This window comes from Pseudarthrobacter sp. NPDC058196 (genome assembly GCF_042882685.1).
Classification (GTDB): Bacteria; Actinomycetota; Actinomycetes; order Actinomycetales; family Micrococcaceae; genus Arthrobacter.
Genome location: NZ_JBHVVN010000011.1, coordinates 169,608 through 224,601, shown reverse-complemented (window position 1 = coordinate 224,601; position 54,994 = coordinate 169,608). Strand labels below are relative to the sequence as shown.

The 54,994-nt window shown below is 67.6% G+C and carries 51 protein-coding genes and 1 pseudogene (1 of these 52 running past the window's edge); 26 read left to right on the top strand and 26 right to left on the bottom strand.

Annotation, left to right across the window (positions count from 1 at the left end; genetic code table 11):
* The 9 genes and pseudogenes from ACFVVC_RS17095 to ACFVVC_RS17055 all read right to left on the bottom strand — a co-directional run.
* Positions 1-110, bottom strand: a pseudogene (locus ACFVVC_RS17095) (sugar phosphate isomerase/epimerase); the annotation flags it as partial.
* Between the two features lie 23 nt (positions 111-133).
* A complete protein-coding gene (locus tag ACFVVC_RS17090; RefSeq protein WP_387455866.1) occupies positions 134-1,312 on the bottom strand; it encodes a Gfo/Idh/MocA family protein in 1,179 nt (392 codons plus the stop codon).
* A gap of 19 nt (positions 1,313-1,331) precedes the next feature.
* Positions 1,332-2,459, bottom strand: a complete 1,128-nt coding sequence (locus tag ACFVVC_RS17085) for a Gfo/Idh/MocA family protein (protein WP_387455863.1) — start codon at positions 2,457-2,459, stop codon at positions 1,332-1,334.
* The gene (locus ACFVVC_RS17080; RefSeq protein WP_387455861.1) at positions 2,456-3,208 is read right to left on the bottom strand and encodes a sugar phosphate isomerase/epimerase family protein; all 753 of its coding nucleotides are present in this window, start codon (positions 3,206-3,208) and stop codon (positions 2,456-2,458) included. The genes ACFVVC_RS17085 and ACFVVC_RS17080 overlap by 4 nt, the downstream gene beginning before the upstream one ends.
* 45 nt (positions 3,209-3,253) lie before the next feature.
* On the bottom strand, positions 3,254-4,147 hold the full coding sequence (locus tag ACFVVC_RS17075) for a carbohydrate ABC transporter permease (protein ID WP_387455858.1): 894 nt from the start codon (positions 4,145-4,147) through the stop codon (positions 3,254-3,256).
* Positions 4,147-5,109 carry a carbohydrate ABC transporter permease gene (locus ACFVVC_RS17070; protein ID WP_387455855.1) on the bottom strand — a complete coding sequence of 321 codons (963 nt, stop codon included), beginning with the start codon at positions 5,107-5,109 and terminating at the stop codon, positions 4,147-4,149. Before ACFVVC_RS17070 ends, ACFVVC_RS17075 begins: the two co-directional genes overlap by 1 nt.
* Before the next feature lie 9 nt (positions 5,110-5,118).
* Positions 5,119-6,444, bottom strand: coding sequence for an ABC transporter substrate-binding protein (locus ACFVVC_RS17065; RefSeq protein ID WP_387455852.1), 1,326 nt, complete (start codon positions 6,442-6,444; stop codon positions 5,119-5,121).
* Positions 6,445-6,557: 113 nt separating this feature from the next.
* Positions 6,558-7,388, bottom strand: a complete 831-nt coding sequence (locus ACFVVC_RS17060; protein WP_387455849.1) for a hypothetical protein — start codon at positions 7,386-7,388, stop codon at positions 6,558-6,560.
* Entirely contained in the window at positions 7,385-8,482 is a 1,098-nt protein-coding gene (locus tag ACFVVC_RS17055; protein WP_387455847.1) for a Gfo/Idh/MocA family protein, read from the bottom strand. Before ACFVVC_RS17055 ends, ACFVVC_RS17060 begins: the two co-directional genes overlap by 4 nt.
* Positions 8,483-8,675: 193 nt before the next feature.
* On the opposite strand from ACFVVC_RS17055, the gene ACFVVC_RS17050 reads away from it, so the two are divergent.
* Positions 8,676-9,896, top strand: a complete 1,221-nt coding sequence (locus ACFVVC_RS17050) for an ROK family transcriptional regulator (protein WP_387455844.1) — start codon at positions 8,676-8,678, stop codon at positions 9,894-9,896.
* Positions 9,897-9,943: 47 nt separating this feature from the next.
* Here ACFVVC_RS17050 and treS read toward each other — a convergent pair whose 3' ends face one another.
* The 5 genes from treS to ACFVVC_RS17025 form a co-directional block, all read right to left on the bottom strand.
* Positions 9,944-12,220 (bottom strand): maltose alpha-D-glucosyltransferase, encoded by a 2,277-nt coding sequence (gene treS, locus ACFVVC_RS17045; protein WP_387455841.1) that lies wholly within the window; start codon positions 12,218-12,220, stop codon positions 9,944-9,946.
* Positions 12,221-12,375: 155 nt separating this feature from the next.
* Positions 12,376-13,533: a glycerate kinase gene (locus tag ACFVVC_RS17040; protein WP_387455838.1), complete on the bottom strand. Its 1,158-nt coding sequence runs from the start codon at positions 13,531-13,533 to the stop codon at positions 12,376-12,378.
* A 1-nt stretch (position 13,534) separates the two neighbouring features.
* Positions 13,535-14,983 (bottom strand): C4-dicarboxylate transporter DctA, encoded by a 1,449-nt coding sequence (gene dctA / locus ACFVVC_RS17035; protein ID WP_387455835.1) that lies wholly within the window; start codon positions 14,981-14,983, stop codon positions 13,535-13,537.
* Between the two features lie 86 nt (positions 14,984-15,069).
* Positions 15,070-16,167 (bottom strand): tartrate dehydrogenase, encoded by a 1,098-nt coding sequence (locus ACFVVC_RS17030; protein ID WP_387455832.1) that lies wholly within the window; start codon positions 16,165-16,167, stop codon positions 15,070-15,072.
* A 149-nt stretch (positions 16,168-16,316) separates the two neighbouring features.
* Positions 16,317-17,201, bottom strand: coding sequence for a LysR family transcriptional regulator (locus tag ACFVVC_RS17025; protein ID WP_387455829.1), 885 nt, complete (start codon positions 17,199-17,201; stop codon positions 16,317-16,319).
* 185 nt (positions 17,202-17,386) lie between these two features.
* On the opposite strand from ACFVVC_RS17025, the gene ACFVVC_RS17020 reads away from it, so the two are divergent.
* Together ACFVVC_RS17020 and ACFVVC_RS17015 are read left to right on the top strand one after the other, a co-directional pair.
* Entirely contained in the window at positions 17,387-18,274 is an 888-nt protein-coding gene (locus ACFVVC_RS17020) for a GAF domain-containing protein (RefSeq protein ID WP_387455826.1), read from the top strand.
* Complete coding sequence (locus tag ACFVVC_RS17015; protein WP_387455823.1) at positions 18,271-19,191, top strand: SGNH/GDSL hydrolase family protein; 921 nt, start codon at positions 18,271-18,273, stop codon at positions 19,189-19,191. Before ACFVVC_RS17020 ends, ACFVVC_RS17015 begins: the two co-directional genes overlap by 4 nt.
* 13 nt (positions 19,192-19,204) lie before the next feature.
* On the opposite strand, the gene ACFVVC_RS17010 is transcribed toward ACFVVC_RS17015, so the two are convergent.
* Positions 19,205-20,557 carry a uracil-xanthine permease family protein gene (locus tag ACFVVC_RS17010; RefSeq protein WP_387455820.1) on the bottom strand — a complete coding sequence of 451 codons (1,353 nt, stop codon included), beginning with the start codon at positions 20,555-20,557 and terminating at the stop codon, positions 19,205-19,207.
* Between the two features lie 198 nt (positions 20,558-20,755).
* On the opposite strand from ACFVVC_RS17010, the gene ACFVVC_RS17005 reads away from it, so the two are divergent.
* Positions 20,756-21,361: a malonic semialdehyde reductase gene (locus ACFVVC_RS17005; RefSeq protein ID WP_387455817.1), complete on the top strand. Its 606-nt coding sequence runs from the start codon at positions 20,756-20,758 to the stop codon at positions 21,359-21,361.
* A gap of 83 nt (positions 21,362-21,444) precedes the next feature.
* On the opposite strand, the gene pgm is transcribed toward ACFVVC_RS17005, so the two are convergent.
* Positions 21,445-23,106, bottom strand: coding sequence for a phosphoglucomutase (alpha-D-glucose-1,6-bisphosphate-dependent) (gene pgm / locus ACFVVC_RS17000; RefSeq protein WP_387455815.1), 1,662 nt, complete (start codon positions 23,104-23,106; stop codon positions 21,445-21,447).
* 239 nt (positions 23,107-23,345) lie between these two features.
* Between pgm and ACFVVC_RS16995 the strand changes: the two genes are divergently transcribed.
* On the top strand, positions 23,346-24,263 hold the full coding sequence (locus ACFVVC_RS16995; RefSeq protein ID WP_387455812.1) for a nuclease-related domain-containing protein: 918 nt from the start codon (positions 23,346-23,348) through the stop codon (positions 24,261-24,263).
* On the opposite strand, the gene ACFVVC_RS16990 is transcribed toward ACFVVC_RS16995, so the two are convergent.
* On the bottom strand, positions 24,223-25,164 hold the full coding sequence (locus ACFVVC_RS16990; protein ID WP_387455809.1) for a LysR family transcriptional regulator ArgP: 942 nt from the start codon (positions 25,162-25,164) through the stop codon (positions 24,223-24,225). The genes ACFVVC_RS16995 and ACFVVC_RS16990 overlap by 41 nt on opposite strands.
* Before the next feature lie 71 nt (positions 25,165-25,235).
* On the opposite strand from ACFVVC_RS16990, the gene ACFVVC_RS16985 reads away from it, so the two are divergent.
* Complete coding sequence (locus tag ACFVVC_RS16985; protein ID WP_387455806.1) at positions 25,236-25,832, top strand: LysE/ArgO family amino acid transporter; 597 nt, start codon at positions 25,236-25,238, stop codon at positions 25,830-25,832.
* A gap of 35 nt (positions 25,833-25,867) precedes the next feature.
* On the top strand, positions 25,868-26,386 hold the full coding sequence (locus tag ACFVVC_RS16980; RefSeq protein ID WP_387455803.1) for a DUF4190 domain-containing protein: 519 nt from the start codon (positions 25,868-25,870) through the stop codon (positions 26,384-26,386).
* A gap of 135 nt (positions 26,387-26,521) precedes the next feature.
* On the opposite strand, the gene ACFVVC_RS16975 is transcribed toward ACFVVC_RS16980, so the two are convergent.
* Complete coding sequence (locus ACFVVC_RS16975) at positions 26,522-27,220, bottom strand: FadR/GntR family transcriptional regulator (RefSeq protein ID WP_387455800.1); 699 nt, start codon at positions 27,218-27,220, stop codon at positions 26,522-26,524.
* 129 nt (positions 27,221-27,349) lie between these two features.
* Here ACFVVC_RS16975 and ACFVVC_RS16970 point away from each other — a divergent pair, with 129 nt between their 5' ends.
* From ACFVVC_RS16970 to ACFVVC_RS16960, 3 genes are read left to right on the top strand one after another with little or no spacing between them, the layout of a single operon-like run.
* The gene (locus ACFVVC_RS16970) at positions 27,350-28,717 is read left to right on the top strand and encodes an SLC13 family permease (protein WP_387455797.1); all 1,368 of its coding nucleotides are present in this window, start codon (positions 27,350-27,352) and stop codon (positions 28,715-28,717) included.
* 57 nt (positions 28,718-28,774) lie between these two features.
* Complete coding sequence (locus tag ACFVVC_RS16965) at positions 28,775-29,989, top strand: CaiB/BaiF CoA transferase family protein (RefSeq protein WP_387455794.1); 1,215 nt, start codon at positions 28,775-28,777, stop codon at positions 29,987-29,989.
* Between the two features lies 1 nt (position 29,990).
* A complete protein-coding gene (locus tag ACFVVC_RS16960) occupies positions 29,991-31,517 on the top strand; it encodes a carboxyl transferase domain-containing protein (RefSeq protein ID WP_387455791.1) in 1,527 nt (508 codons plus the stop codon).
* A gap of 60 nt (positions 31,518-31,577) precedes the next feature.
* On the opposite strand, the gene ACFVVC_RS16955 is transcribed toward ACFVVC_RS16960, so the two are convergent.
* The 3 genes from ACFVVC_RS16955 to ACFVVC_RS16945 form a co-directional block, all read right to left on the bottom strand.
* Positions 31,578-32,075 (bottom strand): lipopolysaccharide assembly LapA domain-containing protein, encoded by a 498-nt coding sequence (locus ACFVVC_RS16955; protein ID WP_387455788.1) that lies wholly within the window; start codon positions 32,073-32,075, stop codon positions 31,578-31,580.
* 505 nt (positions 32,076-32,580) lie between these two features.
* The gene (locus ACFVVC_RS16950; protein WP_387455786.1) at positions 32,581-32,808 is read right to left on the bottom strand and encodes a hypothetical protein; all 228 of its coding nucleotides are present in this window, start codon (positions 32,806-32,808) and stop codon (positions 32,581-32,583) included.
* Between the two features lie 137 nt (positions 32,809-32,945).
* Entirely contained in the window at positions 32,946-34,352 is a 1,407-nt protein-coding gene (locus ACFVVC_RS16945; protein WP_387455783.1) for an amidase, read from the bottom strand.
* 216 nt (positions 34,353-34,568) lie between these two features.
* Here ACFVVC_RS16945 and ACFVVC_RS16940 point away from each other — a divergent pair, with 216 nt between their 5' ends.
* The 3 genes from ACFVVC_RS16940 (at position 34,569) to ACFVVC_RS16930 (ending at position 36,176) form a co-directional block, all read left to right on the top strand.
* Complete coding sequence (locus ACFVVC_RS16940) at positions 34,569-34,895, top strand: rhodanese-like domain-containing protein (protein ID WP_387455780.1); 327 nt, start codon at positions 34,569-34,571, stop codon at positions 34,893-34,895.
* Positions 34,895-35,875, top strand: coding sequence for a prephenate dehydratase (gene pheA / locus ACFVVC_RS16935; protein WP_387455778.1), 981 nt, complete (start codon positions 34,895-34,897; stop codon positions 35,873-35,875). The genes ACFVVC_RS16940 and pheA overlap by 1 nt, the downstream gene beginning before the upstream one ends.
* Before the next feature lie 94 nt (positions 35,876-35,969).
* On the top strand, positions 35,970-36,176 hold the full coding sequence (locus ACFVVC_RS16930) for a hypothetical protein (RefSeq protein WP_018762673.1): 207 nt from the start codon (positions 35,970-35,972) through the stop codon (positions 36,174-36,176).
* Positions 36,177-36,239: 63 nt separating this feature from the next.
* Here the strand turns inward: ACFVVC_RS16930 and ACFVVC_RS16925 are convergent, their stop codons facing one another.
* Entirely contained in the window at positions 36,240-37,328 is a 1,089-nt protein-coding gene (locus ACFVVC_RS16925; RefSeq protein ID WP_387455776.1) for a diacylglycerol/lipid kinase family protein, read from the bottom strand.
* 88 nt (positions 37,329-37,416) lie between these two features.
* Between ACFVVC_RS16925 and serS the strand changes: the two genes are divergently transcribed.
* From serS to ACFVVC_RS16905, 4 genes are all read left to right on the top strand, one after another.
* Positions 37,417-38,697, top strand: a complete 1,281-nt coding sequence (gene serS, locus ACFVVC_RS16920; RefSeq protein ID WP_387455773.1) for a serine--tRNA ligase — start codon at positions 37,417-37,419, stop codon at positions 38,695-38,697.
* Between the two features lie 141 nt (positions 38,698-38,838).
* The gene (locus ACFVVC_RS16915) at positions 38,839-39,786 is read left to right on the top strand and encodes a hypothetical protein (RefSeq protein ID WP_387455770.1); all 948 of its coding nucleotides are present in this window, start codon (positions 38,839-38,841) and stop codon (positions 39,784-39,786) included.
* Positions 39,787-39,991: 205 nt separating this feature from the next.
* Complete coding sequence (locus ACFVVC_RS16910) at positions 39,992-40,876, top strand: HAD family hydrolase (protein WP_387455767.1); 885 nt, start codon at positions 39,992-39,994, stop codon at positions 40,874-40,876.
* A gap of 60 nt (positions 40,877-40,936) precedes the next feature.
* Positions 40,937-41,521: a histidine phosphatase family protein gene (locus ACFVVC_RS16905; RefSeq protein ID WP_387455764.1), complete on the top strand. Its 585-nt coding sequence runs from the start codon at positions 40,937-40,939 to the stop codon at positions 41,519-41,521.
* A 37-nt stretch (positions 41,522-41,558) separates the two neighbouring features.
* Here the strand turns inward: ACFVVC_RS16905 and ACFVVC_RS16900 are convergent, their stop codons facing one another.
* The 4 genes from ACFVVC_RS16900 to ACFVVC_RS16885 form a co-directional block, all read right to left on the bottom strand.
* Positions 41,559-42,158: a hypothetical protein gene (locus tag ACFVVC_RS16900; protein ID WP_387455761.1), complete on the bottom strand. Its 600-nt coding sequence runs from the start codon at positions 42,156-42,158 to the stop codon at positions 41,559-41,561.
* 123 nt (positions 42,159-42,281) lie between these two features.
* Positions 42,282-43,049: a DUF429 domain-containing protein gene (locus ACFVVC_RS16895; RefSeq protein WP_387455758.1), complete on the bottom strand. Its 768-nt coding sequence runs from the start codon at positions 43,047-43,049 to the stop codon at positions 42,282-42,284.
* A gap of 7 nt (positions 43,050-43,056) precedes the next feature.
* The gene (locus ACFVVC_RS16890) at positions 43,057-44,400 is read right to left on the bottom strand and encodes a carboxylesterase family protein (protein ID WP_387455755.1); all 1,344 of its coding nucleotides are present in this window, start codon (positions 44,398-44,400) and stop codon (positions 43,057-43,059) included.
* A 143-nt stretch (positions 44,401-44,543) separates the two neighbouring features.
* On the bottom strand, positions 44,544-45,032 hold the full coding sequence (locus ACFVVC_RS16885; RefSeq protein ID WP_159823766.1) for an inorganic diphosphatase: 489 nt from the start codon (positions 45,030-45,032) through the stop codon (positions 44,544-44,546).
* Positions 45,033-45,186: 154 nt separating this feature from the next.
* Between ACFVVC_RS16885 and dacB the strand changes: the two genes are divergently transcribed.
* The 9 genes from dacB to folB all read left to right on the top strand — a co-directional run.
* On the top strand, positions 45,187-46,704 hold the full coding sequence (gene dacB / locus ACFVVC_RS16880) for a D-alanyl-D-alanine carboxypeptidase/D-alanyl-D-alanine-endopeptidase (protein WP_387455751.1): 1,518 nt from the start codon (positions 45,187-45,189) through the stop codon (positions 46,702-46,704).
* A 264-nt stretch (positions 46,705-46,968) separates the two neighbouring features.
* The gene (locus ACFVVC_RS16875; protein WP_387455889.1) at positions 46,969-48,099 is read left to right on the top strand and encodes a zinc-dependent metalloprotease; all 1,131 of its coding nucleotides are present in this window, start codon (positions 46,969-46,971) and stop codon (positions 48,097-48,099) included.
* A 123-nt stretch (positions 48,100-48,222) separates the two neighbouring features.
* The gene (tilS, locus tag ACFVVC_RS16870) at positions 48,223-49,287 is read left to right on the top strand and encodes a tRNA lysidine(34) synthetase TilS (protein WP_387455886.1); all 1,065 of its coding nucleotides are present in this window, start codon (positions 48,223-48,225) and stop codon (positions 49,285-49,287) included.
* A 30-nt stretch (positions 49,288-49,317) separates the two neighbouring features.
* On the top strand, positions 49,318-49,869 hold the full coding sequence (gene hpt, locus ACFVVC_RS16865; protein WP_018762659.1) for a hypoxanthine phosphoribosyltransferase: 552 nt from the start codon (positions 49,318-49,320) through the stop codon (positions 49,867-49,869).
* Positions 49,870-49,910: 41 nt separating this feature from the next.
* Positions 49,911-50,984, top strand: a complete 1,074-nt coding sequence (locus ACFVVC_RS16860; RefSeq protein ID WP_387455747.1) for a LacI family DNA-binding transcriptional regulator — start codon at positions 49,911-49,913, stop codon at positions 50,982-50,984.
* 172 nt (positions 50,985-51,156) lie between these two features.
* The gene (gene ftsH, locus ACFVVC_RS16855) at positions 51,157-53,220 is read left to right on the top strand and encodes an ATP-dependent zinc metalloprotease FtsH (RefSeq protein ID WP_387455745.1); all 2,064 of its coding nucleotides are present in this window, start codon (positions 51,157-51,159) and stop codon (positions 53,218-53,220) included.
* Positions 53,221-53,229: 9 nt separating this feature from the next.
* Entirely contained in the window at positions 53,230-53,874 is a 645-nt protein-coding gene (folE, locus tag ACFVVC_RS16850) for a GTP cyclohydrolase I FolE (protein ID WP_387455742.1), read from the top strand.
* Positions 53,875-53,880: 6 nt separating this feature from the next.
* Positions 53,881-54,819, top strand: coding sequence for a dihydropteroate synthase (gene folP, locus ACFVVC_RS16845; RefSeq protein ID WP_387455739.1), 939 nt, complete (start codon positions 53,881-53,883; stop codon positions 54,817-54,819).
* A gap of 14 nt (positions 54,820-54,833) precedes the next feature.
* On the top strand, positions 54,834-54,994 hold the start of the coding sequence (gene folB / locus ACFVVC_RS16840) for a dihydroneopterin aldolase (RefSeq protein ID WP_387455736.1). It continues 232 nt past the right edge of the window; 161 of the gene's 393 nt are visible here — the first part of the coding sequence; its start codon is at positions 54,834-54,836; its stop codon lies beyond the right edge, outside the window.

The following is a 54,994-nucleotide window of genomic DNA, read 5'->3' as shown; positions in this document are numbered from 1 at the left end:
GAGACCGCGATTTCCAGTCCGTCGTAGCCCCAGCCGGAGGCGAGGCGGGCGACTTCTTCGAAGGGCAGGTCGGCCCACTGGCCGGTGAACAGGGTGAAGGGGCGGGGCATGGGGGCTCCTTGGTGGTGGGGCGCTAGTGGCGCACGACGGTGAGGGTGCTTTTATTGGCTGCGGATTCCTCCACGGCGTCCAGGACGTACTGGACGTTCAGTCCTTCTTCGAACGACGGCGACGGCTGGGTTCCGTCCCGGACCGCCAGCAGGAAGTCGCGGACCTGGTGGGTGAAGGTGTGCTCCCAACCGATGATGTGGCCCTGTGGCCACCACGCTTCCAGGTAGGGGTGCTCGGGTTCATTGACCAGGATGCGGCGGAAACCCTGCTCCCGGACCGGGAGGGTGGCGTCCAGGAAGCCGAGCTCGTTGAGGTTTTCCAGGTCGAACAGGAGGCTGCCCTTCTCGCCGTACACCTCGATCTGGAGGGAGTTCTTCCGGCCGGTGGCCACCCGGGACACCTCCACTGAGGCCACCGCCCCGGAGGTGAGGGACAGCGTGGCCCAGGCGGCGTCGTCGACCGTTACCTCTTCGGTGCCCGCCGCGCCGGGGCGGCGGTCCACGAAGGTGTGCAGCCGGCCGCTGACCTCGCTGACCTGGTCGCCCAGCAGGAAAAGGACCTGGTCGATGGCGTGGCTGGCGATGTCCCCCAGCGCACCGGACCCGGCGGTTTCCTTCCGCAGCCGCCAGGTCATGGGGGCCTGGGCATCAGCGAGCCAGTCCTGCAGGTAGGCGGCGCGGACGTGCCGGACCGTGCCCAGCCGGCCCTCGGCGATCAGTTCTTTGGCCAGGGCCAGTGCCGGGACGCGCCGGTAGTTGAATCCGATCATCGACTGCACTCCCCGGGCACGTGCCTTGGCGGCCGCTGCCGTCATGAGTTCGGCCTCGGCCAACGTGTTGGCCAGGGGCTTCTCCACCAGCACGTGCTTGCCCGCCTCCAGCGCTGCGATCGCGATCTCGGCATGCATCCAGCCCGGCGCGCAGATGTCCACGATGTCGATGTCATCCCGTTCCATCACGGTGCGCCAGTCAGTGGCCGACTCCGCCCAGCCGTACGCGGCTGCTGCCTCGGCCACGGCGCTGGCGTCCCGGCCCACGAGGACCTTCTGCTCGAAGGCCGGGACGTCGAAGAAGCTGGCCACGTTCCGCCATGCGTTGGAGTGGGCCTTGCCCATGAAGGCATAACCGATCGCGGCGACCCCCAACGGGCCGGAGCCCTGGCGGGAAGCCGTGGTTTCGGAGGGGTCTGCGGGTGTGCTCATGATGCGTTCCTGCTGCCTGTCAGAGAGTGGCGGTTTCCGGAGCCCAGTCCTCCGGGATGGCGGAGGATGCCGGGGCTGAGCTTTCGACGTCGATGAACGTGCCGGCGTCGATGGACTCACTGATGGAAACCATGGTGTCCAGCACGTGGTACGCCAGGTCGCCGGTGGCGCGGTGCGGGACGCGGGCGCGGATGGACCGTGCCATGTCCAGGACGCCCATGCCGCGGCCGTTGGCGGGCCCGGTGGCCGGAACGGTGGTCCAGTCCTCGTCGCCGGCGCGCCAGAGCTTGATGTCTCCGGTGAAGTAGTTGGGGTCCGGCAGCGACAGGGTTGCTTCGGTGCCCGTGATCTCCACGAAGCCCATCCGGGTCCGGGGGGACTCGAAGGAGAAGACGCTGTGCGAGGAGGCGCCGGACTCGAACTGCGCCATGGCCGAGACGTGGGTGGGCACCTCGACGGTGAATTCCTCGCCGGCCTTGGGGCCGGATCCGATCACGCGGACATCCTTGGCCTTGGACCCGACGGCGGCCACCTTGCGGATGGAGCCGAACGCCTGGACCAGGGTGGTGAGGTAGTAGGGGCCCATGTCGAACAGCGGGCCGGCGCCGTGCTGGAAGAGGAACGCCGGGTTGGGGTGCCAGGATTCCGGGCCGGGGGTCTGGAACGTGGTCATCGCCGTCAGCGGGGTGCCGATGTCGCCGCGCTCGATCAGGCGCAGGGCGGTCTGTATTCCGGCACCAAGGAAGGTGTCCGGGGCGCAGCCCAGGCGGATACCGGCGGTGTCCGCCGTCTTGAGCAGGCCCAGTCCGGACTCGCGGTCCAGGGAGAAGGGCTTCTCGGTCCAGACGTGCTTTCCGGCGTTGACGGCGGCCGTGGCCACCTCCACGTGTGCTGCCGGGATGGTGAGGTTAACGATGATTTCGACGTCGGGGTGGTTCAGGGCCTTCTCCACCCCGCCCCACTCGGGGACACCGTACTCCTTGGCACGCGCCTCGGCGGCTTCCTCGAAGAGGTCCGCGATGACGTGGACCTTTAGGTCCGGGAACGCGGTGAGGTTGTCCAGGTACTGCTTGCTGATCACCCCGGCGCCGATCACGCCGACGCCCACAGGGCCCTTGCGGGAAGACTTTGCTGCGGGAGTGCTCATGCGTTGGCCCCCTCGGCTGCGGTGTTGCTGTTCAGGAAAGCGAGGCTTTCGGCGATGCCTTCGAAGATGTCACCGGCGTAGTCGTCGAACTCCACGACTCCCACTTCAAGCGACGTGGCCGCGGCGATCACGTCCATGACCGGCACTTTGCCCTGGCCTGCCGGCTGCTGGGCCTTGTTGTCCGTGGTGAGGGGGCCATCCTTGATGTGGATGAACTTCACCCGGTCACCCAGCTTCGCCAGGATGTCCACCGGGTCCTGGCCGCCAACGGCTACCCAGTACGTGTCCACTTCCAGGACAAGTTCCGGGTCCAGCAGCGATTCGAAGTATTCCAGCGCGGTGCGGCCGTCAATGATGGACTCGAGCTCCCAGGCGTGGTTGTGGTAGCCCACCCGGATGCCGTACTCGGCCCCCTTCCTGGCAGCCTGGTTAAGCTTTTCGGCGGTGGCTTGGATGTCTTCGGCCTTCTGCCAGTGCTCGGCAGGCAGGAACGGGTCAATGACCGTGCTGATACCCAGTTCCCTGGCCGCGGTGAAGATTTCGTCCTGGTCCTGGCTCATCAGCGGAGCGTGGCCGGAAGGTGCGGTGAGGCCGTTCTCTTTCAGGGCTGCGCCGAGTTCCTTGGCCGTGGCCACGAAGTTGTACGGCTCCACCTGGGTGAACCCAATGTCGGCAACCCTTTTGATGGTGCCGGGAAGGTCCTCGGAGATGGCGTTGCGGAGCGTGTAAAGCTGAAGCGAGTAGGACATGGGTTTCCTTAGCGGTGTGGTGGAGCGGTTTGAAGATTGTGGAGGTCAGCGGCCGGCGAGGGAGCCGCCGATGCCACCGACGCTGAAGTATTTGTTCAGGGCGGCGAACACGATGACGGGCGGGAGCATCATGACCACGGCCAGGGCCATGACTGAGGTCCAGTCTGTCGCGTTTTGCTGGAAGAAGGACTGCACGCCCATGGGAAGGGTGAAGATTTCGTTGGAGCGGAGGAAGACGATGGCCACGAGGTAGTCGTTCCAGGCCAGGAGGAAGGCGAAGATCGCGGTGGAGAGGACGCCGGGGAGGGAATTCCGGAGGACCACTTTGGTGAAGGATCCGAAGACGGAGCAGCCGTCGATCCAGGATGCTTCCTCGAGGCTGATGGGGATGGAGTCGAAGTATGCGGCCATCATCCAGGTGGCCACCGTCATGGTGGAACCGACGTAGATGATGGTCAGTCCCAGGAGGTTGTCCACCAGGCCCATCCCGGCGAACAGGATGAAGAGCGGCACCACGGAGGTGATGATGGGCAGCGACTGCATGACGAACAGGAGCAGGGAGTAGCCGGAGACGGCCTTGGACCGGCCGCGGGAGAGGACGTAGCCGGCGGGTGCGGCCACGGCCACCGATACCACCACGGTGGAGAGGGTGGTGACCAGGCTGTTCTTCAGCCAGGTGGCGGCGAGCGTCTTGGAGAAGACGTTGCCGAGGTTCTCGAAGGTCAGGCCGGTGGCGGTGCTGTTGGGGCCGGGGGTGAAGGCGAGCACGATGGTGACCATGATGGGCACCAGTACGATCGCGGTGATGATGAGGATGGCGATGAACCGCCACCAGCGGCCGCGCTGGCCGGCTTCGGAGAGTACCCGGCGGGTGTTGCCTGCCTGGCCGACGCCGAGGGCCGGGCCGGACTGGGGATGGGCGTGGACTGCTGCGCTCATTATTCGACACTCGACTTTCGGATCTGGCGGTACAGGATGACCGAGATGACCACCAGGGTCATGGTCATGAGGAAGGCGATGGCCACACCGGGGCCGGTGGCGAAGTCCTGGAACACTGTCCGGTAGGCCAGGACCACCAGTGAGGTGGTGGCGTTGACCGGGCCGCCGCCGGTGAGCAGGTAGATGGTGGGGAAGTCGTTGACGCAGAAGATGGTCATCAGGATCCAGCTGATGTAGGTGGAGCGGGCGATCAGCGGCAGGGTGATCTGGGTGAATTGCTGCCAGCGGCTGGCGCCGTCCATGCTGGCGGCCTCGTACACGGTGGTGTCCACCGAGGCCAGGGCGGCGGAGATCATCATCATCATGAACGGGAAGCTGACCCAGACTTTGAAGGCCATCACGGTGATGGAAGCCAGGGTGGGGTCTGCCAGGAACAGCGGGGTGCCCAGGCCAAGGTTCCGGAACAGTGCGGGAATCAGGCTGTCCGGGGTGGCCACCAGCCAGTTCCAGGCGGTGGAGGACACCACGATCGGCACCACCCAGGGCAGGAGCAGCAGGACCTTGAAGGTGTTGCCGGCGGGGATCTTGGTGCGCAGGAGCAGCGCGAGGCCCAGCCCCACAAGCCACGATCCGAACACGCCGACGATGGTGAACCAGAGGGTGAACTGGGCGGCTTTCCAGAACGCCGGCGAGGTCAGGACGGTGGAGAAGTTCTGGACGCCGACGAAGTTGCCGGTTTGGAGCAGGTCTCCGTCGTGCGTGGCCTGGACCGCGGCGTAGATCAGCGGGTAGCCGTGGATCAGGACCAGGAGGACCACAGAGGGGAGCAGGAGCCAGAAGAAGGTCCTGGTGGCCTGGGCCGAGAGCTTGCTCTTGCGTTTGCCGGGGGCGGTCCCGGACCCGCCGGGGGCAACCCCGCGGCGGGCCCGGGCCAGGCCGGATTGTGCAGTGGTGGAGGACATGGCGGGCGCTTACTTCTTCAGGACGGACTCGAGGCCGGACTGGAAGGTCTGCAGGGCGGTCTTGGCGTCGGCCTTTCCGGTGATGATGGTCTGGCTGAACTGGTTCAGGGCCTGGCCACCGTCGAGGGCGGCAAGGTTGGCGTTCAGCTTGCTGCCCTGGGAGGCGAAGGTCTTGGCGATCGGCTGCCAGTCCTTGACGATCTTGACGTTGTTGGGATCGCCCGCGAACTCGGGCATCTCCGTGATGGATTTGAAGACCGGCAGGGCGGACATGAGCTTCTTCTGCCACAGCTGCTTGAGCTGGCCCAGGTAGTACACCAGGAACTCCTCGGAGGCGTCCTGGGACGGGGTGTTGGTGTACATCATGATGTTGTTCGGGAACACGATCGTTGCCTTGTCCCCGTGCGGGCCCTTGATCGGGTCAGCCACCAGGAGGTCGCCGGAGGTGTCGCCCACGCGCTGCGGAACGTTCACCTGGAACAGGCCGTAGCCTGCCTTGCCGTCCTTCCACTGGGCTGACATGTTGTCGGTGGTGTAGCTGACCGCGGCGGGGTCCACGATGCCGTTGGACACCAGCTCCAGGACGAACTCCATGGCCTCGACGTTGCGGTCGTTCATCAGGTCCAGCTGGCCGTCCTTGTTGAACACGCCGCCGCCGTTGTTGACCATCATCATGATCATGGAGTGGTTGGCGTAGTTGTTGCCCGCACCTGCACCGGTGGTGAAGCCGAAAGCGCCGACCTTCTTCAGGGCCTTGCCGGCTTCAAGGAGGGACGGCCAGTCCGTGGGCAGGGCAACGTTTGCCTTCTCGAAGAGCGACTTGCGGTACCAGAAGACGCGCATGTCCAGCTGCCAGGGAACAGCCACATAGCCCTTGTCCGACTTGAACGGGTCCAGCACGCCGGGCAGGAAGTCGTCGAACTGGCCGTTCGCCTTCAGCTTGTCGATCACCTTGTCCGCATAGGCGATCTGGCCCTGCTGCTCGAACTGGAAGGCCTGGAAGCCGCCGCCGGTGGAAACCGCGGGACCGGTCTTCGAGGCAATCGCGGAGGAGAAGGTCTGGTAGAAGTTGTTCCACTGGATGATCTGGTAGCTGGCCTTGCTGCCGTTGGCACCGGAGAAGCCCTCGGCGACGCTCTTGGCGGCATCGTTGTAGGCCGGCGTGGCCCAGGGCATGTCCCAGAACTTGACGGTCGCGCCGGCCCCGCCTCCGCCGCCCTGCGATGCCGAGCCGCCGCCGCAGGCTGCCAACAGCGGTACGGAGGCAGCGGCTGCCGTCAGGCCCAGGAAGCCGCGGCGGGAGAAGGAGCGGCGTGGTTCGGAAGAAGCATTCATGGTGTGTCCTTTCGGGACCGTCGGGCGCAGTGTGCCGTTGGTACGGTCCTGCTCATCGTTGAGAGTGGAGGTGGGACTGGGCTGCTGTGTTCTGTTGCGTATCTAGGGGCTGGTTACGTGGCGGTAAGGGTTGCGTAGAGGTCGGTCAGCCGGGCGAACCCGGCCAGATCGTCCGGCCTGGTGCCGGCGCTGAGGTGCTCCTTCAGGCGCCGCCACGCAAACCGGTGGGCTGATTCATACAGGGTGGGAAGCAGGAGCTCGCCGTGCGGCCCGGTGACCCGGACCTTCGCAGGCCATGCGGCGTCCGGATCGGGGACCTGGACGGCAACCCCGCCGTCGGCGGTGTAAAGGCGGATGTCGACGCCGGCGGGCCGGCCGGCGGTAAGCACGCCCTGGGCGGTGAACGGCGCACCGTTCGCGAGCCTGCCGCTGGCCGTGTAACCGGCGGCGTCTTGGCGCAGGACGGCCACGCCGTCCAGTCGGCCGGTGACGGCAAGCAAGGCGGCGAGGTGGTCGCTGAGGAGTTGCCGTGGATCGGTGCCGGGCGCCGCCGTCGCCACGCTGTCCAGCAGCGAGGCGGTGCCCAGCCCGCTGCGCACTGCGCCACGGGCATCCGGGCCGGAAACCTCGGCGACCAGGGCCGGGTTCGCGGCCCAGCGGAGGTCGAGGACGACGACGGCCCCTGCGGCGTCTGCCGCAGCCGCAAGTTCCGAGGTGTCCTCGGGCACGGGGTTGGCCACCACAATGCCGCGGGCCCCTGCCTGCACGGCGCCGGCGGCTTCGGCGGCCCAGCCGCTGCTGCCCGCGACCACCAGCACGTCGGCCGGGCCGGATTGGCCGGCCGGGGTGGGGCCAAACGTTGCAGGCAGCGATGCCACGGTCTGGGTGACCGCGCCTGCCTCCCGGGCGGCGGGCGTGGCCTGCACCGTGAAGCGGGCGCTCATGCGGAAACTCCTGCCGTGTCCGCTGCGACCGCATGGTCCCGGGCGGCGCTTTCCACCGTGGCCTCGGCGATGGCCAGGGCGAACGTGAGGTCGTCGATCAGGGTTTGGGCGGGCGGGGCCTGCCGGGTTCCGTTGGCGAGTCCGGCAAGTTCGCGCCACTCGCCCTCGTAGCCGTTGTGGCCGTACGGGCCGAAGCTGGTGGTTTCGCTGCCGCCATTGCGGGTGAAGGTGGCTACTGCGGAACCGGCCTGGACGTAGGAGGGCGTGAAGTCGATCCGCAGCGCGGAATCGTCGGCGATGGCCTCGAAGGTCCATTCGGGCTTCCAGGTGCCGTTCATGACGGCCCGCAGCTCAATGACGCGGGACGGGGTTCGGAGCGAGACGGCGTAGCCGAACGGTCGGACGTGCCGGGCCTGCAGGACTTCGACGTGCTCGAAATCGGGCGTGAACCGGCGCACCAGCGGAAGGTCGTGGATGGCCAGGCCCATGATCCCGCCCTGGAGGGCGGCTTTGATGACCTCGATGTCCGAGTAGTCCGGCCGGCCGGCGGCGGGGCGGGTGAGGATTTCCGTGGCGAAGTCCTCGAAGCGGGCGTTCGGTGGCAGGACGATGGAGGAGCGGATGGTGTGGGCCGTTTCGGGGAGGTTGCCCCAATTCTGTTCCGCTGCGAGCCAGCCGGGATCAAAGGTGTGCATGGCGCCGACGACGATCGGAACCCCTGTTTCGGTGCTGACCGCCGAGATGCGGGTGGCTTCCTCGGCGTTCATGGCGAACGGCTTTTCGCAGAGGACAGCCTTCTTTCCGGCCCTGCAGGCGGCGATGACCTGGTCCGCGTGGAACTGGTGGGGGCTGCAGATCGCGACGATGTCCACGGCCGGATCGCCCAGCAGCTCGTCCACGCTCGTGCTGGACGTTGCCCCGACGCGCGCCGCCACGGAAGAGCCAACTGCTGCGTCGACATCCATGATGTGCCGTACCTCAAGGACATCGCGAAGCCGGGCCAGGGCGGGAAGGTGGATGGCCTGGGTGACCGGTCCTGCCCCCAGGATTCCAACCCCCAGGGGCCGGTCTGCCGGTGCGGTGTGATGGGACAAGTTCAATTACCTCTTCGTAAGCGGACTCTGGAGTGCTGGGATCACCGTGGTGGATACCAGCCATCGGATTCACGAATGTGCCCTGAGTCACAACGTAGAGCTACTTTTGACGCGAGTCAAGCAAAAGTTGCTTGTTTCTCGTTATTCTTCTGGTGTGGTGACAGCACTAAGTAAGAGTGTTATGACTTAGGGCATGACTTCTTCACCCGTCGGGAAACAGCTCGGAAAAGAATCCGACGCCGGCAGCCTGTCGCGGGCGGGGGACCTGTTCCAGCTGCTGCGGGACGGCAGGGCCCGTACCCGTGCCGAGTTGGCCCTGAGCACGGGCCTCGCCCGTTCCACGGTTGCCTCCCGGATCGACGCGCTCATGCTCTCCGGCCTCGTGGGACCCGCCGGCGAGGCACTCTCCAGCGGCGGGAGGCCGCCGTCGCGCTTTGCCTTCAACCCGTCCGCCCGCCTGGTCCTGGCCGTCGACGTCGGTGCCACGCACGTGATTGTCGCGGTCACCGACCTTGGCGGGACAATCCTCGCCGAGCACCGGCTGGCCCAGCAGGTGGCTGACGGGCCGGAAGCTGTGCTGGACCAGGTGGTGGCGCAGGGCAAGGAACTGCTGGCGTCAGCGGGACGCAGCGTCAACGAACTCGCGGGGATTGGCATCGGACTCCCGGGGCCCGTGGAACACGACACCGGAAAACCGGTGAAGCCGCCCATCATGCCTGGCTGGGACGGGTTCGACGTGGTCAGCTACGTCCAGCGGTCCCTGCCCGTCCATGTGCTCGTTGACAACGACGTGAACATCATGGCGCTGGGGGAGCAGTCCGCCCACTGGCCCGAGCACAACAACTTCTTCTTCGTGAAGGTGGCCACCGGCATCGGCTCCGGCATCATCAGCAACGGGGAGCTGCAGCGCGGCGCGAACGGCACGGCGGGCGACCTTGGCCACGTCCAGGTTGCCCGGGGCGCCGAGGTCCTGTGTGCCTGTGGAAACTACGGGTGCCTTGAGGCACTCGCGTCCGGGCCCGCCGTCGCACGTTCCCTCCGGGACCAGGGCGTGGACGTGGCCAGGGGCGCGGATGTGATCCGGCTCGCCGCCGACGGCAACCTGCAGGCCATCCAGGCGCTGCGGCAGGCGGGCCGGGACATCGGTGAGGTGCTGGCCACCGCGGTGAACCTGCTCAATCCGTCCGTCATCGTGGTCGGCGGCAGCTTCGGCGAAACGGGCGAGCACCTGGTGGCGGGAATCCGTGAGGTGGTGTACCGGCGCTCCCCGCCGCTGGCCACCTCGCACCTGCGCATCAATGTCTCCCGGGCAGGCGACCAGGCGGCTGTCCTCGGGGCGAGCCAGCTGGTCACCCAGTACGTCCTCTCGCCGGCCATCATCGAAGCCACGCTTGCGGGCGCGATCGCCGGGTAGCAAAGGGCAGCGCCGGAAAGAATCCTCCGGCGCCGCCCGGCGCCCCGTTAATCCTCGGCGTCCGGCTCCGGTGCCTCGGTGAGGAGCAGCGCCGTCCCCTGGTAGGCCGGCAGTTCGAGGAAGAAACTGTGCAGGTCATCCACCTGCCCCACCGTCTCGCCGCTGAAGAGGTCCTTGACGTTGGCCCCGGAGGGCAGCTCATTGGACTGGATGCTGCCGGCGATGTCCTGCCCTGAGAAGTTGAGCGCCGTGACCTGCAGGGAGCCGTCCTGGAGCCGGTTGACCAGCACCAGTGCCCCGCGGTTGGAGACCTCGGGGACATCGAGCAGCGTGCCCGTGGCAATCCCGTTGTCCTCGCGGACGGCAAGGATCCGCTGCAGCCGCCGCGCGAACGAGTTCGAATCCTGCAACTGCTCCGGCAGCGTGCCGTAGAGGCTGCGGGCCCGCGGCATACCGGACGACGACGTGGTGGCGTCCGGGCTGGTCCCCATGAGGTCGTGCGCGCCGCGGTTGATCCAGCGGGTGTCGCCCTGCGAGGTGAGCTCCCGGACACTGCTCCGATCCAGTGCCAGGATGCCCGTGAGGTCCCAGCCCGAGAGGGCAAAGACTCCCGGCTGCAGCGCGTTGTACATGGACAGGAGGATGTGGACGTCCCGGATCTGTGACTCCTGCTCGGGGGTCACGGCGGCGGGGTCCTGGATACCCAGGGCGGCCATGATGAAGCTGACTGTGGTGCAGGCGATGCCGTTGGTGGTGAAGACGGCGTTGTAGGGTCCGTTCTCGCCGGTCAGCCGTTCCCGCAGGGTCTGCTGGACCTGCTCCGCGAGCTGCGCGCCGGTGAGTTCCTCACCGTTGAGTTCGAATATCTCGTCCCGGTGCCCGGCAGCGAAGTGCAGGAGCTCGTAGGTCAGCTCGTCATGGTTCTGCAGGGCATGGACCAGGGAAGCCTGGTCCACCCCGATCTCCATGGACAGGCGGAGCGTCAGCCGCAGGAATTCGGTGTCCGCCGTGACAAGGGCGTAGTGGTACGCGGGCCGGGTGATGAAGTCGTAGGAAAGGTCGGGACCCGATTCGGAGGTTGCCTTGATGTCGTCGATGGTGAGGTTCAGTTCCTGGAAGGAGAACCCGCCAACCTTGCGGATCATGGAGCCGATCAGCTGGTTGGCGGCCTCGGACAGCGGGTGCCCCTCGGACCAGCCGGGCTGTTCCTCGGCGCTTTTTTCGACGCCCAGGAACCCGTTGGCGTCAAGGCGGAGCGCCCCGGTGCCCAGGTCCACCAGCGAGTGCAGGGCGTCGCCCACCACCAGCCGCATGCCCGCGAAAGTCGGGTCCAGCCAGTTGATGGAGGGCTGCCCGGCCTTGAAGTAGTGCAGGTAGACCCAGCGGCGGGTCTTTCCGGTGGTGTCCACGATGGGCCGGGTGGCGCTCCAGTTGGTTTCCTTCACCCCGGGTTCGTAGAAGATGACGCGCTGCAGCCTGCCGATGATGTAGCCGGCTTTCTGCAGCGCCTGTTCCGAATCAGGGCTGAGGTTGACCGAATCCGCCCCTTCCGGGACATCGGGCAGGAGGTTCCAGTCCTCCTCCGGAATGTCCACCATGTGGTAGATCCCGGGGTAGTCGCGGAAGTTCATTTCGGCCAGCCGGAAGTCGGCGCCCTTGCCGGTGTGGCCCGGAACGATGTCGTCAATGACCGTGCCGCCGTGCTCCGCGGCGACCTCGCACATGCTCCGGAACTCTTCTTCGGTGCCGAACACCGGATCGATCGCCATGCTGATCCGGTCGAAGTGCCCGTCCACGCTGGGCGTGTGCGACCAGCCGCTGATGCCGCCGGCCAGTTTCACCGGCCCGGTGTGGATGCCGCGGATGCCGATTTCACGGAAGGCTTCCCACATGGCCTCGTCTCCCAGGGCGGACAGGAACGACCGGCCCGGCTCGGTGATGAAGGACAGCGGGTAGGCGGTGAACCAGACGGGGGCGCGTTCGACGGCGGCCCGGGGGTTCGGATGCGCGTACGAGTTCTGCCACATGCTGGCCTGGCCGGACAACTGCCGGGCCAGGACATTGGCGTCACCGAGCATGGCCTGGTTGCGCAGCCATTCCACGTAGGCGGCGTTCCGTCCGTCGAATTCGAAGGAGGGCCTGTTGCCCACGAATTGGCGCCGCCGCGCGACGGGCCGCAGCGCCTTTGGCCGGGCGGCGAAGAACTGTTCGTCGAAAGTGACTTCCAGGTCCGCTGCCGGCTCCGTGGCGGCCGCCTCCCCTTCCCCGACTCCGGCGGTGTTATCCGCATCCGAAACGCGCTCGCTGGTCCCCGGCTCCCGCATAAGCTCCTCTTTCCACTGCTCGTCTCCGTGCTGGCATGGATGCTCCAAAGCCCCTTGCCCGTGGAAAGGTACCCAGCCGGACAGGGAGTATTCGGAGTTCCCTCTCCCGATGCTACTGGGCGGCGCAACCGGTGGACTGGACAAACGTGCCCGGCTTAGCGGAAGCCCCGCCCGAGCTGTCGGCCGATGTCCCGGCCGATCCGGGTGAGCAGGGCGGCGGACAGCACGGGGTCCTTGGCGGAATCCCGGTTGGTGTAGTCGGCCAGGGCGTAGACCTGCGCCAGGGACAGGTCCGCCCAGCGTTCCCGGGGGAGCAGGGAGCGGCCGGCCACGGCGATGAGGGTGCGGGTGCCGGAGCGCCGGGCCACCGCGGCGGGCAGCTTGCCGGCGAGGGTCTGCGCGTCGATGCTGCCTTCGCCCGTGATGACGACGTCGCAGCCATCCTTGCGGGCATCGAAGTCCAGCAGGTCAAGGAAGAAGTCCGCTCCGGAGACCTGGCGCGCGCCCAGGAGCAGGCAGGCGAACCCGATTCCCCCGGCGCTGCCGGCTCCGTCATGCCGTGCCAGCCCGGCCGCGGCGCCAAACCCGGCGTCCGCCATCCTGCCAACGAAGTGTTCCAGTCCGGCGTCGAGGGCGGCGACATCCGCCGGGCCGGCGCCTTTTTGCGGCCCGAAGACGGCCGCAGCCCCGGCTGGTCCGGTCAGGGGATTGGAGACGTCGCTGGCGACCACCAGTTCCGTCCCTGCCAGGCCCGGCGGGAGGGAACCTCGGACGGCGTGGATCCGGCCGAGTGCCTGGCCGGTCCCCGGCAGTTCCGTGCCGTCGGCTGCGAGGAAGGTGTATCCCAGGGCGGACAGCATTCCCATGCCGCCGTCGGTGCTGGCGCTGCCACCCAGAGCCAGCACAATCCGCGCGGGCGAGAGGCCCAGGGCGAACCGGACCGCCTCACCGAAACCGCGGCTGGACGCGTTGAGGGCGTCGAGGCCGCCGTCCGCCAGGAGTGCGATCCCGCAGGTGTTGGCGACCTCCACGACGGCGGTGGCGCCGTCGAAGGCGATGGACGACTGGACCGTTTGCCCCGTGGGGCCGGTGACGGAGCAGGTGTGCCGGGCGAAACCGGCCGAGACAGCGGCGTCCACGCTGCCGTCCCCGCCGTCGGCCAGCGGCAGCAGCTCGCATTCGATGGTCCGGGCCGCCACGGCGGTGGACCGGAGCCCAGCCGCCAAGGCTTGCGCCACTTCGCCTGCGGTGAGGCTGCCCTTGAATTTGTCGGGTGCGATCAGGGCCCGGACCGTGGTGGTGTCGGCGGGCATGTCAGGCGGTTTCGGAGTAGGCGGGGCGGCGGGCGGCAGGCAGGGAAGGCTCGACGCCGGTGGTGCCTTCCTGGAAGGCCGGCTCCTTGTGGGGGGCGCCGGCACCGTCGGCGGCCTCAAGGGGGCCCGGCGCCAGGGCGGGAAGCGGGTCCACGGCTTCGCCGGCGAAGACGCGGCGCACACGGTCGGCGTCGAGGGTGCGGTCCCACCAGGCGATGAACAGGGTGGCCACCGCGTTGCCGGTGAAGTTGACCAGGGCCCGGCATTCGGACATGAACTTGTCGATGCCGAAGATCAGCATGATTCCGGCGGCGGGGATGGTGCCGATGGTGGCCAGGGTGGCGGTGAGGGCGATGAAGCCGCCGCCGGCGACTCCTGCCGCGCCCTTGGAGGTGAGCAGCATGACCGCGAGCAGGCCCAGCTGCTGGCCGATGCTCAGGTGGGTGTTGGTGGCCTGGGCAATGTAGAGGGCGGCCAGGGACAGGTAGATGGCGGCGCCGTCCAGGTTGAAGCTGTAGCCGGTGGGGACCACCAGGCCGACCGTTTCCTTCTTGACGCCGGCGTTCTCGAGCTTGCGCATCAGGCCTGGGAGGGCGGGCTCGGCGGTGGAGGTGCCCAGGATGAGCATGTATTCCTCCTTGAGGTGCCGGATCATGCTGAAGATGTTCAGCTTCAGGAACGCCATGACCGAGCCGAGGACCACCATGACGAACAGGATGGACGTGGCGTAGAACAGTGCGATCAGGCCGCCCATGCTGGTGAGCGATGAGACGCCGTACTTGCCCACGGCAAAGGCCATGGCGCCGAAGGCTCCCAGGGGCGCGGCCTTCATGATGAAGCCGAGGATCTTGAACATGACCCCGGTGAGTCGCTGCACGCCGTCCAGGACCGGGGCGCCCACCTTGCCCATGGCATTCAGGGCGATCCCGAAGACCACCGCAATGAAGATGATTTGCAGGATGTCGCCTGCCACGAAGGGCTGGACCACGCTGGTGGGAATAATGTTGGTGATGAACTGCCACCATTCCTGGTGCTGGCCCGCATCGATCAGCTTGGCGGCCGAATCTGACGTCTTGATGCCGCCGGGATCGGCGTTCACGCCTTCGCCGAGCCGGAAGACGTTGATGGCCACCAGGCCGAATGCCAGGGCGCAGATGGTGCCGGCCTGGAAGTAGGTCAGCGCCTTCAGTCCGGTCATGCCCACCTTCTTCAGGTCCGCCACGCTGGCGATGCCGCCGACGATCGTGAGGAACACGATGGGCCCGATGAGCATCTTCATCGCGTTTACGAAGGTGGTGCCGATCGGTTCCATGGCAATACCCGCTGCCGGGGCCAGCCAGCCGACCAGGATGCCGATGACGATCGCTGTCAGTACCCAAAAGTAGAGTTGCCGGTACCAGCGGGGTTTGGGGGCCGGCGTCGCGTTGCCGGCGGTGTTGATGTGGTCCATGATTCCTACCTCGTTGTTGGAATATCGCTGGAGGATGTGTTGGGGAAAGGATTGCTGCGGGGTGGGACCTCCGCTGAAATGAGTGGTTAGACCACTGCCGGCGCGAGCGTCAAGGCTTTGATGATGGCTTCGGTGACGTCCTTGGTGTTTGCTTTGCCCCCCACGTCGCGCGTCAGGTGGCCGGCTCCGGTGGCCGCTTCGATGGCGGCTTCCACCTGGCGGGCTTCCGCGTGCAGGCCGAAGTGGTCCAGCATCAGGGCGGCGCTGGCGATGGCGCCGATCGGGTTGCTGATGCCCTGGCCGGCGATGTCCGGGGCGGAGCCGTGGACGGGTTCGAACATGGACGGGAAGCGGCGCTCCGGGTTCAGGTTGGCGCTGGCCGCCAGGCCCAGGCTGCCGGCCAGGGCCGAGCCCAGGTCCGAGAGGATGTCGGCGTTCAGGTTGGAGGCGACGACGACGGAGAGGTCCTCGGGCTTGAGGATGAACTTAGCGCTCATGGCATCCACCAGGACGCTTTCGGTCTGGACATCCGGGTAGTCCAGGGCGACGCGGTTGAAGACCTCGTCCCACAAGACCATCCCGTACTGCTGCGCATTGGACTTGGTGACCGAGGAAACCTTCTTGACGGCCCGGGTCCGGGCCAGGTCGAAGGCGAACCGCATGATGCGCTCGCAGCCCTTCTCGGTGAACAGCGCGGTCTGCAGCGCCACCTCGTTGCCGGGGCCGCGCCCACTGAGGTTCCGGCCGCCGAGGCCGGCGTACTCACCCTCGCTGTTCTCGCGGACCACCACCCAGTCCAGTTCGGTAGTGTCGGCCTTGCGGAGTGGAGACTGCACGCCGGGGAGGAACTTCACCGGGCGGATGTTGGCCCACTGGTCAAAGTTCTGGGTGATGTTCAGGCGCAAGCCCCAGAGACTGATGTGGTCCGGGACGTTTTCCCAGCCGACGGCGCCGAAGTAGATGGCGTCGAAGTCCTTCAGGGCGTCCAGGCCCTTGGGGTCCATCATCTGGCCGGTCCTGGCGTAGTACTCGCTGCCCCAAGGGAACTCGGTCCAGTCGAACGCGAACTTCCCGTTCGAGTTTCGGGCCAGGGCGTCCAGGACGCGGCGGCCGGCGGATACCACTTCCTTGCCCACGCCGTCGGCCGGGATCGAAGCGATGCTGAATGTCTGGTTGGCGCTCATTTGCCTACCTCCTCGTTGAGTGCTTTGCAGTGTGCGGGTGTCGGCCCGGTCACACTGTTTTCTTCCTCTTCAAGTAGACGGGCGCGGCGGGTGGGGCGTCCAAGACCAAGATTCGATCCGACAGATAGGCTGCGCCTATCGATGGGCGGCTATTCCGCGTGGTCCTTGGCCACCTGCAGGAAGGCGCGCGCCGCGGGCGTGAGGTCGTCCTTGCGGCTCAGGATGGCCACCTCCAAGTGGGAAACCGGCTCGATCAGGAGCGTGCGCAGGCCGGCCTTCCCGGCTGTGGGGGCCCACGAGGAAGGCATCACCGCGTGCCCCACCCCTGCCAGCACCAGGGGCAGGACCGAGGTGCGGTGGGCCACTTCCACCACGATCTCGGCATTGACCCCGCGCGCCAGGGCATCGTCCACCAGCCAGCGCATCAGGGAACCCCGCTGGCTGGCGATGAGCCGGTGCCCGTTCAGGTCCTCCCGCGCGATGGCATCTCCCGGGCCGAAAGTGTCTGCCTGCGGATTGACGATCAGGATCAGCGGCTGGCGCTCCAGCTCAAGCACTTCCACCCCGGCCACGCGGATGGCGGTGGCAGAACCGGCCAGCCCGATCTCGGTGCTGCCGTTGCGCACCGATTCGATGACCTCCTCCGGCGTGAAGGCGGCCTCCACGTTCAACCTGACCGACGGGTAGGACCGGGTGAAAGCGGCGATCATGGAGGTCAGGGGTTCAATTCCGGGTGAGGGCATGGTGACGATGTCCAGCTGCCCGCTGCGAACGCCGCGCAGTGCCTGAACGGCGGATTGCGCGGCGTCCAGGTCCCGCATCACCAGCCGGGCCGGCCCCACCAGTTCCTTGCCCGCGTCGCTGAGGACGGCGCGGCGGCCAATCCGGTGGAACAGCGGAACCCCCAGCTCCTTTTCCAGGCCCGCGATGGTCTGGGACAGCGAGGGCTGGGCGATCAACAGGTGTTCGGCCGCGCGGTTGAACCCGCCGTGGTCCACCACCGCCAGGAAATACTTCAGTTTCCGGGTGTCCAAACGGGGCTCCTCTCCGGCCGGTCCTGTGCTGCGGTGCAGCTGTTGCCGCACAGGGGGACCATATCAGCGAACCATTGCCCCCTCATTGGCTTATCTCTGCTGCCACTCCCGCCAGGGCCCGGTTCGGACGTATTCTTGGAACCAGGTTTTGTAGTAGGCCGAAGCGCTTCGAACAGGGCTGGAACATGGCGGCTGAACCTTCGGGGCAGGTTGGCTGGGGGCTGCTTCCAGTTACCCCGGAGCCGGTTTTCGACACCAAGGATGTCGAAGCCTTCCTCCGGGAAGTCACCCATGACTTCATGAGCGAAATCAAGGGTGAACACCGCGGTATCGGCTGGGCCGCCACGCTCTTCCGCCTGGGCCAGGGACGCACCCTTGCGGCCAGCACGGAGCAGGCGTGGGACGCCGACCGGGAACAGTGCTCGTTCGCCGACGGGCCCGTCATGGAGGCCTTGCGCACCGAGGCATTCGTCCTGGTATCGGATCTCAGCCGTGACCGGCGGTGGCCCGGGTACGCGAGTGCGGCGTCGGGCCACGGGGTGCAGTCGATGCTTTCCGTGCCCGTCATGTCTGAAGGCGGGACGAGCGCCGCCATCACCTTCTACGCGGGCGTGCCGCACGCGTTTACCAGCGACGACCTGGTCAGGATCCAGGGCTATGCGCGCCAGACGGCCCGGGCCCTTCGCCTTGTGTTCCGCGTGGCCGAGAGGGCGGAAACGACGGCGGGCCTCGCCGTCGTCCAAAGCTCCCTGGTCCTGGTGGACCTGGCCGTGCGCAGCCTCACCAGCGAATACGGCCTCAGCAGGGAGGCCGCGCTGCTTTTCCTGCAGACGCAGGCATTGCACCATGAGCTTGACCTCCGGGACGCGGCCCTGAACGTCGTGGCCCCGGGGACCGGCCGGGACCGGAGCGGCGCACCGCCGTCCACGTTGCGGCAGGAAGCGTACGACGGCGTCGCGGAGCTTCCGCGTCCGTCGGCGGCGGGGCGGGGCTTTCCAACCGGAAAGCAACCCCGCAGGAACGCTGCGGTGAAGACGGAAACCCCGCCTCCCGCAGAAGGGAGGACAGCATGACCATCCAGAAGCAGGAGCCGCGTTTCATCGCGGACGGGCCGGAGGGCCACCCCTGGCACCGGTTCGTTGCCCTGGGAGACTCCTACACCGAAGGAATCGGCGACCCGGAACCGCTCAGCCTGGGCGGCCTCCGTGGTTGGGCGGACCGTGTGGCCGAGGAGCTGGCGTCCGGCCGCCCCGACTTTGCGTACGCCAACCTGGCCATCCGGGGAATGCTGCTGCGGCAGATCCTGGACGGGCAACTGGCCGCGGCGCTGTCCCTGAAACCGGATCTTGTTGCCATTGCCGCTGGTGGCAACGACATCATCTTCAGGCACGGCGATCCCGACAAGCTGGCCGGGAAGCTGGACCAGGCCATCGGCACGCTCGCAGCCACCGGTGCCACCGTGCTCCTGTTTGCGGGCCCGGACTGGGGCAACACGCCGGTGTTCGGCAAGATCCGCGGCCGCGTGGCCATCTACAACGAGCACCTGCACACCATCGGGGCCCGGCACCACACCATCATGGTTGACCTGTGGTGCCTGCCGGAACTCCAGCACGCGTCAATGTGGGACCCGGACCGGCTGCATCTGTCACCGCTGGGCCACCATGCCGTGGCCGCGGCAACCCTGGATGCGCTGGGCGTGGAGCATGCGCTCAAGCCGTTGCAGCCCAGGCCGCTGCCGGCGCACGGGTGGACGCAAGCCCGGGCCGAGGACCTGGTGTGGGCGCGGCAGTATTTCATGCCGTGGGTGCTCAAGCAGTTGCGGCCGCACCAGGCCGACGCGCTGGCGGCGAAGCGGCCGCAGCCCGGCCCGGTCTTCGGCCAAGGCCTCCCCGGCCCGTTCCCGCCGGGACACCCGGCCAAGGGTTCGGAGATGGGCCCCGGCCCGGCAGCCGGCGGGCCGGACGCGAGGGCGGTGAACCGGGTGGCCTGACGCCGGCCGGGGGTCAGCGCTTCCTGGGTGACCGCTTCGAGGCTGCATTCATGGCAGCCTTGACCGCCGGGGGCAGTCCTGCCTGCTCGGTTTCCGGCTCGGCCGCTGTTCCCCGGGCCTTCGCGATGGCCCGCATGCCGTGGTAGATCACCAGCGCGGCGGCCGAACCCAGGGCGATGCCGGTGAACTTGAGGTCGCCGATGGTCCAGGTGTAGTCGGCGATCCCGATGATCAGGGCCACGGCCGCGGTGGTCAGGTTGACCGGATTGGCGAAGTTCACCTTGTTCTGCACCCAGATCTTTACGCCCAGGATGCCGATCATGCCGTACAGCATGGTGGCCGCGCCGCCCAGGACGCCGGCCGGGACGGTGGCAATCAGTTCGCCGAACTTGGGTGAGAAGCTCAGCAGGATCGCGAACATGCCGGCCACCCAGTAGGCCGCCGTCGAATACACCTTGGTTGCCGCCATGACGCCGATGTTCTCGGCGTAGGTGGTGGTGCCCGAGCCCCCGCCAAGGCCGGCGAGGACCGTTGCGGCGCCGTCAGCCATCAGCGCCCGGCCGGAGACGCCGTCGAGGTTTTGCCCTGTCATGGCGGCAACCGACTTCACGTGGCCGATGTTCTCTGCCACCAGCACCAGGACCACCGGGACGAACAGCCCCAGCACGCCGAGGTGGAACTCGGGGGTCTGGAAATGCGGCAGGCCAACCCAGGCGGCGGCGTCCATCTTGTCGTAGGCCACCTCGCCCCGGAGCATGGCCACCAGGTAACCCACCACGACGCCCACCAGGATGCTGAGCCGGCCGAGGATCCCGCGGAACAGGACGCTGACCAGGATGATCGTGGCCAGCGTGACGACGGCGGTGATGGGTGCGGCGTCGAAGTTCTGCTTGGCTGCGGGGGCGAGGTTCAGGCCGATCAACGCGACGATGGCTCCGGTGACGATGGGCGGCATCAACCGGTTGATCCACCCGGCGCCGAACTTCTGCACCACGGCACCCACTAGGGCGAGGGTGGCGCCGGCGAGCACCACGCCGCCCAGCGCGCCCGGGATGCCGAACTGTGCCTGGGAGGCCGTGATGGGCGCGATGAACGCAAAGCTGGAGCCGAGGTAGCTGGGCACCCGGCCCTTGGTGACCACCAGGAACAGCAGTGTTCCGATGCCGGAGAAGAACAGCGTGGTGGCCGGCGGCATCCCGGTGATGATGGGCACCAGGAAGGTGGCGCCGAACATGGCCACCACGTGCTGCATGCCCACGCCGATGGTCAGGGGCCAGGCCAGCCGCTCATCCGGGGCCACCACCTGTCCGGGCTTGATGGTTTTGCCGGTGCCGTGCAGCTTCCATTTGATTCCGAGCATGCTCATGGGAAGGAATGCCTTTCAGGGGTGCCGCGAGGGGGCGAAGGATAACTCGGTCCAGAATACCGCCAAGTATTTCGCTGCCGTCCGATGTGGCGAACGTCACCTGCCGTCACGGGAAGAGGAACCAAGCAGTTGAAGTTGCAACTATGGAAAGCAAAGAGGCCACCCCGGGAAGCGGGCGGCACAGCGAAAGGTAAGCCAATGACCATTGCCCACGAAGAAGCGATTATCGATTCGGCAGCCGTGGACGCGATCTTCGCCCAGGCCCGCACCGCCAACACGTTCAGCGGCGAGGTAACCGAGGAGCAGGCGCAGGCCATCTACGAACTGACCAAGTTCGGGCCCACCGCCTTCAACTCCCAGCCGCTGCGCGTCACGTACGTCCGCTCGCCCGAAGCCCGCGCCACCCTGGTGGATGCGCTGTCCCGCGGCAACCAGGCCAAGACCGCGTCGGCTCCGCTGGTGGCCATCCTCAGCTACGACACCGACTGGGCGGGCAAGTGGGACAGCTTCCTGCCCGGCTACAACGCCCCCAAGGCCATGTACGACGCCGACCCCGAGCTCGCCGCCGCGACGGGCAACAACAACGCCCACCTGCAGGCCGGCTACTTCATCCTGGCCGTCCGCTCACTCGGCTTCGCCGCCGGCCCGATGACCGGCGCCGACTTCAAGGCCATCGACGCCGCCTTCTTCCCCGCCGGCGACCAGAAGAGCTTCCTGGTGGTCAACATCGGGGAGCCCGGTGAGGAAGCCTGGGGCGAGGCGAAGCCCAAGTACTCCTACGACGACGCGGTCCGCACCGTCTGACGCCCCATCACGTTCCGCGGTCAAACACGAACGCCCCATCACTTGGTGACGGGGCGTTCGTGCTTAACCTGTGGGGCGTCCGCTCAGGCGATGACGCTGTCCACCAGCGCCTTGGCCTCCGCCTGCACCTGCTTGAGGTGGTCCTCGCCCTTGAAGGACTCGGCGTAGATCTTGTACACGTCCTCGGTGCCGGACGGGCGGGCGGCGAACCAGGCGTTCTCGGTGACCACTTTCAGGCCGCCGATGGCCGCACCGTTGCCGGGTGCCTCGGTGAGCTTGGCAGTGATCGCCTCGCCGGCCAGCTCGGTGGCCGTGACGTCCGCGGCGGAGAGCTTGCCCAGCTTTGACTTCTGCTCACGCGTGGCGGCTGCGTCAATGCGGGCATAAACCGGGGCGCCGAACTGATCCGTCAGCCCCTTGTACAGCTGCGACGGCGACTTCCCGGTCACGGCCGTGATCTCGGAGGCCAGCAGTGCCAGCAGGATTCCGTCCTTGTCAGTGGTCCACACGCTGCCGTCCAGTTTGTTGAAGGATGCGCCGGCGGATTCCTCGCCACCGAACGCACCCTCACCGGAGAGCAGGCCGGGGACGAACCACTTGAAGCCCACCGGGACCTCCACCAGCTTGCGGCCCAGGCTCTCCGCCACCCGGTCGATGATCGAGGAGGACACCAGGGTCTTGCCCACCACGGATTCGGGGTTCCAGCCGCTCCGGTTGCGGTAGAGGTAGTCGATGGCGACCGCGAGGTAGTGGTTTGGGTTCATCAGGCCGCCGTCGGGGGTCACGATCCCGTGACGGTCGGCGTCGGCGTCGTTGCCGGTGGCAACATCGAACGGTACGGACCCGTCGGCACCCACGGACATCCGGCTGATCAGGGACGCCATGGCGGACGGCGAGGAGCAGTCCATCCGGATCTTCTCGTCCCAGTCCAGGGTCATGAAGGCCCACTGCGGGTCCACAGTGGGGTTCACCACGGTGAGATTAAGGTGGTGCCGCTCGGCGATTTCGCCCCAGTAGTCCACGGACGCGCCGCCCATGGGGTCGGCGCCGATGCGGACTCCGGCTTCGCGGATGGCGTCCAGGTTCAGGACGGACGGAAGGTCATCCACGTAGCTGCTCAGGAAATCGAACTTGCCCGTGGTGTCCGCCGCCTGCGCGTCGGCCAGGGGGATCCGCTTGACGCCGCGCAGGCCGTTCTCCAGCAGTTCGTTGGCGCGGTTGGCGATCCAGCCGGTGGCGTCCGAGTCCGCGGGTCCGCCGTGCGGGGGGTTGTACTTGAAGCCGCCATCGGCGGGCGGGTTGTGGCTGGGGGTCACCACGATCCCGTCAGCCTGCGGGGCCCCCGGCGCGGCCTTGCGGTTGTACGTGAGGATGGCGTGGCTCAGGGCAGGGGTGGGAGTGTAGCCGTGACGGGCGTCCACCAGCACGTGGACGCCGTTGGCGGCGAGCACCTCCAGGGCGGAGTTCTGCGCCGGTTCACTCAAGGCGTGGGTGTCCTTGGCCAGGAACAGCGGGCCGGTGACGCCCTGCGCCGCCCGGTATTCCACGATCGCCTGGGTGATGGCCACGATGTGCTGCTCATTGAAGGACGCCTTGAGGCTGGAGCCCCGGTGCCCGGAGGTGCCGAACACCACGCGCTGGCCGGGATCACCCAGGTCCGGCGCGATGTCGTAATACGCGTCAAGGAGCGCAGTGATGTCAACAAGGTCCTGGGGTTGGGCAACTGTACCCGCGCGGCTAGCCATGGGACCAGCATGCCAGAACCTGGCGGGAGTCAAAACGAATTGCCCAGGATCCGGACGCTGTGAGACGCAATGACGTCACCAACCAAGTAGTCCACCTGAGTACAGGGCCGTGAAAGTACCTATATACCGGCCCTTCAGCGCCCTGCTATTTTCAAGAAAATTCCAGGCACGCAAGCGAAAGCAACGGACGACGGCGGCACCGCCGATCGTCCCGTCCGGCAAGGAAGCGGGGACGTCCAATGGGGGCAGGAGACGGGGCAGCCGAGCAGTCCAGGCTCGCTGCCGAACGCGTTGCCAGGCTGAAGCGCCAGCTGGATGAGGCCGAACGTTCCACCAAGGCCTGGGACGCCGGAGCCCTGGGCGAACGGGTGGTGGCGGACAAGCTCAGCGAACTGGTCCCTCGTGGCTGGTACCTGCTCCACGATGTCCACTGGCCGGGCCGGCCCAAGGCCAATCTTGACCATGTCCTGGTGGGCCCCGGCGGGGTGGTGGTGGTGGATTCGAAGAACTGGACCGGCGAAGTGCGCGTGGTGTCCGGAGTGCTCTGGCAAGGCCGCTACGCCCGGACCCAGGCCGTGGAGGGGGCGCTGGCCCAGTGCGCCGCCGTCGCCTCGGTGCTGGCCCCCCAGCACCGCCGCCTGGTGCGTCCGCTCATCTGCATGGCGGCGCAGCCGGACCTCTTCGGGGTGACCGCCTCCGATGTGGCCGTGGCGGGTTCCCACCGGGTGGTGCGGACCATCGAGGCGCTTCCGCCGGTGCTGGACGCGCAGGCGGTAGTGGGGTTGTATGAACAACTGGGCCAGCAGCTCACCCATGAACAAGAGCCCGGCATCACGGCCCTGCGGAACGTCCGCCCCGGCACCGTGGTGCGCCCGGCAGGGGCGCTGCCGCCTGCCGGCCCCGCGGCGGGTCCGGCGGAAGGGCGCAGGCCCGTTGACGGCACCGGCCGCAGCGGAAGCATGTCCCGGCATCCGGCCGGCCGCAACCTGCCTGCTGGCGGATCCCGGGCAGGAGCGCCGGCAGGCGTCCCGGCAGGAGCGGCCCGGCGGGGCGGGAAAGCCAAAGCGCACCGCAGCGGTACCAGCGGGGGGAAGCTGGCGCTCCTGGCGGCCTTCGTCATTTTTGCCGTTTATATCCTGCCCTACTTGGCCCGCTGACGGCCGGCCGCCCGCTGACTTCCGGCCCGCTGCCGGGGCGCAGCCGGTCTTTGGCTGCGGTCCGGACCGCTCGGGTGATCCGGTTGAGCCCGTCCGAATCGAGGGTCCAGGCCTGCCAGTAGAGGGCCACATCCTGGTAATCGTCATCCAGCCGGACCAGGGTGCCGTCCGAAAGCCCATCCGTGAGCTGGAGCTCGGGGATCATGCCCCAGCCCAAGCCCGCCTTGACCGCCGCGAAGAATCCCTCCGACGACGGTACGGTGTGCGTGGGGGGAGGCTGCCCGATGCCTTTGGCCGCCAGCAGCTGCTGCTGGAGGTTGTCCTTGGCGTTGAACTTCAGGACGGGCATGGCTGCCCAGTCCACACTGCCGGAGGCTGCAAACCGGCGCTGCAGCCCGGCACTGGCCACCGGGATGTACCGCATGGAACCGAGCATTTCTGCCCGGCACCCGCTGACGGGCACAGGATCAGAGGTCACGGCGCCCATCACGTCTCCCTCGCGGAGCAGCTGGCTGCTGTAGCCCTGGTCTTCAACACGCAGGTCCAGGACGGCGTCCTCCCAGCCGGCAGCCCGGTGGAGGACGGGGACAAACCAGGTGGCCAGGGAATCCGCGTTGATGGCCACGGGAAGGTGGGCGCGGGCGGGTGGCCCCGCGCCGAGCGCTGCCGACGTCTCCGCCTCCAGCACCTGCACCTGCCGTGCCATGCGCAGCAGCAGGGCGCCGGCGTCCGTGGTGGTGCAGGGCAGGCGGCGGCGGACCAGGACCTGGCCTACGGCTCCCTCGAGTGCCTTGATCCGTTGGCTGACAGCTGACGGCGTGATCCGCAGGAGGTCGGCGGCAGCCTCAAACGTCCCTTCGTCAATGACCGCGGTCAGGGCTTTGAGATGCTCCAAGTTCATGAAGCTATTCTAATGCGTACGCAGAATCCGTTATTTGCCTACATATCCCGCCGGACCCTACCGTCTTAGTCATGTGGACCTCGTGGATTACCGGAATGCTGACCGGGCTGGCGCTCATCGTGGCGATCGGCGCCCAGAACGCGTTCGTGCTGCGGCAGGGGATCCGCCGCGAACACATCGGCTTGGTGGTGGCGGTATGCATGGGCGGTGACGCGCTGCTGATCGTGGGCGGTACCGCCGGCATCGGGGCAGTGGTGACCCGTTTTCCGGAGGCACTGGAAGTCCTGCGGTGGGCAGGGGCCGCCTACCTGCTGTGGTTCGCAGTGCGGTCCTTCAGGGCGGCAGCGAAGCCGTCAGCGCTGGCGGAGCAGGCACCCCGGTCCAAGCATTCGGTGCTCGCCACCACGGCCGCACTCACGTTCCTGAACCCCCACGTCTACCTGGACACCGTGGTGCTGCTCGGCAGCGTGGCCAACCAGCAGGGACCGGACCTGCGCTGGGCCTTTGCCGCCGGCGCCGTGGCCGGAAGCATCCTGTGGTTCTCGGTGTTGGGTTACGGGGCACGGGCCCTGGCGGGCGTCCTGGGCAGCCCGCGCACCTGGCGCTGGATTGATGCCGGCATCGGTGTATTGATGATGGTGCTGGCCGTCAGCCTGGTCCTGCACTGAAGTAGGCTGGAGCCAGATCCGCAGGGGGAGAAACCATGACTGACCAGCCGTCCCAGGGGCCCGACGACCAGCGCCCTGACCAGCAGGGCAACGATGCGCCGTGGCCCAGCTACCGGCCGCCGGCCCAGTACGGCCAGACGCAGTATGGACAAGGCCACTATGGGCAGTCCCAGTACGGTCCAACCTACAACCAGGGCCAGTGGAACCAGTCCCAGTACAACCAGTCCCAGTACAACCAGTCGCAGTACGGCCAAGGGCAGTACTTTGGCCAGCCGGCTTACTACGGCAGTCCGGCCGAGCCGAAGACCCTGAGTATCGCCAGTATGGTCTGCGGCATCGCATCGGTCATCATGGGGTGGCTGCTCCTACCCCAGCTGGCCGCCATCATTACCGGCCACCTCGCCCTCAGGCGCGAGCCGTCCGGCAAGGGGATGTCCATCTCCGGCCTGGTGCTGGGCTATCTTTGCCTGCTGGGCTACGGCGCCATCTGGTTGATGCTCATCATCGGCCTGACCGTCGCCAGCACCACCGGTTCGAATTCGGGGACTTTCTAGGCGCACTGCCCCGCCGCGGGCCGCTAACGGTCGGCCTCGAGAAAAGTCCCCTCCGGATGGACAACTCCCCTGCACATGACAGGGGGACTGGTCCATGCCGCGGGGAGTTGCCGCTGGGAACCCGGCGGGGTGCCGCTAGCGGAGCAGTTCCACGTCCGAGACGAGGTCGATATGCGCCAGCATGGCCTCTGTCGCCGCGGCCGGATCCTGCGCGCGGATGGCGTCGGCGATCCGGCGGTGGGAGGCCAGTGACTGTTCCGGACGCCCTGGCTGGCCCAGCGATTCCATCCGGGTTTCCAGGATCATCTCGGCGATGAAGGCCATTAGCTGCGCCAGCACGGAGGAGTGCGCCGCCGCGGTGATGGCCTGGTGGAAGAGTTCATCGCCATGGGTGCCGCGGTCGCCGTCGTTGATCTCCCGCGCCATGACGTCCAGGGCGTCGTCGATGGCGGCGAGATCGGCCTCGGTCCGGCGTTCGGCGGCCAGTGCCGCGAGCTTCCCTTCCAGCGTGCTGCGTGCTTCGACGATCTCCGGCAGCCGGCTTTGGTGCTCGCGGAGGCCCTTGATGACGGATGCCACGCTGGGGCGCCGTGCCAGGACTGCGCCGGTGCCGTGCTGCACGTCGATCACGCCCAGCACTTCGAGGGCCACCAGGGCCTGGGCCAGGGTGGCACGGGAAACTCCCAGCCGCTCGGCAAGGTCGCGTTCTGCGGGCAGCAGGTCTCCGGGGCGGAGCTGGGCGGACTCGATGTAGGCGAGGATCTGCTCCACCAGCTGCTCATAGAGCCGGGGGCGCGAGACCCGTTCCAGGCCTGCCCGTGCCGTCTTTTCCACAGTTCCTCCCGAGGTTCTCGAACCAGAATACCTCCTGCATCTATTGACAGATAGACTCACTGTCTAAGAGGCTAGTCCAGTGAGCCAGTAACTCACGTCACATTCTTTCGTTCCAATGGAGGACCAACGATGTCCGCTCCTGTCTTATCGATCATCATCCTGGCGGCGATGTTCCTGCTCGCCACCGTCCTGCCCCTCAATATGGGCGCCCTCGCCTTCGTGGGCGCCTTCCTGCTTGGCTCCCTGGTGCTGGGCATGTCCACCAACGACATCCTTGCCAACTTCCCCGGCGGCCTCTTCCTGACGATCGTCGGCGTCACCTACCTGTTCGCCATTGCGCAAAACAACGGCACCATCGACCTCCTGGTCCGGGGAGCCGTCAAGCTGGTGGGCAGCCGCGTTGCCCTGATCCCCTGGGTCATGTTCGCCATCACCGCAGTGATCACGGCCGTCGGCGCACTGTCTCCCGCCGCCGTCGCCATCATTGCCCCCATTGCCCTCAGCTTCGCCGGGAAGTACAAGATCAGCCCGCTGCTGATGGGCATGATGGTGATCCACGGCGCCCAGGCCGGCGGCTTCTCGCCCATCGCCGTCTACGGCGTCACGGTCAACGGCATCATCGCCAAGACCGATCTCGCCTTCAGCCCGGCCGCACTCTTCCTCTCAAGCTTCATCTTCAACCTGGTCATCTCCCTGGTCCTCTTCGTCGTCCTGGGCGGCAGGAACCTCATGTCCTCCAAGGTGGGTCAATTCGTGGAGCAGGCCGCCGAGGCCAGGATGGCAGTCAGCGTCGGCGCGAAAGCCGGCACCGACGTTCCGTTCAAGGGCTTCGGCTCCGGCATGTACGGCCCGCGTGACCCTGCAGGCGACGGCGTCGCGGCCACCAAGGAGCGCAAGGAGCGGATTCCGCAACTGGTCACCATTGGAGGCCTGATCGTGCTGGCCGTCGTGGCCCTCGGCTTCAAGATGGACGTCGGCTTCGTGTCCATCACCATCGCGATCGTCCTTGCGCTGGTCTCACCCGCAGCCCAGAAGGGTGCCATCAACAAGATCAGCTGGTCCACCGTGCTGCTGATCTGCGGCATGCTGACCTTCGTCGGCGTCCTGGAAGAAGCCGGCACCATCGAATTCGTCTCCAGCGGCGTGGCCGGCATGGGAATGCCGCTGCTGGCAGCCCTCATCATCTGCTTCATCGGCGCCATCGTGTCCGCCTTCGCCTCCTCCACCGCCATCCTGGCAGCCCTCATCCCGCTGGCCGTGCCCTTCCTCTCCACCGGTGAGATCGGCGCCGTCGGCGTCATCTGCGCGCTCGCGGTCTCCGCAACGATCGTGGACGTCTCCCCGTTCTCCACCAACGGCGCCCTGGTCCTGGCCAACGCCCCGGAGGGGGTGGACAAGGACCGGTTCTACAAGAAGATCCTCGGCTACAGCGGCATCGTGATCGTGGCCGGACCCATCCTGGCCTGGCTGGCGCTGGTGGTCCCCGGCTGGCTCTAGCCGGCGCAGCCGCCCGGCACCACACGCCGCCCGTACTTGAGAAAGGAAACCCAGCACATGAGCACAGCCGAAAATTCCCGAGGCCCCCTGGCCGGGCACACCGTCGTCGACCTGAGCCGCGCACTGGCGGGCCCTCACGCCGGCATGATGCTGGCGGACCTCGGCGCCCGCGTGATCAAGGTGGAAAACCCCGGCACCGGGGATGACACCCGTGGCTGGGGGCCGCCCTTCGTGGGCCCGGAAGACGACCTGCAGTCCACCTATTTCATGTCCTGCAACCGCAACAAGGAATCCATCAGCCTGGACCTCAAGAGCCAGGACGGGCAGGCGGTGCTGCGTGGGCTGCTGGAACGTGCGGACGTGGTGATCGAGAACTTCCGTCCCGGCGTGATGGACCGGCTGGGCTTCTCCACGGCCGCCATCCATGAGCTCAACCCCCGGCTGGTGATCCTGTCCATCACGGGCTTCGGCCATGACGGGCCCGAATCCCGGCGCAGCGGCTACGACCAGATCCTGCAGGGCGAGGCCGGACTCATGTCCCTCACCGGCTCCGGGCCGGAGGACCCCCAGCGCGTCGGGGTCCCCATCGCCGACCTCCTCGCCGGCATGAACGGCGCCTTCGGCGTGCTGGCGGCGCTGGTGGAACGGGACCGCACCGGCCGCGGCCAGGTGGTCCGCACCTCCCTCCTGGCGTCGCTGATTGGCGTCCACGCCTTCCAGGGCACCCGGACCACCGTGGCCGGCGAGGTTCCACAGGCGCAGGGCAACCATCACCCATCCATCGCCCCTTACGGGCTGTTCACCTGCAAGGACGGCAGCGTGCAGATCAGCGTCGGCAGCGAGAAGCTCTGGGCTGCCTTCGCCGCTGCCTTCGGCCTGGACCCGGCCGCGCCGGGGTTCGCCAGCAACGCCGAAAGGGTGCGGAACCGCAGCGCGGTGATTGCCGCCGTCGAACACGCTTTCGCCGGCTACGGCGCGGCGGAACTGCTGGAGAAACTGAACGACGCCGGGATCCCGGCAGGGAAGGTGCGCTCGCTGGACGAGGTGTACGCGTGGGACCAGGTGGCCTCCCAGGGGCTGGTGGTGGACGTCGAGCATCCATTGCTCGGAACTGTCAGCCTCCCCGGGCCCCCGCTGCGGTTCTTCGGACAAGGGGACACCGCCGAAACCACCCTGACGGACCATGCAGCTCCGCCGCTGCTGGACGCGGACGGACCCGCAATCCGGGAGTGGCTCGGTTTGCCGGCTCCGGTGGCGGCCGGGGTGAACTAGCATGCCAACCACCGAGAAAGTGCGGCACCTGCGCGCCGCCGAACTGATCGACGCCGTGGTGGACCAGGATTCGTTTGTCTCCTGGGATACGCCGCCGCACCAACCGGCGTTGTCCGAAGAGTATGCCCGTGACCTGGCCAAGGCCCGCGAACGCAGCGGCGCCGATGAATCGGTACTTACCGGTGCCGGACTCATCCGCGGCCGCCGGGTGGCGCTGATCGTCAGCGAGTTTTCCTTCCTGGCCGGCTCCATCGGCCACGCCGCGGCTCAGCGGATCGTTGCCGCCGTCGAACGGGCCACCGCGGAAGGCCTGCCGCTGCTGGCCGGCCCCGCCTCCGGCGGAACCCGGATGCAGGAGGGGACCCCAGCGTTCCTGTCCATGGTGAAAATCACCGGAGCCGTCCGGGCGCACCGCCAGGCAGGCCTGCCCTACCTGGTCTACCTCCGCCATCCCACCACCGGCGGCGTGATGGCATCCTGGGGGTCGCTGGGCCACATCAATGTTGCCGAACCGGGCGCCCTGCTGGGATTCCTGGGGCCCCGCGTGTTCGAGGCGCTGTACGGGGAGTCCTTTCCGGACAACGTGCAGGTAGCGGAAAACCTCTTCCACAAGGGGCTGATCGACGGCGTCGTGAAGCCCGAGGACCTCGCGGAACTGGTGGCCAGGGCGCTGGACATCCTGGCCCCGCGCCGGGAGGCAACGTCAGGGACCGTGATCCGGCCCGCTGCGCCGGCCACCCTGGCCGTGCGGCCGGCCCCCGTTGATGCCTGGACATCGATCGGGATTTCACGCAGGCCGCGGCGGCCGGACCTGCGCCAGCTCCTCAAGTTCGGCGCCAGCGACGCCCTGCCGCTGAACGGGACGGGGCAGGGGGAAAAGGACCCCGGATTGCTGCTGGCGCTCGCCAGGTTCGGCAGCCGGTCCTGCATTGTGCTCGGCCATGCCCGCCCGCTGCGCAAGGACGCCGCCGGAATGGGGCCCGGGTCATTGCGGGAAGCGCGCCGCGGCATGAAGCTGGCCGAAGAACTGCGGCTTCCCCTCCTCACGGTCATCGACACCGCCGGCGCCGCGCTCTCGCAGGAAGCCGAGGAGGGCGGGCTCGCCGGCGAGATCGCACGCTCCTTGTATGAACTGATTGGCCTGGAATCGCCGTCGGTCTCGGTGCTGCTTGGCCAGGGGGCTGGGGGAGGGGCGTTGGCGCTGCTGCCCGCGGACAGGACCATCGCCGCGCAGCACAGCTGGCTGTCGCCGCTGCCGCCCGAGGGCGCCAGCGCCATCGTGCACCGCACCACGGCCTTCGCGCCCGGGATGGCGCAGGCGCAGGGGGTCAATGTGGCGGCGCTGTATGCGAACGGACTGGTGGACCACATCGTTGACGAGCGCGACGACGCGTCCCTGGAGCCGCGCGAATTCTGTGCCCGGATGGCCCGTGCCATTGAATACGAACTCGCGTCCGTTGCCGACATCCCCGTGGCGGGGCTGGTGGGGGCCCGGTTCCGGAAGTACCGGAACCTGGGCGGCAACTGACGCACCGCACGGCTGGGGCCGCCGGCGAGTTTGCTGCGGTGGCTCCGGGCGTGGTTTGCCCTAGCGCCGCTGCCGGATCTTGGCGCGGTGGGCGTTGGCGCGCAGTTGCAGGATGCGTGCCCCGCCTGCAACGGCCACCAGCACGCCGCCGCTGACGGCAGCAATGAAGAGCGCCATGCCCAGCGGGACGGAACCCTCCAAGCCCAGGAACTTAACCATGGCCTGTTCCTGGTTCTGCAGGATGAAGATGATCAGCAGGATCAACAGCACCAGGGCGGCGACGACGCCGACCCAGATGACGCCGGCGCGGGTGACTTTCCGTTCGGGTGTTCCGCCGCCGGCCGCAGCTGTTCCGGTGGCAGGTGTTCCTTGCGTTGCCGGTGTTCCCGTCGCCGCAGCGGTTCCGGGGGCATCCGGTGCGTAGGATGGCGCGGCGGACGGCGCGGCACCGTAGGTTGCCCCCCGGTTCCCTGCCGGCCGGTCCGCGTTCGATGACATTGCGCCCACATCCGGGTCAGGCTGGCTGTTCGGTCCTGGCGTGTACTGTCCTTCGCTCATGCCCGTTTCCTTTCGCAGAATGCTAAGCATGCTTACGATGCAACCATAGACGCCCGCGTTGCCGCAGCACAACGAGCGCGCCGCGAGCGGCCCGGCGGCCCCATGCTGGGGGCGCCGACAGGATTGCACCGGGACAGGATGCAGGAACCGATGGGGAGGGCCCCTGGAGGCCCTCCCTCGGCCCGGTCCGGCTCATGGCCGTCCGGACATCAGACCCGCTCTTTGTTCCGTTCGCCGGTAGGCGTTCCCGGCGCAGGCGTCCTGCGCCAGTTCGGGAAGGCCCAGAAGGTGAATTCCGGTGCTTTGGCCGGTTTCTCCGGAGTTTCGTGGGTCTCAGGCCGCTCTTCAGGCCGGCGCCTGGGTTCTTTCCTGGCGCCCCACCCGAAGTCCTTGCTTGATGAATAGCACATCACAGACCTCCTCTTGGTGACTGCCCTTTAATCGTCCTCCGCATCGGCTGTGGAGTCGATAGCGGGGCAGGGGCAGTGGCCTGGCGCCATGACCATCAGCGGCCGCCGGCCACCACATCCTGCGCCTCCTGCGGGCGGTGGAACTCGCAGGGGCCGCCGTGGCGCAGCGGAAGGAGGCAGGCCCGGCCTGTGGGCAAGTGCACCAGAGCGCAGCGGCCGGTCATGGCCAGGTCTTCCCTGACGTTGGAGTTGCTCAGGTCCGGCCGCCCGTCGTCTGCGGTTTCGGTGGGGCCGGCGCCGGTGGCGCGCTGGTCAGCATTCATGGTGGTGCAACTCCTCATTGGGCGGAAAGGCAGATGGAGGGTGCGAAAAGGTGGTTTTTCCAGTGTGCGCCGCAGGGGTTACCGCCGGGTTAAGCGGGCGTTAGGTTCAGGTCAACAACAGCACACCGCCACGGTGCCTAGAAGCCCAGTTGATGCGCCACCTGCAGCAGGAGGGCCTCCGAGCCCATGGGGCCCACCAGTTGGACGCCCATCGGAAGTCCGCTGCCGGTGGCTCCTCCGGTCCAGTGGACAGGGACCGTGATGGCCGGCAGTCCGCACACGTTAACCATCGAGGACCACGGCGCATATTCGCACTGCTTCCGGTAGTCGCCGTCGGCATCTCCTGGCCACTGTACGGCCGGCCAGCGCCCGCCGCCGTGGCTGGTCCCGGTGAACCAGCCCACCGGGCGGGGTGTCTGCGCCAGCGCGGGCATTAACATCAGGTCCCACTGGCCGTACTGCGCAACGGTGTCGTGCTGGAACTGCCGCAGGAACGCCAGGGCTTCGGCAAGCTTCGCCGGGCTGCGTTGCTGGGCGCGCCGCCGGAACGTCCGGGTCAGGGGCGCCAGCAGCGCTTCACGGGAAGGGCTGATCCGTGCCGAACCGACTCCTGCCGTCCACGCGGTGGTGAAGGCATCGGGATAGCGGTTGTCGTACCGCACGGCAGCTTCGGCCAGGGTGTGGCCGGCGTGTTCCAGGAGCCTTTCGCCTGCCCTGAGGGCGTCGAGCGCTTCCTGTTCGATGCTGAAGGGGAACGTGCCGGACCATGGACTCTCCAGTGTGACGCCGATCCTCAACGGCGGCGGCTCCTGGCCGATGGCCGCGAGGTATTCGTGCCCGGGTGCGACGGCGTCCATCATCAGCGCGGCATCTTTGGCGTTCCGGGCAAGGGGGCCCGGGACCACCAGCCGGGCGGGGTCACCGCCGCTTTCCCCGGCAGCCACCAGCCCGCGGCCCGGCTTCAGCCCCACCAGGCCGCAGGCGGCTGCCGGAATCCTGACTGAACCACCGCCGTCGGTCCCCGGCGCGAAGGGCAGCAATCCCGCCGCCACGGCGGCAGCGCTGCCGCCGGAGGAGCCGCCCGAACTCCTGCTGGGTGCGTGCGGATTGCGCGACGGCGGCGCGATGCGGTTTTCGCTGTAGGCCGTCAGGCCGAACTCGGGCACTTGGGTCTTGCCCAGGGAAACCACGCCCGTTTCCTTGAGGAGGGCCACCAGGGGAGCGTCCGCGGGAGCGGGTTTATGCTCGACGGCGGCACTTCCGTGGGTGGTCACCACGCCGGCCACATCGGTGAGGTCCTTGAAACCCAGCGGCATGCCGTGCAGCAGCGGCAAGGCTTCGGTGTCGGCGTGGGAGTGCAGGTCATCAGCAGCCAGGGCCTGTTCCATGGCCTGGTCCGCGGTGACGGTGATGAAGGCTCCCAGCAGTGGATTGTGCTGGCCGATGCGCGCCAGGAAATGCGCGGTGGCGTCAGCAGCGGACACGGTCCCGCCGCGCAGGAGGTTCCGCAGGTCCAGTGCCGGCAGCTCGTGGAGTTCAGCCAAGGACCCGGCCTTCCGGCTCCGGGGCCGCGGATGGGCCGGCATCTCCGCCGAGGTCCCGGCCGGGGCGTGCCGGTGGCGGTGCCGGGCGGGCAGACTGCTGACGGGACATGGAAACCTCCTTGGGAGCCACCAGCCTAACTTGCCGGTTTCCCGCACCATCCCTGGCGGAAGGACTAGGCTTTAACGTGAACTCCGATCCGCCACGACAGGACTCCGATGAGCGATTTCGATACCGTGCCCGTCCACGACATCCCTGATGATGCCGTAATCCTGGACGTCCGGGAGGACTACGAGTGGGTCGCCGGGCATGCCGACGGTGCGCTCCACATACCCATGGACCAGATCCCGGCCCGGCTGGGCGAGCTCGATCCGGACGAGGACGTCTATGTCATTTGCCGGACCGGCGGGCGGTCGTTCCGAGTTGCGCAGTGGCTCACAGGCCAGGGATATACCGCCATCAACGTCTCCGGCGGGATGGACCAGTGGCTGGAATCGGGCAAACCCCTGGTCTCGGACAACGGACTCAAGCCGCTGGTGCTGTAGTGCCCGGCAGTTCCCCCACCTATGCGTTCCTCGGACCCGAGGGCACGTTCACCGAGGCTGCCCTGCTGCAGGTGCCCGGCGCGCAGCAGGCAGTCCGGGTGCCGGCGTCGAACGTCAATGCTGCCCTGGACCAAGTGCGCGGCGGATCTGCCGACGCTGCCATGGTGCCGATTGAAAATTCGGTGGAAGGCGGCGTCACCGCCACGCTCGACGCGATTGCCACCGGCCAGGAACTGCGGATCATCCGGGAGGTCCTGGTCCCCATCAGCTTTGTGCTGGTGACCCGGACCGGTGTGCGCAGGGAGGACGTACGGCGCGTGTCCACCCATGGCCACGCGTGGGCCCAGTGCCGGATGTGGATGGACAAGAACATGCCCGGTGCGGAATATGTTCCGGGTTCGTCGACCGCGGCCTCAGCCATGGGGCTGCTGGAGGGTGACTGCCACTACGATGCCGCCATCTGCGCACCGCTCGTTGCGCGTGCACATCCGGGCCTGTCAGTCATGGCGGAGAACATCGGTGACAACCCGGGCGCGGTGACGCGCTTCATCCTGGTCAGCCGTCCGGGTGTCCTGCCGGAGCGCACCGGCGCGGACAAGACCACCCTCGTTGTCCCGCTTCCGGAGGACCGCCCGGGTGCGCTGATGGAGATCCTCGACCAGTTCGCCAGCCGCGGCGTCAACCTCAGCCGGATCGAATCGCGTCCCACCGGGCAGTACCTGGGACATTACTTCTTCAGTATTGACGCGGATGGCCATGCCGGCGAGGCACGCGTCGCGGATGCCCTGGCGGGGCTGCACCGCATCAGCCCCGGGACCCGTTTCCTGGGTTCGTATGCGCGGGCGGACGGGCAGGCCACCGCGGTGGCGCCGCACACCTCCGATGCCGCGTTCTCAGCGGCCCGGGAGTGGGTCGGATCCATACTTGGCACGGCATCCACCGCAGGTGAAAGCGGTTCCGGGTCTTCGCCCACAGCGTAGGCAAATGCCTTCCGGAGTACTTCCGCGGGGTGTGCACAATGCGTATGCTTGCTTGATCCACACGGGGTATGGCCCCTAATGAAGGGAGCGGGTCATGACCAGCACCACTGACAACGACGGCCAGGGGATGATCGTCAACCCCAAGCCTGCCGCAGACAACCAGGACTGGGACGGCGACGATGCTGACCGCGCGGACCGCCTGCGTTTCGAAGAGGAACAGGCAATGATCCGTGAACAGTCCGAGGCCCATGCCGCTGCCAAAGCAGCCGCTGAAGCAGAGAAGAAGGACGCCGGCGCCTGATCCGTGTTAACCGGCCGGGAAGGCCTGCCCCAAGCCTTCCCCAGCCCCTGATGGCCTCCACGCTTAGAAGCGGGGTTTCGCCGGCCCGGCGCGGCCCTGTTCCTGACCTCTGACCCGGACGAGCAGTGACTTCGGTTCAACCTGGACGGTGAGCTGCGTGGCTTCCCCGGACGTGTCGCCATCGAGTTGGGTGGGCATGGGCTCGGGACACCTGATGACCACTTTGACCGACCTGTAGACAGTCATGATCGGCAGCTTTCCGCTGTGCTTGAACATGATCTTCATGTACATCAGCAGCCAGCCCAGGGCGCTGCGCGGACTCATGACCACCACGTCCAGCATGCCGTCGTCAATCATTGCCTGCGGAATGAAGTCGATGCCGCCGGGCACCAGGCCACAGTTGGCAAAAAGTACGCTGCGGATGTTCCGCACCTGCTCCGGGTTGCCGTCCAGCGAGATCGACACCTTCTTCCGCCGGCCAGGGAGGTGGCGGACGCCCGCCTCCGTGTAGGCGAGCCAGCCGACCGCCTTTTTCAACCCGGCATTGGTGTCCGCCAGGACCTCCGCGTCCATGCCAATCCCGGCAATCACCAGGAAGACGTGCTCGGAGTAATGCCCGGTGCGGGAGTTCTCGATGGCCATCCGGGCGGTGTCTATGTAGCGCTGGCGGCCGAACAGCGCCGTCTGCACGTTCCCATGGAGATCGTTCACGTCAAGGTCGACGTTCCGGGCCAGCAGGTTCCCGGTTCCCAGCGGGATCAGGCCCATGGCAACATCGGTGTGTGCCAGGGCCTCCGCCACCACGCGGACCGTGCCGTCGCCACCGCCCACCAGGACGACGTCGGGCTTGCCGGCCAGGGCGGCCTGCATCTGTGAAAAGCCGGGGTCATCCGCGGTTGTCTCGAAAAAGGCCGGTTCCTCCCAGCCCGCTGCCAGGCAGGCGCGCTGGATAGTGGCCTTGGCTTCGTCCGCGCGCGCCTTGATCGGATTGAGGACAACGGCCACCCGCTGCTGCGCCAGGCCTGGATCGTAGGCTTCACCGGCCACCGCGCTGCGCACGTGCAGGGCCTGGAGGCGCCGGACCCCCCACCAACTGGAGGTGGCGAAGGCAAGGGCCACCGCAATCAGCAGGTAGAGAATCCAGTCGCTCATGGTGGTTCAACAGTAGCCCGGCGGGCGGCTGCCCGGCGCACGGAGCCTGCCGCCCGCCGTCGTGCGCTGTATTGGATACCCTTGTCTGGTGATCGACGTAAAAGACCTCAGCGAAAACCCGGACAAGTTCCGTGCCAGCCAGCGCGCCCGCGGCGCGGACGAATCAGTGGTGGACGCGATCATCTCCGCGGATGCCGCGCGCCGCGCAGCCCTGATCCGCTTCGAAAACCTGCGCGCCGAGCAGAACGCTTTCGGCAAGAAGGTGGCGCAGGCCAAGGGCGAGGAGAAGCAGGCGCTGCTGGCAGAGGTCAAGGAGCTGGCCAACTCCGTTAAGGCGGCCTCCGCCGAGGCCGACGCCGCGCAGACCAAGCAGGAAGAGCTGTTGCGCACCGTCCCCAACCTGGTGGAGGACGGCGTTCCCGAGGGCGGCGAGGACGACTACGTGGTGGTCAAGACCGTAGGGACCCCGCGCGAGTTCCCCGACTTTGAGCCCAAGGACCACCTGGAGATCGGCGAGTTGATCGGCGCGATCGACATGGAGCGCGGTGCCAAGGTCTCCGGCGCCCGCTTCTACTTCCTCCGCGGCGTTGGAGCCCGGCTGGAAATGGCCCTGCTGCAGATGGCCATGGACCAGGCCATCCAGGCCGGCTTCATCCCGATGATCACCCCCACGCTGGTCCGCCCTGAAACTATGCAGGGCACCGGCTTCGATGTGAAGCACGACGCCGAGATCTACCGCCTTGCCGAGGACGACCTGTACCTGGTGGGCACCTCCGAGGTGGCACTTGCCGGCTACCACGCCGACGAGATCCTGGATTTCTCCGCCGGGCCCATCCGCTACGCCGGCCAGAGCTCCTGCTACCGCCGCGAAGCCGGCTCGCATGGCAAGGACACCCGCGGCATCATCCGCGTGCACCAGTTCAACAAGGTGGAGATGTTCATCTACACCACGGTCGAAGAAGCCGCCGCCGAGCACCAGCGGCTGCTTGCCTGGGAAGAAGAGATGCTGGCCAAGTGCGAGTTGCCCTACCGGGTCATCGACACTGCGGCGGGCGATCTGGGAACCTCCGCCGCCCGGAAGTACGACTGCGAAGCCTGGGTCCCCACCCAGGGCGCCTACCGCGAGCTGACCTCCACCTCGAACTGCACCACGTTCCAGGCGCGCCGCCTTAACATCCGTGAGCGCGCGGTCAACGCTGACGGCGTCGCCAAGGGCACCCGGGCCGTGGCCACCCTGAACGGCACCCTGGCCACCACCCGCTGGATTGTGGCGCTGCTGGAGCACCACCAGAACGCAGACGGCTCGGTCAACGTACCCAAGGCGCTGCAGAAGTACCTCGGCGGCCTCGAGGTACTGCCGGTCCTGTAGGGGTTTCCCTTTCATAGGCTCGTTCGCGAAGCCGGCCTGTCACCGATCGGATGCGCGAACAAGCTTTGGTTTCGCTGCGAACTGTCCACATACGGCCACGGGCGATGAGTCCGGCAGGCTCCAGCCCTGCATCCTTGCGGTATGGAGATACCACCCGGTCTGATTGATACCGCCGCCATTCTCCGCACCGGGGCGGGCACTGATGCTGTGCACCGCGCCTTCAAGGCAGGGCAGCTGGTACGTATCCGACGGGGCTTCTACGTGCGGACCGATGACTGGATCAGCGCCTGGCCCGCACAACGCTTCGCGTGGTCGACGGCGGCAATTGCGAGGTCCGTCAGCGGCGCGGTCCTCTGCGGGCAGACGGCTGCATTGGCCATCGGCTTACCAACGCTGGGCGCCCCGCGATGCGTGGAGTTGGCAACCAACCTGCCGGGCCGGAGCGGCATGAGGAAGTCGCCGTTCCTGGTCCTGGGCACGGACAAAGCCGCCCGGGAAGCGCGTGAGGTGCGGTCCTACCCCCTCCAGTACCGGCTCAAGCAGGTGCGTGAACCCGTGCGCCATGGCGAGTTCCTCTGCCTCGGACTGGTGGAGACCACCCTGGACATCATGTCAACCAACAGTCTGAGCCAAGCTTTGGTGGTGGCTGACGGGGCCGCACGAAAGCTCCACAGGGATGGCCAGATGCCCGCTGATGCCAGCCTGTGGTCGCTTCAGGACATCCGGGACGGGATCCGGGCGCTGCCGCACGCTTCCGCCGTGGCACGTGCCGAACGCGCCGCTTCCCTTGCCAGCCCGTTGCCGGAATCTGTGGGGGAGTCCTACAGCAGGGCAGTCTTCGAATTCCTGGGCTTTGAGCAGCCCGTCCTTCAGCGCACTTTTGCCGACCGGGAAGGTTTCATTGGGAGGACTGATTTCTGGTGGCCAAAGCCGGGGGTGGTTGGTGAATTCGAGGTCTACCGGGAGAAGATCCGTGAGGACCGGATCCGGGCACTTGGTCACGGCTTCGTACGTTGGCACTGGGCCGACCTGCAGAATCCCGACCGGCTCCGCGCCAAACTGCTGGCTGCCGGCCTCCGACGCAGATGAGCGCCGTACCCCCGGGTATTCCTAAGCTTGATCGCGAATCAGATTCTCGAAGTGTGTGCTCTGCGATCAAGCCTCTGACACGCGGTAGCGAGGAACCGCCGCCGGATCCTCCTCAAAGTTGCGGAAACCCGCAGTTAATCAACAGTTCAGTAAAGCTGTGTCCTGCGTCCTAGCGCCTGTCAGTGACGTCTGCTTCACTGTTTCAATGACAACGCTGACTGAAACCTCAGTCGCCGGCAACGATGACCGGCGAGAGAACAATCGAGACAACACCAACACCTGCGGCTTTTCGGGGATCGACCAAAAGCTGATGGTCGCGCTGGACGTGGACGGCACCCTGGTGGACCACGATGGCCACATGACGCCGGGCGTGCGGGACGCGGCGCAGGCGGTGGTGGCGGCCGGGCACGAGGTAATGATCGCCACCGGCCGCTCCTTGAACGCCACCCTTCCCGTCATCGAAACGATCGGGATTGAGCGCGGCTACGCCGTCTGCTGCAACGGTGGCGTGACTCTCCGGCTCCACCCCGAACTGGCCAACGGCTACGAGATCATCCACAAGGCCACCTTCGACCCCGGGCCCGCCCTGAGGGCCCTCCGGGAGCGGCTTCCCTCCGCCAAGTACGCGCTGGAGGACGCCGACGGAAACTTCCTCTCCACGGAACGGTTCCAGGACGCCAGTTTCGGCGTCGAGGCCGTAGGCGTCGACTTCCACACCATGCTGGAGGCCACCGCCGTGCGCGTGGTGGTGTTCAGCACTGAAAACACACCCGAGGAATTCAATGAGGCCATCGAACACGTGGGACTGGCCGGGGTGACGTACTCGGTGGGCTGGACTGCGTGGCTGGATATCGCAGCGGCAGGGGTGACCAAGGCCAGCGCCTTGGAGAACCTTCGGCTCCGGCTCGGCATCGAGCAGCACCTCACTGTCGCCGTTGGCGATGGACGGAACGATATTGAGATGCTCAGCTGGGCGGGCCGCGGAGTTGCCATGGGGCAGGCTCCGGAGGAAGTGATTGCGGCAGCCGATGAGGTCACCCATTCGGTGTTCGACGACGGCGCGGCCCACGTACTGCGCAGCCTGCTCTGACCCGTCCACTCCGGAAGCCAGGATTCCGGCCGGCACCCGGCGCCAAGGCAGAATAGAACCATGACCCTTACGACGTTCGCCCTCGTCCGCCATGGCCAGACCGACTGGAACGCCGAGCGCCGGCTGCAGGGTGCCACGGACATCCCGCTGAACGACGTCGGTCGCGGCCAGGCACGTGACGCCGTCGCCGTCCTGGCCCCGTACGAATGGGACGCGATCGTCTCCTCCCCGCTGAGCCGGGCCGCCGAGACCGCGGACCTGATCGCCGAAGGGTTGGGGCTCGCGGTGTCCAAGCGCATCCCCGAGCTGACCGAGCGCAGCTTCGGCCCGGCCGAAGGAATGCAGGCCGGCCCGGAACTGGAGGCGCTGCGGGTGCCTGGCGGTTTCACGGGTGCGGAGAGCGAAGCCGAGGCGGCGGACCGTGGCCTCGCCGCGCTCGAGGCATTGGCTGAGGAGTTCCGCGGCCAGCGGGTACTGGTGGTGGCGCACGGTACCCTGCTGCGGGTCAGCCTCAGCCGCGCCATCGGCCGGACCTTGGCCAGCGTTGACAACGCCGCCTTGAACCTGGCACACCACCACGCTGTGGACGGCTGGAAGCTGGAGTACTTCAACGGTGAACCGGTGCTGGCAGCGGCGGGCGCCTGACCCGCTGCCCGAGCAGGATGACCCAGCGCGGCCGTTGCTACCTTGCTTCGAGGATCAGGGCCAGCAACCTCGCCGCAGCGGGCCGGGCGGAATGTTCCTCGTTCCACTGCGCCCGGGAGACTGCCTTGCTCACTGCCTGGGTGGTGATGCCCAGTTCCTGTGCCACCGCTTTTTGCTGGCCGCGGACCCCTGGCGTCAGCAGGTCCAGCACCCGCCATTCGGCGCCGGAGCGGTCCCGGACAATGTGTCCGAGCAGCCGCAGCACGGCCTCCGCGTCGTGGGCGACATCCGCCAGTGGCCCCTCCACTGCCACCGGAATCCGCTCCTTGCTGCTGCGGAGCCGGTCAACAGCCCTGCGCGCGTAAACCAGGCCATGGCCGGTGGCGTCTTTGATTTGGTTGGGCAGGGGCTCGTCCACCAGCCCGGCGCCGATGCCCACGTACCAGGATCCGCTGCGCAAAGCGATCAGCGCCGCTTCCACGGCCTGGTGCGGGCAGTCCACCACACCCTGCACTTCGTCCTCGACGGACCGGTCAAAATCCAGGCGCGCAGGGATATGTCGCAGCGCTTTGAGCAGCTGCGGCACCTGGTCGCCGTCGCGCCGGCTGTCAGTCTGGTTGATGGTCAGCGTGAACATTCTGGGTACACCCTACCCGGAAGTAGAAATGACGAAACGGCCAAGGCTGGGGGAGGTGAAACCCCTGCAACGGGTCCGGCGCGACCGGAGGAGATCCGGAACTGGACTCTGGGCGGCTGAGTCCTAGCCCGGGAGTTCGTCGAGGCGGCAGTCCGGCAAGTGGATCCAGCCTTCGCTGCGGGCGGCCGCCGCGTGGGCGCTGTCCGGCAGGAGCGTACGACGCCGGGCGGCGGCGCGGGCGGTCAGGGACGCGATGACGGCGTCGAAGAGGTCGTCCGAGCCTGCCAGGCTGTCGCGGTGCCCGGCCAGGTCCAGCCATGGCGCCTGTTCCTCGAGAGCGGCCAGCAGGAGGGCCAGGCGCTCGGCCTCCGGGATGCCGCGGCCCTTGTAGCCGCGGCCGTTAAGGCCCCAGATCTTCAGGGACGCCGCCGGATACACCTCCGCCAGGCGGCCGGAACCGTCCCGCAGTTGCGGCCCGTGGAGCTGTGCGATCTTGGCCTGGATGACCGCGCAGCGCATGGCAGGGTGCGCCAGCCGGTCCGCGGAGACGCTCAGCGGAATCAAGCCTGTCTGTGCAGTGCAGAAGCGGTCCGTGTCCCGGTAGGCGAGCAGCCGGCGGCCGGCGATTCCGTCGTGCTCAAGGACGGGGGCCGCGATGTTGTTGAGATGGCCGGTGAGGAACGGAACCAGGGCATCGGGCCAGCCGACGGGGCAGTCGACGCCGGTCATGTCGCTGCTGCCAAACAGTTCCACGATGTGTTGATCATCCACGTCCAAGGCCAGGTGGGTGAGTCCAGCGGCCCCGCTGCCCGTGCTGTCCGCGTCCCAGTCGATGACGGCGACGGCGGTCTTCTTGGTGGCTGCCGCCAGGTCCACACCGAGGGTCTTCATGGCGGCCTCAGATGCGCCTGTAGTGCAACGCCCGGTCAACGGCTCCGGCTTCGCCCAGCTCATCGCCCCGCGCGAAGGCGGCCCACAGGGCCCGAACGGAGCGGCCGGTCAAGTCCACGTCCTCCCAGCGGGCACCCTTGATCAGGCCTACGCCGTCCCAGGTTTTCCGGTTGCCGAGCAGCAGGGGCAGGTCGATGGTGTGGGCGGCGCCGAAAATGTTGCCGGGGGCGTGCCAGCCCAGGACGTACCGGTGGGCACGGCCGCCTGCCTTGACGTGCCGGCCGGCAAAGCGGCGGGTGGCCCGGCCGTACACGGTTTCGGTGACCACCCAGTCGATGGCGCGGACGGCGGCAGCGCCCACCAGCGGAACGGCTGCCAACCGCATGAGCCAGGGGCTGCGGGGGAGGAACAACCGGGCTTCCTCAGTTGTGTGCCCTATCAGCACGTCGATCGCGGGGGCGGACCGGTCCCAGGCCGCCTCGATGGCATCCTCCTCGGGGAGCGGATCGTGGCCGTACTGCGTTCCGAATGGCATGGCCGCGAGCATCCCGAACTTCCGCGCCACCTGGGTTACCTGCGCCTCGCGTTCCACCACCTCCATGGCCGGGGTTTCCTCGGTCACCGTTTCGGCGGCGATGCCCATGGCGTGGTTCATCCTGGCGCGTCCCCGGGCAATGCCCAGCGGCGCACTTTGGATGATGGCGCGCTGGAAGAGCCCCGGCGCGTCCGGGGTGGCCATGAGGTGGGCGATCGCGTCGCCGCCGGCCGACTGGCCGAAGGCGGTGACCCGGCGTGGGTCGCCACCGAAGGCCGCGATGTTCCGCTGTACCCAGCGGAACGCCTCGAGTTGGTCCAGGAGCCCCAGGTTGCCGGGGCGCCCGGCCGGTGTGGCCAGGAACCCGAACAGGCCCAGACGGTAGGTCACGGACACCACCACCACGCGGTTTTCGGCCACCAGCCTGGCTGGATCGAAGATGGCCAGGTCTCCGGACCCTGTGGTGTAGGAACCGCCATGGATCCACACCATGACGGGCAGCCGTTCCGCCGGCTGGAGGTCGCCGGGCATGGTGATGGAGAGGTTCTGGCAGTCCTCGCTGCCCGGAAGCTCCCCGTAGGTGGTGCCCAGGACGTCGTCGAGGAACGGGACCGGGCCTTGCGGGCAGGCCGGGGCCAATGCCGTGGCGGAATAGTCGGAGGTCCAGTCCGGGACGGCGGCCGGCGGCTGGAAGCGGCGGGCCGCGGCGTAGGGGATGCCGGTGGCGCGGAGGACATCGCCGTCCCGCCAGCCGGTGACGGGTCCGCAGGGCGGGCTGAACGACAAGGTGGGGTTAAGCGTCGGCTCGGTAGGCACAGGTCCACGATTCCACAGATTCACAGTGGCCGGACAACAGAAATCCCCGCCTCCCGGACAATTCCCCTTCGCCTGATGAGGGGACTCGTCCAGTGGACGGGGATTTGTGGCGAAGGCCGCGCCAAGGCGGGCCGCCGCAGGAATTAGTGGGCCGTGGGCACGTAGCGCTTGATGGAGGCTTCCAGTTCGGCCTCGGCGGCGGCGCGGTCGCCCCAGCCCTCGGCCTTGACCCACTTGCCGGGCTCCAGGTCCTTGTAGCGGGTGAAGAAGTGCTCGATTTCCTTGATCAGGAACTCGTTGACATCGCTGACTTCCTGGATGTGGTCAAAGCGGGCATCCACCGGAACGCACAGGATCTTGGCGTCTCCGCCGCCGTCGTCGGTCATGTTGAAGACGCCGATGGGGCGGGACTCGACGATGACGCCCGGGTGCAGGTCGAAGTCCTGCAGCAGGACCAGGGCGTCCAGCGGGTCGCCGTCCTCGCCGAGGGTGTTTTCGAAGTACCCGTAGTGCGTGGGGTACTGCATGGAGGTGAAGAGGACGCGGTCCAGGCGGACGCGGCCGGTCTCGTGGTCAACTTCATACTTGACGCGTGATCCCTTGGGGATCTCGATGGTCACGTCGTGCTTCATGGAATGCTCCTCGGCAATTACAGGGGGTGCGCGGCACACTTGACGGCCCACAAAAGAGAGTGTCGGTACCGCCGACTATTATTGAGGATATAGCGAGAGGCCCTGGAATCAGGAACTTGTGGGGAAATTTCAGGACTTGAGGACCAGCACCAGCATGAGCAACACAACCGGCACGGAGTCCCGGCGTGGCCGGCGTTCCTTGGGCTCCGCAGGCCTGGGGCAGGCACTTCGGGCGGCCATCCCTCCGGTGCTGGTGATATTGCTGCTGTTGGTCCTGGCAGTCCCGGCGGCGCTGGTGGTGGCGCAGGGATTCGTTGGCCCGGGAGCGACTGCGCCGGCCGCGCCGGTTCCGGCCTGGCAGCAGCTCCCCGCCACGGTGTCGGCCCCACGGGGCCTTGCCCCGCTCCAGCCGTCCGCGCCGGAACCCGCGCCCGCGGCGGTGGCGGCCCAGGTGGATCCGCTGTTGACCACCGACGGCGGCGGTACTTTCACGGGCATGGTGCAGGATGCGTCCACCGGCAAGGTCCTATTTGACCGGGGCGGCTCGGAAGGCCGGGTGCCGGCGTCCAACCTCAAGCTGCTGACGTCGGTCGCCGCGCTGCGGACCCTGGGACCGGACCACCGTTTCGCCACCAAGGTGCTGCGCGGTCCCGCTCCCGGGCAGGTATTGCTGGTGGGTGGCGGCGACGTCCTGCTGGGGGCTGGGGAGTCGCGGCCGGAACAAACCCTTGGCCACGCCGGCATGGCCACCCTTGCCGCCCTGGCCGTGGACGCGTTGCGGGCTGCCGGCACCACCGGGGAAATCACCGTGCTGCTGGATGATTCGCTGTTCACCGGCCCCGCGCTGAACCCGGCCTGGCTGGCAGGAGACGTGGAAGCAGGGGAAATCGCCCCGCTCTACCCGCTCGCCCTCAACTCTGCGCGTTTCGATCCCGCGGTCACCACGGGTCCGCGGCCCCAGGATGCAGCTATGGCCGCGGCCGGGGAATTCGCCGCGCGGCTCCGCGCTGCAGGTGCCGGGGCGGGCCTGACCGTCGCGGCCGGCGTCGAACGCCCACCCGGCACGGCCGCGGCGGCAGGCGCCGCCGGACAGGCACAGCCCGTGGTGCTCGCGGAGGTTGAATCGGCCACCGTGGCCGAGCAGGTGGACCTGATGCTGCAGGTATCGGACAACTACCTGGCCGAGACCATGGGCCGGATGGCCGCGCTGGCCACCGGCGGGCCCGGCAGCAATGACGGCGCCACGGCAGCGGTCACAGCAGAGGCAGGGGCCGCCGGAGTCGCCGCGGACACCATCAAACTGGTGGATGTGTGCGGGCTGGCCCTGGGCAACCAGGTGTCGGCCCGCCAGTTCACGGACGTGGTCAGGGCCATTACCAGCGGCGCTGATTCCAGGCTTCGCGGCGCCCTGGACGGCTTTCCGGTGGGCGGCCTGTCCGGCACCCTGGACACCCGGTACGGGGACGCCGCCACGGCAGGCGGCGCAGGCCTGGTGCGCGCCAAGACCGGGACCTTGAATACCGTCCTGGCCCTGAGCGGCTACGTGGTGGACGCCGACGGCCGGCTCCTGGTGTTCTCGTTCATCGGCAACGGGCTCGCGCCGGGGGCGGCAGGGAACAAGCAGGCGCTGGACCGTGCCGCCACGGTGCTGGCAGGGTGCGGCTGCCGCTGACCTACTGCGGCTGCACGCCCAGCAACGCGGCCATGACGACGGCGGCTAGCACCGACGCCCAGCCCTTGCGCGGGCCTGTGGCCAGGGGAGGGATGGGGCGGTAGGGGATCATGGTGGCCTCTTTCTTAAGGGTCTTAGCCTGTACCTTCACGATGGCCGGGCGGACTGGGCCGGTGCTTTCGGCACCCTGTGCGGTGGCTGTGGAAGTTCGCCGGTCAGCGAACTTTAAGGACGTCGTCCGGCGTGCTGTGTTCTGATGGGACCATGGAGTCCACCGCGCGCGAGTCCGCACCGATGTTGTCCCCGACGGCGCAGTCCCTGATCAACTGGGACCTCGCTGCTTCCGCCGCGGCGCGGCTGGCTCCGGCCGGCCCGGTGCTGGATGAAAAGGCCATCGGCGAGGCGGTGGACAGCCTTCGCCGGCTCGCGGACGCGTCTGTTCCGCATGTCCACGAGATCACCGGCCTGGAGGCCGCGCGGGACCTGCGGGACTCATCCGTGCTGGTGGTGGACCGGGCATCATGGGCCAAGGCCAACACGCAGAGCTTCGCGGTGATGCTCAAGCCCGCCATGCAGAAGATGCTGGACAGCCGCCGCGGGACCCTGAGCCCCTCCGCGGCCAGCGTCAGCGGCGCCATTACCGGCGGCCAGCTCGGTGCGGTGCTCGCCTTCCTTTCCAGCAAGGTGCTGGGCCAGTACGATCCTTTCGCCGCCCTGGCCGAGAACTCCACCGCACCAGCTGCGGGCCGGCTCCTGCTCGTGGCACCGAATATCGTCTCGGTGGAGCGCGAACTCAACGTCGCGCCGGAGGACTTCCGGCTCTGGGTGTGCCTGCACGAGCAGACCCACCGGGTCCAGTTCGCCGCGGCGCCCTGGCTGCGCCACCACATGCTGGAACAGATCGACGAACTCAGCGGCCACCTGCTGGGCAACGTGGATTCCCTGATGGAGCGAGCCTCCGCTGCCGCCCGTTCGCTGAAGGACCGCTCCGCCTCCGGGAACACACCGGGCCGGGGCGCCATCCTGGACCTGCTGCAGGACCCCGAGGAGAAGGCCGCCATCTCGCACCTCACTGCGGTGATGAGCCTCCTCGAAGGGCACGCCAACGTAGTGATGGACGCCGTCGACGCCAGCATCGTCCCCTCCGTGAAGACCATCCGTCAGCGGTTCAACGACCGCGGCAGGGACCGCGGCGTGATCGAGAAGTTCATCCGCAGCCTCCTGGGCCTGGACGCGAAGATGCGGCAGTACTCCGACGGTGCCCGCTTTGTCCGCGCCGTGGTGGACGTGGCCGGCATGGAGGGCTTCAACAAAGTCTGGGAGTCGGTGGACCACTTGCCCACGGAGCCGGAGATCCACGACGCCAAGCTGTGGATTGACCGGATGGGCCTCTGATTGCCGGACGCCCAGCCGCACCACCCGCCCATGCCTGAAAGTCCTTCCACCGGGCCAACCCCGCGCCGCAGCGGACGGCGACGTCCCGGCAGGCTCGCGCCCGTCGTCGGCACTGCACGCAAAATGCTGCAAAAGGCCCTCGCCGACGCCGGCTATCCCCGCCGCATCACCGTGGCGTGCAGCGGCGGGCCCGACTCCCTGGCGCTCGCCGCGGTGGCCGCTTACTTCGCCCGGCGTGGCCACGTTGACGGCCACCCGCTGGCAGTGGGCGCCGTGGTGGTGGACCATCAGCTGCAGGCAGGGTCCGCCCAGGTTGCTGCCCGCACCGCTAAGGCGCTGCGGGAGTTGGGCCTCGATCCTGTCGAAATCCGCACCGTCACGGTCGCGGCGGTTGGCCTGGGCCCCGAAGCTGCTGCCCGCGAGGCCCGGCACGCCGCGCTGGAGGCTGCAGCGGACCAGCAGGGGGCCGGCGCCATCCTCCTGGGCCACACCCTCGACGACCAGGCCGAACAGGTCCTGCTGGGCCTTGCCCGCGGCTCCGGAACCCGGTCCCTCGCGGGCATGCGGCCTGCCCGCCCGGGAACCGGAAACAGTGTGCTGCTGCGCCCGTTCCTGGGACTGCGCCGGGCGGACACTGAGGAGATCTGTGCCGTCGAGGAGCTGGAGCCCTGGCACGACCCCACCAATGCCGACCCCGCTTTCGCGCGCTCGCGTACCAGGGTGGAAGTGCTCCCGCACCTTGAGCAAAAGCTGGGTCCTGGCGTGGCCGAATCCCTGGCCCGCACCGCCGCGATCCTGCAGCTGGACGCCGACTACCTCGAGGATGTGGCGGAAAGCACCTATGCCTCGCTCGTGGAGCGGGACGGCACGGTCCTCAGCCTGCCGGAGGCGGCGCTGGGGGCCCTGGCCCCCGCCATCAGGTTCCGCGTGATTGCCAAGGCAGCGGCCGACGCCGGCGGCCAGCAGCCCGGCTACCAGCGCCTTTTGGCGGCGGAAGCGCTGCTTCGGCGGCAGGGTTCCGCGGGCCCGGTGGAGCTTCCCGGCGGCGTGAGTGTGTACCGGTTGTCGCTGGCGCAACTGGAACGGCCGGCCGGTGCCGGGGGCCCGGGAGGCGCCGGATCCGTTCCCCGTGAACGGGCACGCTGTGGGAAGCTAGTATTCCGGCCTCAAAAACCGCCCCAAAAATAGTCGCACCCCGCATCTAAACAGGAGCCATTGGTGGATTCAAACGACGTCCAGGCAGACCTCAAGCACGTTCTCTACACCAAGGAACAGATCCAGCAGCGGATCACCGAACTCGCCGCGCAGATCGACAAGGACTACGAAGGGCGCGAGATCCTCGTTGTCGGTGTCCTCAAGGGCGCCGTGATGGTTATGGCGGACTTGGCCAGGGCCCTGCACAGCCACGTTTCCATGGACTGGATGGCGGTGTCCTCCTACGGCTCCGGGACCCAGTCCTCCGGCGTGGTGCGGATCCTGAAGGACCTGGACACCGACCTGATGGGCAAGGACGTCCTGATCGTCGAGGACATCATCGATTCCGGCCTCACGCTGTCCTGGCTGAAGACCAACCTGGAATCCCGCGGCACCGCCTCGGTGGAGATCTGCACCGCCTTCCGCAAGCCCACCGCCGCCAAGGTGGAGATCGACGTCAAGTACGTGGGCTACGACATTCCCAACGAATTCGTGGTGGGCTACGGCCTGGACTATGCCGAAAAGTACCGCAACCTGGACTTCGTGGGCACCCTCGCCCCGCACGTCTACGAATAAGCTGCCCGCGACAGCAGCCCCTGCTGCCCGGGGCCACCACCGTGGGTAGCAGGAACGTCGGCATCAGGGACGTGGCCCGGGCGGCCGGGGTGTCCGCCACCACGGTCTCCCATGTCCTCAATGACGCGCCGTATGCCCGCGTCAGCCCCGAAACACGCGAAAAAGTGAAGACGACGGCGGTCAGGCTGGGGTACGGGCCCAACCGGCTGGCCCGGGCCCTCCGCAGCCGCAAGTCCGGTGTGCTGGGCCTGGTCAGCGAGGATGTGGCCACCACGCCGCATGCCGGCCGCATCATCCTCGGCGCCGACGAAGCGGCCCGCGTCCGCGGCTACACCCTGATGATCATCAATACCGCTGGATCGGCGGACCGCGGCTCCCGCGAAGCCGACGTTGAGTCCCTGCTCGAGCGGCAGGTGGACGGCATCCTCTACGCCACCATGTACCACCGGTACCTGCAGGTGCCCGCCAACCTCGGCAAGGTCCCTTCAGTGCTGGTGGATGCCGTCACGGCCGACGACAGCTTCGCGGCCGTGGTCCCGGACGAATACGGCGGCGCGGCTGTCGCGGTGGAAGCCCTCCTTGCTGCAGGCCACACCCGGATCGGGTTCATCAACAACAACGAGGACGTACCCTCCACCGTCCAGAGGCTCCAGGGTTTCCGGGACACGCTGACCCGCGCCGGCCTGGACGGCGCCTCCGCCCCCGTCCAGCCGGCGTCGTCCGATGCTGCCGGCGGGTACACTGCCGCCCGTAGGATGCTGGGAGGCGCCCATCCGCCGTCGGGCCTCTTCTGCTACAACGACCGCATGGCCATGGGCGCCTACCGCGCGGCGGCGGAACTTGGCCTCTCCATCCCGGACGACCTGTCCGTGGTCGGCTTCGATGACCAGGAACTGATTGCCGCCAGCCTTTACCCCGGGCTGACCACCGTGGCCCTTCCGCACTACGAAATGGGGGCGTGGGCGGCCGACCGGTTGATCGACGCCATCGAAGCCGGCTCCGGCGAAGCCCATAAGACAGGCGCCGGCACCCCGGGCGGGCCGGCCGGCCCGGTGCTCCTCGGCTGCCCGCTGGTCACCCGCGGGTCCGTCGCAGCGCCGCGGGAACAGCCCTGACCGGGGCATTCCCGGACTTCCGGGCCCGCTACGCCCACAGGGAACTTTTGCTTTTCGCTATGCGTGATGTACTCCGGACGGTGTATAGCTAGAAGCTGACGCAGCACCATCACGCGCGCAGACTACTCGCCGTGAAGCACTACCGGAAGGGACGGGGCGAGCCCCCGAACAGATGAAAGCTAAGAACTTCTTCAAAGGCCCGGGCATCTGGATCGTCGTTGTGGTCGGTCTGCTCCTCGTGGCTTTTGCAACGCTCGCCCCCGGCGGTGCGGCCCGGATCGACACGGACAAGGGCCTGGAACTGCTCTCCGGCAACAAGGTGGAGCAGGCCAAGATCTTCGACGGCGAGAACCGCGTTGACCTTACGCTGAAGGACAACCTGCAGGTGAACGGGCAGGACAAAGGCAAGAGCGTGCAGTTCTTCTTCGTGGACGCCCGCGCGCAGGATGTGGTGAAGGCTGTCACCGATGCCAAGCCCGCCCAGGGCTTCACCGACCAGCCGATCGAAAGCAACTGGTTCTCCGGCCTGCTCTCGCTCCTGATCCCCGTGATCCTGCTGGGCGCCCTGTTCTGGTTCCTGATGACCCGGATGCAGGGCGGCGGCTCCAAGATCATGCAGTTCGGCAAGTCCAAGGCCAAGATGGTCAGCAAGGACATGCCGCAGGTGACCTTCGCAGACGTCGCAGGTTCCGATGAGGCCGTGGAGGAACTGCAGGAGATCAAGGAATTCCTGCAGGAGCCCGCCAAGTTCCAGGCCGTCGGCGCCAAGATCCCCAAGGGCGTGCTGCTCTATGGCCCTCCCGGCACCGGTAAGACGCTGCTGGCCCGCGCAGTGGCCGGCGAGGCAGGCGTCCCCTTCTTCTCCATCTCGGGCTCGGACTTCGTGGAAATGTTCGTCGGCGTCGGCGCCTCCCGCGTCCGCGACCTCTTTGAACAGGCCAAGGCCAACTCGCCCGCCATCATCTTCGTCGACGAGATCGACGCCGTCGGCCGGCACCGCGGCGCCGGCATCGGCGGCGGCAACGACGAACGCGAGCAGACCCTCAACCAGCTGCTGGTGGAGATGGACGGCTTCGACGTCAAGACCAACGTCATCCTCATCGCCGCCACCAACAGGCCCGACGTCCTGGACCCGGCACTGCTGCGTCCGGGCCGCTTCGACCGCCAAATCGGCGTAGAGGCCCCCGACCTGATCGGCCGTGACCAGATCCTCAAGGTCCACGCCAAGGGCAAGCCGATGGCTCCGGGCGTCGACCTCAAGGCCGTCGCCAAGAAGACGCCGGGCTACACCGGCGCTGACCTGGCGAACGTCCTCAACGAGGCTGCCCTGCTCACCGCGCGCTCCAACGCGAACCTGATCGACGACCGCGCCCTGGACGAGGCGATCGACCGCGTCATGGCCGGCCCGCAGAAGCGCAGCCGCGTCATGAAGGAACACGAGCGCAAGATCACCGCCTACCACGAGGGCGGCCACGCCCTGGTTGCCGCGGCGCTGCGGAACTCGGCGCCGGTCACCAAGATCACCATCCTCCCGCGCGGCCGGGCCCTGGGCTACACCATGGTGGTGCCGGACAACGACAAGTACTCCGTGACCCGAAACGAGCTCCTGGACCAGATGGCATACGCCATGGGCGGCCGCGTCGCAGAGGAGATCGTGTTCCACGATCCGTCCACCGGCGCCTCCAACGACATCGAAAAGGCCACCGGCACCGCTCGCAAGATGGTCACCGAATACGGCATGAGCGAACGCGTCGGCGCTGTCCGGCTGGGCCAGGGCGGCGGTGAGCCGTTCCTGGGCCGCGACGCCGGGCACGAGCGCAACTACTCGGACCAGATCGCGTACGTTGTGGATGAGGAAGTGCGCCGCCTGATCGAGCAGGCACACGACGAGGCGTACGAAATCCTCACCGAAAACCGGGACATCCTGGATATCCTTGCCCTTGAACTGCTGGAGCGGGAAACCCTGAACCAGGCCGAGATCGCCGACATCTTCCGTGACGTCCGCAAGCGTGACTTCCGCGAAGTGTGGCTCTCCAAGGAAACCCGCCCGGTGCAGATGGCGGGGCCGGTGGAGAGTCGCCTGGAGCGGGCCGAACGCGAGGCGCAGGAGGAAGCGAAGAAAGCCCGGATGGACGAGCCGCTGGACGCCCAGCCGCCTCATTCCCAAGGTGTTGCGGAGGATGCGCCGTTTCACGGAGGCACCCCCGAATCGGGGCCAGGCACCCTTCGCGGCTAAGCTTTCCCTGTGACTTCCTTCGACGACGACGACGTTTCCGCCTCCGCCGATCACCTGGCGGAGGGCGGTCACCGGTCCTCAAAACGTGAAAGAGTGGATCGGCCCCGGATCGAGGCGGCCGTCCGCGAGATCCTCATCGCCATCGGCGAGGACCCGGACCGCGGCGGGCTCGTGGATACCCCCAAAAGGGTTGCGAAAGCGTACGCCGAGGTATTCGCCGGGCTGCACCACGACCCCGCCGAGGTCCTCTCCACCACCTTTGACCTGGACCACGAGGAACTGGTCCTGGTCAAGGACATTCCGTTCTACTCCACGTGCGAGCACCACCTGGTGCCATTCCACGGGGTGGCGCACGTTGGCTACATCCCATCGCATGACGGCAAGGTCACCGGGTTGAGCAAGCTGGCCCGGCTGGTGGACATCTACGCCCGCCGCCCGCAGGTCCAGGAGCGGCTGACCACGGAAATCGTCGAAGCGATGGTCCGCTACCTCAAGCCCCGCGGGGCGATCGTCGTCGTCGAATGCGAGCACATGTGCATGTCGATGCGCGGCATCCGCAAGCCCGGAGCGAAGACCGTCACCAGTGCGGTCCGCGGGCAGCTGCATGACCCGGCCACCCGCGCCGAGGCCATGAGCCTCATCCTCGGAAGGTAACAAACCATGGATTCACTCGCTGCAGCCCCCGGAACGGGGCCCGCGACCTCCCCGCTGCCCATCCTCCGCAAGCCCCGCCCGGCGGCCCGCTTCGAGGACCTCCCCACCGGCCGCACACTGGTCATGGGGATCTTGAACGTCACCCCGGATTCCTTCAGCGACGGCGGAAAGCACCCCACCGCTGACACCGCCATCGCGGCCGGCCTGCGAATGTTGTACGCGGGGGCGGACATCATCGACGTCGGCGGGGAGTCCACCCGCCCGGGCGCCGAGGACGTCACGCCGGAGGAAGAGCAGAGGCGCGTCCTGCCGGTCATCGAAGCACTCGTGAAGGCCGGTGCGCTGGTCAGCATCGACACCACCCACGCCTCCACCGCGGCCGCCGCCTTGAAGGCCGGCGCCGCCATCATCAATGACGTCTCCGGGCTGACCATCGAACCGGAGATGGCAGAGCTCGTGGCAGCATCCAAGGTTCCCTACGTCCTCACGCACCGCCGCGGGGATGCCCGGACCATGAATTCGCTCGCGGAGTACACGGACGTGGCCGGCGAGGTCGTGGCAGAGTTGGCGGGCGTGCGGGACAAGCTCTACGCCGCGGGTGTCAGCCACGAACAGATCATCGTGGACCCGGGACTGGGGTTCGCCAAGAACGACTCCCACAACTGGGAGCTGCTGCAGAACCTGGACCAGCTGGACAGCCTGGGGCACCGGGTGCTCGTGGCAGCCTCCCGCAAGAGGTTCCTGGGCACGCTGCTCACCGTGGCCGGCAAGTCCGCCGCTCCGGAGGAACGGGACGGTGCCACGGCGGCAATAACCGCCATCAGCGCCGCACGCGGTGCCTGGGCAGTCCGCGTGCACGACGTCGGGCCAAGCCTGGACGCCGTCAAGGTGGCTGCCCGCATGGCGGCGGTACCCACGCCGCAAGCCGTACCCAAGACGCACTAGGGCCGGGGGACCCCATGGACAGGATTACGCTGACGGGCGTGACCGCCGTCGGCCATCACGGCGTGTTTGATTTTGAGCGCCGCGAGGGCCAGCCTTTCGTGGTGGACGCGGTGCTCTATCTTGACTTCGCCGCAGCGGCGGAGTCAGACGACGTCCGGGACACCGCGCACTACGG

Bases quoted from the DNA above. Each gene is read 5' to 3' on its own strand.
- ACFVVC_RS16990 (WP_387455809.1), bottom strand. From the start codon at position 25,164: ATGAACTTGGAGCATCTCAAAGCCCTGACCGCGGTCATTGACGAAGGG.
- ACFVVC_RS17075 (WP_387455858.1), bottom strand. From the start codon at position 4,147: ATGAGCGCAGCAGTCCACGCCCATCCCCAGTCCGGCCCGGCCCTCGGC.
- ACFVVC_RS17015 (WP_387455823.1), top strand. From the start codon at position 18,271: ATGACCATCCAGAAGCAGGAGCCGCGTTTCATCGCGGACGGGCCGGAG.
- ACFVVC_RS17005 (WP_387455817.1), top strand. From the start codon at position 20,756: ATGACCATTGCCCACGAAGAAGCGATTATCGATTCGGCAGCCGTGGAC.
- ACFVVC_RS16925 (WP_387455776.1), bottom strand. From the start codon at position 37,328: ATGAGCGACTGGATTCTCTACCTGCTGATTGCGGTGGCCCTTGCCTTC.
- ACFVVC_RS16875 (WP_387455889.1), top strand. From the start codon at position 46,969: ATGGAGTCCACCGCGCGCGAGTCCGCACCGATGTTGTCCCCGACGGCG.
- ACFVVC_RS16985 (WP_387455806.1), top strand. From the start codon at position 25,236: ATGTGGACCTCGTGGATTACCGGAATGCTGACCGGGCTGGCGCTCATC.
- pgm (WP_387455815.1), bottom strand. From the start codon at position 23,106: ATGGCTAGCCGCGCGGGTACAGTTGCCCAACCCCAGGACCTTGTTGAC.
- ACFVVC_RS16995 (WP_387455812.1), top strand. From the start codon at position 23,346: ATGGGGGCAGGAGACGGGGCAGCCGAGCAGTCCAGGCTCGCTGCCGAA.
- ACFVVC_RS16965 (WP_387455794.1), top strand. From the start codon at position 28,775: ATGAGCACAGCCGAAAATTCCCGAGGCCCCCTGGCCGGGCACACCGTC.
- ACFVVC_RS16885 (WP_159823766.1), bottom strand. From the start codon at position 45,032: ATGAAGCACGACGTGACCATCGAGATCCCCAAGGGATCACGCGTCAAG.
- ACFVVC_RS17010 (WP_387455820.1), bottom strand. From the start codon at position 20,557: ATGAGCATGCTCGGAATCAAATGGAAGCTGCACGGCACCGGCAAAACC.
- treS (WP_387455841.1), bottom strand. From the start codon at position 12,220: ATGCGGGAGCCGGGGACCAGCGAGCGCGTTTCGGATGCGGATAACACC.
- ACFVVC_RS16900 (WP_387455761.1), bottom strand. From the start codon at position 42,158: ATGTTCACGCTGACCATCAACCAGACTGACAGCCGGCGCGACGGCGAC.
- ACFVVC_RS17085 (WP_387455863.1), bottom strand. From the start codon at position 2,459: ATGAGCACTCCCGCAGCAAAGTCTTCCCGCAAGGGCCCTGTGGGCGTC.
- ACFVVC_RS16955 (WP_387455788.1), bottom strand. From the start codon at position 32,075: ATGAGCGAAGGACAGTACACGCCAGGACCGAACAGCCAGCCTGACCCG.
- ACFVVC_RS16940 (WP_387455780.1), top strand. From the start codon at position 34,569: ATGAGCGATTTCGATACCGTGCCCGTCCACGACATCCCTGATGATGCC.
- tilS (WP_387455886.1), top strand. From the start codon at position 48,223: ATGCTGCAAAAGGCCCTCGCCGACGCCGGCTATCCCCGCCGCATCACC.
- ACFVVC_RS16980 (WP_387455803.1), top strand. From the start codon at position 25,868: ATGACTGACCAGCCGTCCCAGGGGCCCGACGACCAGCGCCCTGACCAG.
- ACFVVC_RS17060 (WP_387455849.1), bottom strand. From the start codon at position 7,388: ATGAGCGCCCGCTTCACGGTGCAGGCCACGCCCGCCGCCCGGGAGGCA.
- ACFVVC_RS17080 (WP_387455861.1), bottom strand. From the start codon at position 3,208: ATGTCCTACTCGCTTCAGCTTTACACGCTCCGCAACGCCATCTCCGAG.
- ACFVVC_RS17030 (WP_387455832.1), bottom strand. From the start codon at position 16,167: ATGAGCGCCAACCAGACATTCAGCATCGCTTCGATCCCGGCCGACGGC.
- ACFVVC_RS16960 (WP_387455791.1), top strand. From the start codon at position 29,991: ATGCCAACCACCGAGAAAGTGCGGCACCTGCGCGCCGCCGAACTGATC.
- ACFVVC_RS17040 (WP_387455838.1), bottom strand. From the start codon at position 13,533: ATGCCCGCCGACACCACCACGGTCCGGGCCCTGATCGCACCCGACAAA.
- ACFVVC_RS16970 (WP_387455797.1), top strand. From the start codon at position 27,350: ATGTCCGCTCCTGTCTTATCGATCATCATCCTGGCGGCGATGTTCCTG.
- ACFVVC_RS16910 (WP_387455767.1), top strand. From the start codon at position 39,992: ATGACAACGCTGACTGAAACCTCAGTCGCCGGCAACGATGACCGGCGA.
- ACFVVC_RS16895 (WP_387455758.1), bottom strand. From the start codon at position 43,049: ATGAAGACCCTCGGTGTGGACCTGGCGGCAGCCACCAAGAAGACCGCC.
- ACFVVC_RS16905 (WP_387455764.1), top strand. From the start codon at position 40,937: ATGACCCTTACGACGTTCGCCCTCGTCCGCCATGGCCAGACCGACTGG.
- ACFVVC_RS17050 (WP_387455844.1), top strand. From the start codon at position 8,676: ATGACTTCTTCACCCGTCGGGAAACAGCTCGGAAAAGAATCCGACGCC.
- ACFVVC_RS17090 (WP_387455866.1), bottom strand. From the start codon at position 1,312: ATGAGCACACCCGCAGACCCCTCCGAAACCACGGCTTCCCGCCAGGGC.
- dctA (WP_387455835.1), bottom strand. From the start codon at position 14,983: ATGGACCACATCAACACCGCCGGCAACGCGACGCCGGCCCCCAAACCC.
- ACFVVC_RS16915 (WP_387455770.1), top strand. From the start codon at position 38,839: ATGGAGATACCACCCGGTCTGATTGATACCGCCGCCATTCTCCGCACC.
- ACFVVC_RS16950 (WP_387455786.1), bottom strand. From the start codon at position 32,808: ATGAATGCTGACCAGCGCGCCACCGGCGCCGGCCCCACCGAAACCGCA.
- folP (WP_387455739.1), top strand. From the start codon at position 53,881: ATGGATTCACTCGCTGCAGCCCCCGGAACGGGGCCCGCGACCTCCCCG.
- ACFVVC_RS17020 (WP_387455826.1), top strand. From the start codon at position 17,387: ATGGCGGCTGAACCTTCGGGGCAGGTTGGCTGGGGGCTGCTTCCAGTT.
- ACFVVC_RS17065 (WP_387455852.1), bottom strand. From the start codon at position 6,444: ATGAATGCTTCTTCCGAACCACGCCGCTCCTTCTCCCGCCGCGGCTTC.
- dacB (WP_387455751.1), top strand. From the start codon at position 45,187: ATGAGCAACACAACCGGCACGGAGTCCCGGCGTGGCCGGCGTTCCTTG.
- ACFVVC_RS16930 (WP_018762673.1), top strand. From the start codon at position 35,970: ATGACCAGCACCACTGACAACGACGGCCAGGGGATGATCGTCAACCCC.
- ACFVVC_RS17070 (WP_387455855.1), bottom strand. From the start codon at position 5,109: ATGTCCTCCACCACTGCACAATCCGGCCTGGCCCGGGCCCGCCGCGGG.
- ftsH (WP_387455745.1), top strand. From the start codon at position 51,157: ATGAAAGCTAAGAACTTCTTCAAAGGCCCGGGCATCTGGATCGTCGTT.